This window comes from Mesocricetibacter intestinalis, from assembly GCF_004363295.1.
Lineage (GTDB): Bacteria > Pseudomonadota > Gammaproteobacteria > Enterobacterales > Pasteurellaceae > Mesocricetibacter > Mesocricetibacter intestinalis.
In genome coordinates this window covers 115,343-173,013 of the sequence record NZ_SNYQ01000002.1, presented here as the reverse complement: position 1 = coordinate 173,013, position 57,671 = coordinate 115,343, and the positions used below count along the sequence as shown (strand labels likewise).

Here is a 57,671-nt window from a genome sequence, read left to right as displayed (position 1 = left end):
TATCCGCATTCGGAGCCTGCGCCAGCAAGCTGTCGAGATGATGCTGAAAATTCGCCGCAAACAAGGCATCGTCTTCACAGATCAACACGTAATCCGCAGCATCGAGGCTTGTATCCGCAGCGATTTCGGTATACAGCTGAAGATGGCTTAGGGTGCAGCCGATTTCGCCCTTGGTTACCGCCCTGCCGTAATAGCGGGCGAACTTTTCCGTATCAAACAAGGCGGCTAAGCGATTTTGATCCTCGTTCATCGTATTAATGGCATTAAACAGGATAAAATCCGCCGTATCCGGCTGGGCAAAGAACAGCGCCCGGCGCTGCTCGTCTTTGGCTAAAGAAATTAAATATTTTTTCATAAGCTGTAAAAAACTTTTGATTTTTTGACCGCACTTTTTCAGCTTTGCCCTTGCTGGGAGCTACTGTAATCAAGCGGAAATTTAAAATAATAAACAATTGAAATTATCAGTCTGGTTAAACTGGCGCCGATCAACGCATAGGCCACGCCCTGCAGCTGCAAATCCCGCAACCAGTAGAACAGAACCACAAAAACCAGTATCGAAACCAGCTGACGGGAAAATAACAACACCTGTTTACCGCAAATCAGCATATTCTGAGACAATACCCAAGACAGCCCGGCTAAAATAGAATTTATCACGAACCAAAGCAGAAGGGGGGCAACCGCGGTATATTTGTGGCTGAAGAAAAAGGCCACCACGGGCTCCGCCAGAAACGGAACCAAGGCCACCGCTGCAACACTCATCAACAAAATCACCGCCAGTACGGCTTTGATCCGGTTCAGGCGATTTAGCAATCCGGAATAATAATAATCCGCCAGTACATTAATAAAACGGGTTAACAGCGCATCAAAAGCCATACAGACGGTATATAGGCCCAGAGTATAATTTCCCAAAAAATAAACGATGAGAAATTTATCCAGATTGGAAGTGGTCGCGCCGAAAACCTGTAACAGATTTTGCTTCGCCCAATGGCGGAAGAAAAATTTGCTTTCAATCGGAGTTACTTGATTATCGCTGAGAAATTCCCGTTCAATCCGATACAAATACAGGCAACAAAGCGCCGCCTGTATGGCGGTTAAACCGGTCAGCAACCAAAGTACGGTACTCAGCTGGCGCTCGCCGAACAGAAGATAACAGCCGCCGTACAACAAAACCGCAAGTATCGGCTGTTGCAGAGTAAGCACACGATAGATTTTCAGACGATGATCGATTTTACTTTTTTCCAGGGTGATATTCAGTACCGCGGTGAGTAAAACATTCAGTACAAAAAGTAAAGAGAAGGAAGTGATATTAAATAAATACAGTGCAATACAGCCCACCAGTACCGTATAAGCCAGAAAGCCCGCCACATATTTTTTCCAGTGCAAATACTGTCGGTTGCGCATCCCCAAAGCAAGGGCGAAGCCCACCCCGCCGGCACCGACTGTAACCCCATAGGTAACCGAGGTAATAAACAGCTGCAAAGCGCCCCGTTCGTCCACAGATAACAAACGGGCGAGCAAAAAAGCGCTGATCATCGTTAGCCCCGTGCTTAGGGCGGTGATGAAAATAAGCCCGATCAGATTATTCTTTTTCATACAGGGAAACGTAATCGATATCTTTAGTCCATTGTCGGTAATAGCCGGTATTTTTACCGTATGAATTATCGCACACTCGATTCGGAACCCCCAACAAGCAGGAGAAAATATGCCCGTGCAGGCGACTGGTTACCACAGAATCATAAGCGACAAAAACCTGACGGCAACGTTCGATTAAGGCCATAGAATAGCTATACCAGCTATTGTTAATCCAATCTTTCAGCCAAGCCAGGCGGAATTTATTGGCCAAGCGGGATAAGCGGCTGTATAGCAATTCCCGCCGCATATCCCCTTGGGACAGAATATCCTGCCAGTCCTTCACCTCGTCCCCTGCGGATAAGGCGCTTTGTATCTCTTTTTCCAGTTGACTGGCTTCAATATCCTTTCTTAAAAAATACAATGTTTTTTCCACCGCTCTTTGCCCCGGCTGGCTATTTTTTTGTGCTAAGCAGCCGTACAGCTGATGAGCCATATCCGGTGAAAGCCGTACCTTAGAGGAAAAATTCATCATGATTTGCAGGGTTTTGTCGTCCCGTGCAAATAAATGACAATCCTGATGGCGGGCAAAAATCGCCGCGGATCTTTCCATCGCCGCCTGATCGGAAAAATAAGCGGTCTGCGGCAGCACTATAATTCTATTCTCCGGGAAACGACGTACCAATTCCTCTCTTAAACGATGAATGCTCGGATAGAGATCGCCGAAATTACCGCCGCCGTGGCAGAGAATGGTGGTGCCTTTATTCACATATTTTTGCGCTTCTTCAATATCAAAGGCCTGTAGGCAGCGTCTTAAACGAATATGAATGCCGTAATCCTGGAAAAACTGTTCGGTGCCTGCATAAATCAGTAAATCCCCCACATTCAAATGCAGGGGATAATCAAAATACAGCACATTTTCTTTATCCGGAATCAACGCCGCAATATGCGCTAACTGTTGCTTCAGCGAAAGTAAAACTTCATTCATAATTCTAAACCCTACCCTTAATCTCAATATAAATCCGATAATGCCCGGCGCTAATCAAGCTCTCCGTTCCGCATCACCGAAAGAGGCTTATAATATCACCTTGTAATTTGTCCCCACAAGAAAATTAGCTCAATCCCTATCAATCCGCCGCTTAGGTTGCATTTACAGGGGGAAATGGGAATAATAGCGCCATTCTTTGTCTGACAGGATATTTCATGTTCGAACTGACCAAACTTATCACCGCCCTTATCCTTCCGCCTTTTAGTATCTTGCTTTTATGGTTGTTTTCTCTGCTGCTGTTATGTATTAACCGCAAAAAAAGCGCCCTGCTAAGCGGCTTCTTCGCCCTTATTCTGTTGTATATTTTCAGCCTGCCCTACACCGCCCAGAAACTCAGCGACAGCCTAAGCCGGGAAGATAAACCGAGCCTGGAAGATTACAAATCGGCGCAGGCAATCGTAGTATTAGGCGGCGGGCTACGCGACAGCCAGGAATTATCCGGGCCTTTAACCGTTCCCGGTATTGCCTTGGAGCGAATGCGCTACGCCGCTTATTTACAGCAGGAAACCCGATTACCCATTCTGATCAGCGGCGCCAGTCCAAACGGTAATTCGGAAGCTAAGATTATGGCACGGGAATTTGAAGTTTTTTTCCATACTCCGGTAAAGTGGTTGGAAGAACAATCGCGCAACACTAAAGAAAACGCCGCTTTCAGTCGCCGAATTTTAGCCGCCGAGCAAATTAAACATATTATTCTGGTAACCAATCAATGGCATATGCAACGAGCTAAAATGCTGTTTGAACGGGAAGGCTTCAAGGTGCTGCCGGCCGCGGTCGGCAGCGGACTTACCCCGCCAAGTTACGGTCTGAATTATATGCACTTTATTCCGCAAGCGGGAGCTTTGGCGGCCAATATGCAGCTATTAAAAGAATGGATCGGTTATTTTAAGGAGAAACTATAAAGGCGTAGAAGCAAGCCTTTTACCATTCCTGCGGATATATGCTTTATGCTTTTGAATGCAAATCCATTTTCAGTTCTTCAAGCATAGAACAAGGCGTAACAAAAAACTCGTTAATTTTTGACCGCACTTTTGGTCTTGTTCGATTATTTGCGGCTGTGCTTAAAAGCCGAGATAAAAAAACGCTCCCTTTGCAGGGAGCGCTTCGCCGATAAAATGACAAAATTATTGCAGTAATAGACTCAGCAGGAACATGGCCAGATATTCTTCCGGAATCACTTCTCCGTTCAATTTCAACTTACCCTCTTCCAATACCAGATTTGAGGCGAAACTTTTCTCATCTGCGGTAACGATATTCTGATGCTGCATCGCCTGAATCGCTTCGTCGCTCTGTAAGGCCGCCTGTTTGTCCGCCTCTTCTTCGTTCATACCGCCGATCCGCAACAAGGTCGCCAAGGATTGCGTAAATGCAGCTTTATCCGCTTTAACCCTCAACTCAAATTGCTTCAGCATATCCAAGATTTTATCTTCCTGCTGCATGAGCTTGGCGAAATCCACCTCGGCCAGTTCTAAATTAAAGTCCAGACCCAGTTTGCCGCCCGAATTGCTGATGGCAAAGGATGAAATTTTTATCTGCGGCTGATTTTGCACAATTGCTTCGAACTGCGCTTGCAATTTATCATCGTCCAACTGTTCCGGATTACGGTTATAGTCCAGAATCTGATTAAGCGCGGCGGCAGCCAGATGATTCAGTTGCATATCCAGCTGTACCTTACCTAAAGACTGTTTATTCAGGCTGAGATCGGCAATATTGTTATTCAGCTTGGCATTGATAAATCCTTGATTTAAACCGATGTCATAATCAAATGCCCAGTCTTTAACTTCCAGGACGGCTGGCGATACCTTATTTAATTCGCCGCTATAGGTATAAACCAGTTGTAGATTGCCCAACTTGCCTTCCTGTTTTCCGGTATACAAATAAGGATATTCCGTCGGTGCAATATGGTTGACGGCTTGCAGAGCATCAATATTTATTTCCATTGTTTCAATCGGGTAGTCTTTCGGCTCTATACCGGATAACTTAGCCAGGAGTTCATTCTGCCAGCGGCTGTGAAGCCCTTTAATCTCATACTTATATTCACCGGCCCCCTGGTAATCGGCATCATAATCCAGGCTGGAATCCTGCCAGGAAAGCTCAACCCCTTCCAGATTCATTTTACCTTGCGCCAGGCGGGTATAACCTTTCAGACGCTTTGAATAAGTCAGGGTCATCACATCGGTTAAAGGATTTTTATCCTTACTGTTTTCAAAAAATTCCTTATTGTCTTCATTTTTTACCAGTTCGCTATACACGGAAAAAAGCGCCGGTGTAAAATTCAATTGTTTGATCAGGTTCAGTGGTAAAGGACCATGGTAAAGCGTTCCGCTAAAAGGGAGTTTCTGGCTTTTACTCCCGTCCGGCAAATCGATTAGAACATTATAGGCAATCTCGGAACTGAATAAACCGCGCGAAAATTCGCTGATTTCGGCTTTAATCCGATATCCTGAGCCCACATTTGCCGCCAGACGTTCGTTCAGCTTGTCAAGCTGCTGTTGATATTCGGATTCCGCCGTTTTACCTGTGTACCAGGCGGCACCGGTCCAAACGCCTCCCAGAATCAAAATAACGGACAACGCCAGAGTTGATTTTTTCATATTTAATATTCCCTTAATTATCGGATAAATAAATGTAATCGCTCTAAATTAGCACAATCCGAAATTTACGCCTAGTCGAATTGATAAATTGAGATAAAAAAGCCGATAAATTTTAATTTATCCCCTTGAAGTTTAATTCCCCGCCCCTATTTACTGAGCCAAGCATGACAAGGATGGAAAATAAGGGTTCATATATAAAGAATCGAATATAAAGGATTCGGAATAATAATCCCTAATATAAAACGACTTTTTCAGGAAATTTTTATTTATCCCTTGAAAAGTAAAAATCCATCCTTATTTTACCGACATGTAAATAACAGATTAAAAAAATTTGACAGGAGAAACAAAATGGGAAAAATCATCGGTATTGACTTAGGTACGACAAACTCTTGCGTAGCGGTAATGGACGGCGATAAACCGCGCGTTATTGAAAATGCGGAAGGCGATCGCACCACCCCGTCAATCATCGCTTATACCAACGACAATGAAGTATTGGTAGGCCAGCCGGCAAAACGTCAGGCGGTTACCAACCCGAAAAATACATTATTCGCAATTAAACGTTTAATCGGTCGTCGCTTCGAAGATCAGGAAGTACAGCGCGACGTAAGCATTATGCCGTTTGAAATCGTAAAAGCGGACAACGGCGACGCTTGGGTTTCGGTTAAAGGCGATAAAATGGCACCGCCGCAAATCTCCGCTGAAGTGTTGAAAAAAATGAAAAAAACCGCGGAAGATTTCCTCGGTGAAGCGGTAACCGAAGCGGTTATCACCGTACCTGCTTACTTTAACGACGCCCAACGTCAGGCGACTAAAGATGCCGGTCGTATCGCAGGTCTTGAAGTTAAACGTATTATTAACGAACCTACGGCGGCGGCACTGGCTTACGGTTTGGATAAAGGTAAAGGCAACCAGACCATTGCGGTATACGACTTAGGGGGCGGTACTTTCGACCTATCCATTATCGAAATCGATGAAGTGGGCGGTGAAAAAACCTTTGAAGTATTGGCCACCAACGGGGATACCCACTTAGGTGGTGAAGACTTCGATAACCGCGTTATCAACTACTTGGTAGATGAATTCAAAAAAGAACAGGGCGTAGATTTACGTAATGATCCGCTAGCCATGCAGCGTCTGAAAGAAGCCGGCGAAAAAGCCAAAATCGAGCTTTCCTCCGCCCAACAGACAGATGTTAACCTGCCATATATTACGGCGGACAACAGCGGCCCTAAACATTTAAACATCAAACTGACCCGTGCCAAACTGGAAGCCTTGGTGGAAGATTTAGTCGCCCGTTCGTTGGAACCGGTAAAAGTGGCATTATCCGATGCGGGCTTAAGCGTATCCAAAATCGACGATGTAATCTTAGTCGGCGGTCAGACCCGTATGCCGTTGGTTCAGCAGAAAGTTGCCGAATTCTTCGGTAAAGAACCGCGTAAAGACGTAAACCCAGACGAAGCGGTAGCCGTAGGTGCTGCGGTACAGGGCGGCGTATTATCCGGTAATGTAACCGACGTATTATTGCTAGACGTTACCCCGCTTTCCCTAGGTATCGAAACCATGGGCGGCGTAATGACTACCCTAATTGAGAAAAATACTACGATTCCGACTAAAAAATCACAGGTATTCTCAACGGCGGAAGATAACCAAAGTGCGGTAACCATTCATGTGTTACAGGGTGAACGTAAACAGGCTTCAGCGAATAAATCCCTCGGCCAGTTCAACCTGGAAGGCATTAACCCGGCACCGCGCGGTATGCCGCAAATCGAAGTAACTTTCGATATTGATGCGGACGGTATTATCCATGTTTCCGCGAAAGATAAGGGTACGGGTAAAGAACAGCAGATTACGATTAAAGCCTCTTCCGGCTTAAGTGATGAAGAAATTCAGCAAATGGTACGGGATGCGGAAGCAAATGCCGAATCAGACCGTAAATTTGAAGAATTGGTTCAGGCGCGTAACCAGGCGGATCACTTGGTTCACAGCACCCGTAAACAGCTGAGCGAAGCGGGCGATAAACTTTCCGCCGAGGATAAGGCGCCGATTGAAAAAGCCCTGAGCGAACTTGAAACGGCGGCTAAAGGCGAAGACAAAGCGGATATCGATGCTAAAGTACAGGCCTTAATCCAGGTATCGGAAAAACTTATCCAGGCCGGCCAGCAACAGGCGCAGGCGGATGCGGGCGCACAACAGGCACAGGCCAACAAGGCTAATGACGATGTCGTAGATGCCGAATTCGAAGAAGTGAAAGATAATAAATAATCTTCCTTCAACGAGATATTAAAGGGGCGTAGCAATACGCCCTTTTGGCTTATCTGATCAACAGCAGCATCATTCATCTTTTTTTGCTGTGCATTGGAAAGCTTTCGTTACTTATTTTTGTTTAATTCATATCGCGATTAACCAGAGAAAACAAATGGCAAAAAAAGACTATTATGAAGTGCTGGGCATTCAAAAAGGCGCCGATGAAAAAGAAATCAAACGCGCCTATAAACGCCTTGCCATGAAATATCACCCGGACAGAACCAAGGGTGATAAAGAAAGCGAAGAAAAGTTCAAAGAAGTTAATGAAGCCTATGAAATTCTGACCGATAAAGAAAAACGCGCCGCCTACGATCAATACGGTCATGCCGCTTTCGAGCAGGGCGGTTTCGGCGGCGGCGGATTCGGCGGCTTTGGCGGGTTCGGCGGCTTTGAAGATATTTTCAGCGAAATGTTCGGCGGCGGTTCCCGTCAGCAACGGGTAGTCCGCGGCGACGACCTGCGCTACGATATTGAAATCAGTCTGGAAGAAGCGGTCAAAGGCACCACCAAGGATATTCAGATCAACACCTTGGTTGCCTGTGATCACTGCCATGGTTCCGGTGCGGAAAAAGACTCAAAAACAGAAACCTGCCAAACCTGCCATGGTTCGGGTCGTATCAGACGTCAGCAAGGCTTCTTCGTTACCGAACAAACCTGTCCGAATTGCCACGGCAGCGGTAAAAAAATTGAAAATCCTTGCAAAAAATGCCATGGCGACGGCCGGATGCAAAAGAAAAAGAACCTTTCGGTTAAAATTCCTGCCGGAGTGGATACCGGTAATCAGTTACGCTTATCCGGTGAAGGCGCCGCAGGCGAACAGGGCGCACCGGCCGGTGATTTATATGTGGTAATCCATGTTAAACCGCATCATATTTTCGAACGCGACGGCAGCAATCTGTATTGTGAGGTTCCTATCAGTTTCAGTATGGCGGCTTTGGGCGGTGAAATTGAAGTGCCGACCTTAGACGGTCGGGTAAAACTGAAGATTCCGGAAGGTACTCAAACCGGTAAGCTGTTCCGTATGCGCGGCAAGGGAATTGCGGCGATAAGAACCGGTTATGCCGGCGATCTGATTTGTAAAATCATCGTGGAAACACCGGTAAAACTGAACGAAGAGCAGAAAGAATTATTGCGTCAGTTGGAACAAAGTCTGGAAGGTCAAAGCAAGCAGCGGCCTAAATCCTCCAGTTTTTTGGACGGCGTTAAAAAATTCTTCGATAATTTAGGAAAATAAACTTCTAGATTTTCCGCAATTTCCTGCGGAAACTTAACTTAATATTAAGCCCGTTATTAACGGGCTTAATTTATTTGGCATATTTATTCCGTGTACATTAGTCTAACTTTTCCGTTACTCTTTTTTCCAACCAAAATCGGCGGGTTTTCCCTCCCTCGGTGATTGAGTTTATCTTCTGATTTAGGCGATATTGCCTTGCGGGTAAAATTTTGTTTTTCCGTATAAGCAACTCCCCTTATTCTTATTATCACTCTTATCCCCCTTATCCCTCCTTATGATAATTCAAGAATCTCATCGCTTTTTGTTTTTGATTCCATTTATCTCTGTTACCAATGTAACCTCTGCTATGCCATAAAAACTTTTACAAAAAATACCGCACTTTTTCCCTTTACCGATAAAAAGGATAATTAAGCATTTCTTAAGCCTTCCGAGCTATAACTGTTTCTGAAATTCCAATCAGGAGTAATCTATGAAAAAATATTTTTTCCCCTTGCTTATCGCCGCTATGCTGCTCAGTTTAAATTCCTGTATCCTGCCGTCGCATTTTCATCACGGCCAACCGCTAGGGGCGCAAAACAAGGATAGAATGCCCCCAAAACCGCCGCTCCGGGAACAGGATTTACACCGGCATTAGTTTTCTGAAGGCAAAATTTCGGATATAAAAAAACATACCGTCGGAAAAGAGCGGTATGTTTTTTTAGTATTTTTTATACAGCGGAAAAACTATCTTTCGTTGTGAATTTCCAGATTGGTAGCATCTTTTTCACGCTTTTTCTTAGCGCTGTCGTTACGTTGTTCGGCAATTTGCTCCAAATATGCGGGAGAAATATCGCCGGTAACATATTGCCCGGTAAAGACGGAAGCGTCGAATTGTTGAATATTCGGGTTTTCCTGCTGTACGGCAGCTTCCAGTGCTTCCAGATCTTGGAAGATCAGTTTATCCACCCCGATTAAGGCGGCGATTTCCTCCACATTACGTCCGTAGGCAATCAGTTCATGGCTGGTGGGCATATCAATGCCGTATACGTTAGGATAGCGAATTTCCGGCGCCGCCGAAGCGAAATAGACTTTTTTCGCTCCCGCCGCTCTGGCCATATCTACGATTTGTTCGGAAGTGGTACCTCGTACAATGGAGTCGTCCACCAGTAATACGTTTTTTCCTTTAAATTCGGCGGCGATGGTATTCAGTTTGCGCCGTACCGCACTCACCCTCTGCGTCTGCCCCGGCATAATAAAGGTTCGTCCTACGTAACGGTTCTTCACAAATCCCTGACGATAAGGTTTATTCAGTACATGGGCGATACGTAAGGCGATATCATTGGAGGTTTCCGGAATGGGGATCACTACGTCAATATCCGCATCCGCCCATTCGCGGGCGATTTTTTCCCCCAGACGCTCCCCCATATGCACCCGCGCCGCATAAACGGAAACACCGTCAATGGTGGAATCCGGTCGAGCGAAATATACATATTCAAAAATACAAGGAGAGAGCTTCGGATTCTCCGCACATTGCTCGCTATACAGTTTTCCGTCAAAGGTTACATATACCGCTTCGCCCGGCGCAATATCGCGCACAAATTCAAAACCGGCCACATCAAAGGCAATGCTTTCGGAAGCGAACATATATTCGGTATGCCCGTTTTCCGTACGCTGTCCCAGTACCAGCGGACGGATTCCGTTCGGATCGCGGAACGCCACCAGGCCATGGCCGAGAATCATTGCAACGCAGGCGTAGGCGCCGCGAATATCCTTATGGGTCTTTTTAATCGCATAGAAAATATCTTCCGGCGAAAGTTTTTCCGTCTGCACATGATCCAGATAATAAGCCAGAATATTCAGTAAGGCCTCGGAATCGGAATTGGTATTAACATGACGGCGCGCCAAGCGGAATAACTTTTCCTTTAAATCCTCGGAATTGGTTAAATTGCCGTTATGCACCAATGCCAAACCGTAAGGAGAATTTACATAAAACGGCTGCGCTTCCGATACGCTGGAACTCCCGGCCGTAGGATAGCGAACATGACCGATACCGGCATTTCCCTGTAGGCGCAACATATGTACCTGCTGAAACACATCGCTGACCAGCCCGTTTGCTTTACGCAGGCGGAAACAGCTTTCGTCGTCCACGGTGACGATACCGGCGGCATCCTGTCCGCGATGCTGTAATACGGTCAAAGCATCATAAATTGACTGATTAACGGGATTTTGGCTAACAATGCCGACGATACCACACATGGGTGCTGTCCTCTTATTGATTAAAGGTTGAGTTTAAAAAACTGGAATTTGCCTGTAGTTGCTGAAAAAACCATTCGACGATAAAACCGAAATGAGGGATCAACTTCGATTCTTTCCACAACTCGCTCTGGCTAAAATTAGTGAAGCTGTCGGTAAAGAATAATAATGCCGCGACTATCAGCACACCGCGTAAAAAACCGAAACAGGCGCCCAGCACCCGATCCGTACCGCTCAGCCCGGTTTTATCCACCAGCTGACCGACCACATAATTGACTACCGCCCCCACCACTAAACTGAGAATAAACAGAATAACAATGGCGGTACCGTTGCGAATATACAGGGATTCAATCTGGGTTAAGAAATCGGCAAGATAAGGATAGAATTGACTGGCTACAATAAAAGCGACCACCCAACTTGCCAGAGACATGACTTCGCGTACAAAACCGCGTAATAAACTTACCAATACGGAAAAAACAATAACTGCGATGATAATATAATCAATCATTAAAAAATCTCTGAATAAAAAACATCTTATTTTTCGACCGCACTATTCTACCCAAAACTGCGTCAAAATGAAAACGTTTGCGTAACATAAATTACACAAACAAAATAGGTCGGCACCATTCCCCCAAGGAAAACGGGTTAGGGATTGGGAAAATCCTGTCGAGATTATAACTCTTCCCAAAAATCCGCTTGCAGATGGCGCTCCGCTTTACTCAGCATCTCCGCCAACTGCTGATAAGTAGGCTTTTCAGGTGCAGGTTCCAAACTAACCTCAAGTTTTTGCAAGCGCTGATAAATTCGAGCGAAATGCAGCGCACTTTGCGATGGTAAGGGGGTTGCCGCACGTTTCCCCAACCAGTACAGCCCCTGTAGGGGAATACAGAGCGCCAACAGCGCAGTAAGTACCGCAATGGCTAATGCCGCCGGATCCGATTTAGCGGAAAACTGCTGCCAAACAATGGAAAATACTGCGATAAAAGGCATAAATTTACAGGCAAAGCGCGTAGCGCGAATTATTCTATTTTCCGGAAAAATCATCGCCAGTTTGGGCTGCTGCGGCCAACTGTCCGCATAATGTTGCCCCTGTTTTAAGGTTTTTATAAATCCCATTTCACTCCTTTATTTTGCACTTTATCCGAAATTCGTCTTTATTCCCGCATCATAATATGATTGTGCAAAGGGTACAAAGCACAGAGGTTATTTTATAAAAAATATTTAAAAATTAAACTTTTTTTGATTATTATAAGATTTTTATCGGTTGCGTAATTTATTTTATGTGATGAACAGTGTATTCTATGCAAGCGTTACTTTAATTATAGCCGTCCGTTTATTTTTTAACCGGGCGCCCTTTTAACTTCAATCTGAAAGATAGGTTATTTATGTCTCAAAAACTAGTCCTTATTCTAAACTGCGGTAGTTCCTCATTAAAATTCGCTATCCTGGACCCTGTTTCCGGTGAAGAAAAACTGTCCGGTCTGGCAGAAGCCTTTTACCTGCCTGAAGCGCGTATCAAATGGAAATTACATGGTGAAAAAGGGCAGGCGGAGTTAGGTGCGGGTGCTGCGCACACTGAAGCCTTAAACTTTATGGTGAATAATATTTTATCTCTGGATACCGAACTCAAGAACTCCATTGCGGCCATCGGCCATCGCATCGTTCACGGCGGAGAAAAATTCACTTCTTCAGTGGTAATTACCGATGAAGTTGTAAAAGGTATTGAAGAAGCTATTCAATTCGCGCCTCTGCATAACCCGGCGCATTTAATCGGGATCAAAGAAGCTTTCCGTATTTTCCCGGAATTAAAAGATAAAAACGTAGTGGTATTCGATACCGCGTTCCATCAAACCATGCCGGAAGAAGCTTATTTATACGCGCTTCCTTATTCTTTATACAAAGAACACGGCGTCCGTCGCTACGGTGCGCACGGTACCAGCCATTATTACGTCAGCCGTGAAGCGGCCAAACGTCTGGGCGTTGCCGAAGATAAAATCAATGTTATTACCTGCCACCTGGGTAACGGCGGTTCCGTTGCCGCAATCCGCCATGGCGAATGTATCGATACTTCAATGGGCTTAACCCCGTTGGAAGGCTTAGTAATGGGTACCCGTTGCGGTGATATCGATCCGGCTATCGTATTCTATATGCACGATACTCTGGGTATGTCAGTGGAAGAAATCAACACCACCTTAACTAAAAAATCCGGTCTGTTAGGTTTAACCGAAGTTACCAGCGACTGCCGCTATGCGGAAGAAAATTACGAAACCGAAGTGCCGGCCAAACGCGCATTAGACGTTTACTGCTACCGTTTAGCCAAATACATCGGTTCCTATATGGCGGTGATTGGCGAACGTTTGGACGCTATCGTCTTTACCGGCGGTATCGGTGAAAACTCCGCTCATGTACGCGAAATCACTTTAGGCCACTTGAAATTATTCGGCTATCGTCTGGACAGCGAGAAAAACCTTGCCGCCCGTTTCGGTAACGAAGGCGTGATCTCGGCGGACAATACACCTATCGCGATGGTTATCCCGACCAATGAAGAATTGGTAATCGCCCAGGATACCGCGCGTCTTTGTATCCGTTAATCTCATCACAGACTGCCGAACTGTTTCGGCAGTTTCTTTTTATATTAACAACTAACTAAGGTTTATTATGTCACGTACAATTATCCTTATTCCAATCAGCGCAGGCGTCGGATTAACCAGCATCAGCCTGGGTCTTATCCGCTCTCTGGAAGAAAAAGGCGCAAAAATCGGTTTTATGAAACCTATTTCGCAGCCGAGTTCGGGCGAAGATAAATTAGACCGCACCACTTCAATTATCCGTACCAGCACCTCCATCGAAACGGCGGAGCCTTTTATGCTGAGTGTGGCGGAAACCCTAATCGGTCAGAATCAAACCGACGTTTTACTGGAGAAAATCGTCGAACACCATCAGCAATTATCTAAAAACAATGAAATTATTGTGGTGGAAGGTCTGATCCCGACCCGTAAAAATTCTTATGCCAACAGCATTAACTATGAAATCGCTCAGGCGCTTGATGCGGAAATTATTTTGGTATCCGCACCTGCCACAGAAACTCCGGCCCAATTAAAAGAACGTATCGAAGCGGCGGCAGCCTCTTTCGGCGGCAAAGCCAACCCGAATTTACTCGGGGTCGTGGTTAATAAATTTAACGCCCCTGTTGACGAATCCGGTCGTACCCGTCCGGATCTGACCGAAATTTTCGATTCCTATCAGCACAGCCGCAATAATGTCGGCGAAGTTTATAAACTGTTCGAAAAAAGCCCGATTAAAGTATTGGCCTGTATCCCTTGGTCGCCGGAATTAATCGCTACCCGTGTTATAGATATCGTTAAACATCTGGGTGCGGCAATTCTGAACGAAGGTGATATGAACCGCCGTATTCGCAGTATTACGTTCTGTGCCAGAACCCTGCCGAATATGCTTGAACATTTCCGTACCGGCAGCCTGTTGGTGGTTTCCGCCGACCGTCCTGAAGTATTGGTAGCGGCAACATTAGCGGCGGCAAACGGTATTGAAATCGGCGGTATCCTGTTAACCGGCGGTTATAAAGTCGACGGACAGGTGAAAAAACTCTGCCAGCGTATTTTCGAAAACACCCGTTTACCGATTTTCCGAATCGAAGGCAATACCTGGCAAACCGCATTGACCCTGCAGAGCTTCAATCTTGAAGTGCCGGTCGATGATAAAGAGCGCATTGAAAATATTAAACAATATACCAGCAGTCAGTTTGATGCGGACTTCATTAATTCGCTGGTTGCCGCTTCTTCCCGTTCCCGTCGTTTATCTCCGCCGGCCTTCCGCTTCCAGCTGACCGAATTAGCGCGTCAGGCGAAAAAACGTATCGTTCTGCCGGAAGGTGATGAGCCGCGTACCATCAAAGCCGCTGCGCTCTGTGCCGAACGCGGTATTGCGGAATGCGTATTACTGGCGGATCCGAAAAACGTTAAACTGGTGGCGGAAGCTCAGGGCGTTACCTTGGGTGCGGGCATCACCGTAATAGATCCTGCCAGCGTCCGTGAAAATTACGTCGATCGTCTGGTCGAATTACGTAAAAATAAAGGAATGACGGAAAAAGCCGCACGCGAACAACTGGAAGATACCGTAGTATTAGGTACCATGATGCTGGAAGCCGATGAAGTGGACGGTTTGGTATCCGGTGCGGTACATACCACGGCGAATACCATTCGCCCGCCGATGCAAATTATTAAAACCGCTCCGGGCAGCTCCATCGTATCTTCCATTTTCTTTATGCTGTTGCCGGATCAGGTATTGGTATACGGCGACTGTGCGGTGAATCCGGATCCGAATGCGGAACAGCTGGCTGAAATCGCTATTCAATCTGCGGATTCCGCTAAAGCCTTCGGTATCGAACCGCGCGTAGCCATGATTTCCTACTCAACCGGTACTTCAGGTTCCGGCGCCGATGTGGAAAAAGTGAAAGAAGCGACCCGTATCGCACAGGAAAAACGTCCTGACTTACTTATCGACGGTCCATTGCAATATGATGCGGCGGTAATGGAAGACGTAGCTCGTTCTAAAGCACCGAACTCCAAAGTGGCCGGCCGTGCTACCGTATTCGTATTCCCGGATCTGAATACGGGTAACACCACTTATAAAGCGGTACAGCGTTCCGCCGATCTGGTTTCCATCGGACCTATGCTGCAGGGTATGCGCAAACCGGTGAACGACCTGTCCCGCGGCGCATTGGTTGATGATATCGTGTATACCATTGCCCTTACCGCAATTCAGGCAACCCAGAACTAAGCTTAAGTTTTTTCATTACGAAAAAACTCGCTAAAAAAACAACCGCACTTTCTGCTTCAAAGTGCGGTTTTTTAATTTCCTCTTTTTCAAAGTCTAAACAGACCCCAGCTAAAATAAGCAAGCGATATTAATGGTACGGAAAATACAAAAATCCTGCTTTAGCGCCGATATAAGCTTAATCAATAAAGAATAGCGATTTTCACTTTTGTTATTGAGAAGATTACAAGGCACCTAGCTGTTATACGACAAAACCTTGTATTAGGCCTTATCGAAAACACTTGGTATTAACAAGTACGGAATAAGCCGGAATTAGAATACGCCGGCAAGATTGCCTGTTTTAACCGCCTTGTACGGCCTATGCCCTCTCCCCTTATCAAGTTGCGAACTTGCGGTTAATTCTCATTGAGGTGATAACCTCCGCAGGTAAATTACAGACATAAAAAAAGTGCCTTCTTGATGAAGGCACTACTCGGAAAGCAAAATATTCAGGCTATTTAGATAGCACTCGTTCTTATTGCCGGTTAGCATAATAAAATCTTTTTTAAGACGCAAAGAGATGTTTTTCGTTTTGTGATATAGCGCACAAATTTTTTGAGTTTTTCGCCTTTAATCCCAAATAATGCTCGGTAAATTAATGGAATTTAAGATAAATCTACTGAATATTTGAGATAGGTCAGAATTCACCATGATTAATCTTGATTTCCAAAACAATAAGCGCATAATAATCAGCCAAATGAAAATAGCTTTTATTTTTATCTGGTGAATTATGCAGCTTGCTCGTTATTTTTTTCTGTTTTTATCAATTTTCTTTTTCCATTCCGCTTTCGCCAATGATTACCAAACCTGGGTTCAGGATATCGAAAACCGTCTGGATAAAACCGCTTCTCTCTATCAACAAAATAATATCGATGATGCCCGTACCGAAGTGCAAATGGCTTATTTCGAAGTATTTGAAAACCTGGAAGGGCCGATCCGGATAAACTTTTCCGCCCAGAAAAGTTATCAGATGGAAGCCGCTTTCGGCGAAATTCGTAAGATGATCGGCGAACAGAAGCCCCTTGCCGAAGTTCAGCACAGAATCGATCAGTTAAAAGCAGATTTACAGCAAGTGCTACCGACCTTGGGCGATGGTCATCAGCTCACTGCGGAAGGACAACACGGCGCTTATGAAAATGAAGATATCGCCCCCTACTGGCAACAAAATTTTAAAATTATCGACGATTTATTGGCCGAAGCCATCAGCGCTTACCAGCAACAGGATTTTGCTGCGGCTAAGAAGCTGATTCAGCAGGCGCAATATGACGGCTATAAAAACTCCGAAATGGAAATGTCTATCCGCCTGAACCGTTCGGCCAGCGCTTCCGCCGCCATTAATCAGCAATTTTATGATTTGATCAAACTCAGCGAGCAGCCGGATCAGATCAATATTCTCGGTTATCAGATCACCGTATTATTGCAAGATATCGAAGAACAACTACCGCAACTGCCTACTACCCGTGAAGAACAACAGGTTCAGAGCGCTCAACCTGCCGCCGCAGAAAATCAACCGGCACAGGACTGGCAGAAAATCAGTGCTGAAATTAATCAACGCATTCAGCAGGCAATTAAGCTCTATACCGAGGGAGAAGGCAAGAAAGCCATGCTGGCGGTGCAGGACACCTATTTCGACGTATTTGAAAGTTCCGGGATGGAAAATAAAATCGGCTCCCGTGATGCCGCCTTTAAAACCAAATTGGAAGGTTACTTTACTCAGCTGGTCGGTTTAATCAAAGCAAATCAGGGTGAAGAAAAGCTCCAGCAACAGGCGGAGGGATTAAATCAGGGACTGGCGCAGGCGGTAACCATGCTACAGGAAGAAAACCAAAGCGACTGGAGTATGTTCCTCTACAGCTTGCTGATAATTCTGCGCGAAGGCTTAGAAGCCTTACTGATTGTCGCCGCCATTATCGCCTATATGGTAAAAAATAATCATCAGGATAAACTGCCGGTAATTCGTCAGTCCGTTTATGTCGCCTTGGCCGCCAGCCTGGTAACGGCAATAATCTTCCAATTAATCTTCTCCAATTCCGGCGCCAGTCGCGAACTGCTGGAAGGGTTCACGATGATAATTGCGGTAGTGATGTTGTTTATGATGAGTTACTGGTTGCTGTCCAAAGTAGAGGCGCAAAACTGGAAACGCTACCTGGAAGGCAAACTTTCCGCCGCACTTTCCACCGGTTCTCTTATCGGACTCTGGCTGACCAGCTTTTTGGCGGTATATCGCGAAGGGGCCGAAACCGTACTCTTCTACTATGCGCTGATCGGCGACGCTTCGACGGCGGTCAGTTATTTATATTTGCTGGGCGGTTTTGTCGCCGGGGTTATTATTCTGGCAATCTGCTATCTGATTATGCGCTATACGGTCGTCAGATTACCGCTTAAACCTTTCTTTATGTTTACCGGTTGCTTTATGTACCTCATGGCCTTTGTATTTGCCGGTAAGAGCGTGCTGGAGCTAATCGAAGGAAAATTATTCGAACCCACCTTGGTGGCAGGCGTTCCGGAGATCTCCTGGCTCGGCATTTATCCTTATATGGAAACCTTAATTCCGCAAGGGGTGCTGCTTATCGCCGCGCTGTTTGCACTGATTTATATGAAATATTCGGCCGGACGGTCGCAACAAGCTTAACTCTAACGAAGACATAACTCTAACGAAGACATAAACTTCAACCATTACACAGGGAAACTCCTATGAAAAAAACATTAGTAGCTACGGCTTTATTAGCAAGTATTTTAACCGCACCTTCCGCCTTTGCTTTCAAAGAATATCCCATCGGCGAAGCGCAAACCATGAACGATATGGAAATTGCGGCGGTTTATTTACAGCCTATCGATATGGAACCGCGCGGCATGGGATTACCTGCGGCTAAAGCGGATATCCATCTGGAAGCGGATATTCACGCCACTAAGGGCAATAAAAACGGCTTCGGCGAGGGCGAATGGATGCCTTACCTCACCATTAGCTATACCTTAGTCAATACGGATACCGGAGAAAAACAGGAAGGTACCTTTATGCCGATGGTTGCGGGCGACGGCCCTCACTACGGTGCTAACATCAAAATGATGGGCGTCGGTAACTATAAAGTAACCTATCATATCGATCCGCCGTCTAAAGCGGGATTACATCGCCATACCGACAGCGAAACCGGTGTCGGTAAATGGTGGAAACCTTTTGATGTCAGTTATGAATTTAAATTCACCGGCTTAAAATAATCATTTTATCCGCTGATCTGCGCAGGCGACCCTTTCAAATCTCTTCCTGCGCAGATCTTTTTGTCTGCCTCCGAGAGGATACCTTTATTCTCCTGCCCCGGCTGCGGATAAAAGCTAAATTATGGGCAAACGATAATAGCTTATGACCTATTTTTTTATTTCTCTATTACAAGCACTGTTACCCAGTGCCCTTTTACTCGGTTGCAGCTGGCATGCCTACTCGAATGCGGGGATAAAAACCTTATCTCGGCTAAGCCTGGGCGGATTATTGCTCGGCGTTGCGCTCGGTATGCAGTTAAAGGCCACGCCAAGCATCAGCCTGAGCCTGAATCTGATTATTCTAATCAGCCTGATATTATTTTTCCTGTGCCAGTTCATTCATTCCTATAAAATCAATAAATTCTGGCATTTTATCCTGATTCTGATTGCCGCCGTACAATGGACCAGAGATCCGAACATCGCGGCAATTACCGGCACCGATGTGGTAAATACGGATTTTATTCTGCATATAAGCGCCTTAATCGCAGGGCTGCTGTTTTGTATCTTCAGCGCCGGTTGGATCTTTATTTTATTGAATCAGGTAAAAAAACAGCAAAAAACCACCGCACTTTCACGCCTATTTCTCGCTCTGCTGCTCCTATTGGTATTGATTCCGGTTTGCGGTGAAATCGTGCTGGGTTTAATGAAGCTGCAACTGATAGAACTCACCAAAGCGCGCTTAAGTTTTGCCGCTAAATCCGCTAATATCAAAAATTATTTCAACTATATCAGCGCCCTTTTACTCATGCTCGGCATTTTGTTTTTCGCCTTCCGTATCCATAGTACGCGCCGTAAAGCCATTGCAAGGGTAACGGATCCGATAGAGAAACGTAAAAAAATCGCCGCAGCGCATATATCGGGAAAAATTATCGGTTGGGGATTGAGCGCCGTAATGATTATTACGGGCAGCCAAATTTATTGGGATAAAGTCGCCTCTCAGCCGCCCCGCCTATCGGAAGCCGTCCAATTAAAATTAGATACGGAAAAGAACCTGCATATTCCTATTGAGCAGGTAAAAGACGGTAATTTACACCGCTTTCTATGGGTTGCCGACGACGGTAAAGCGGTTCGTTTCTTTGTGATCAACCGTCAGCCGGAACGTCTGAGCCTGGCCGTAGTATTTGACGCCTGTTTGCTGTGCGGCGATCAGGGCTATGTGATGCAAGACAATCAAGTGGTCTGCGTCGGCTGCGGAGTACGCATTTTTACACCTTCCATCGGTAAACCGGGCGGCTGTAATCCGGTTCCCATAGAAGATTGGAGACAGACCGAAACAGAAATTCTGATTAGCAAAAGCAGCCTTGAAGATGGGTTAAACTTATTCTCAACCGTTATTGAAATCGAAGTAAGGGATCCGGTAAACGGTGCGAAACTGAAAAACACCACCACCGAATACAAATACAGCTATGAGGATAAAACCTACTTTTTTGCCGATGAAAAAAACTTAGAGCTGTTTAAAGCAAGCCCGGAAAACTATTTACAGGAAGAAAATCATGCTGACTAGAATGTTATTTCAGTCTTGGAGACACGGGATAAAGCGTAAACTGCTGGCCATTATCACCGTATTCTTGGCCTCGGGACTGGTTTCGGCGCTACTCGCCGTTTCCATTGATATCGGCGATAAAATGGCGAAAGAGCTGAAATCCTACGGCGCCAATATTCTGATTGAACCAGCCAGCAGTGCGGTATTACCGGAAATGGGCGGCAGCAATGCCTCCCTTGCCACCCAGGATTTTATCGAACAAAAAGAGCTGGCGAATATTAAAGATATTTTCTGGCGTAACAATATTGTCGGTTTTGCCCCGCTGCTGAATGCGGAAGTGCATACTGCAAGCGGACAGAAAATCGCGATTCTGGGTACCTTTTTCGATCAACCCGTAGCCATTCCCGATGAAGAGGACTATCACACCGGACAGAAAATTATCAGTCCCTACTGGAAAGTGGAAGGCCAATGGCCGGAGGAAGCTCAAAGGGAAGACAGCCATGCTGCCGTACCCGTATTGATCGGCGCTCAGTTGGCTAAAACCGCCGGCTACCGAATCGGAGACCAAATAACGCTGCTCTACTCCGAGCAAAATGCTGAAAACAAACTAGAGGTAAAAATCAGCGGAATTCTGAGCAGCGGCGGCATTGAAGAGCAACAGATAGTCGCCCCCCTAAGTGCGGTGCAAAAACTCCTGAATTTACCCGGCAAAGTGCAATCCGTTAAAGTTTCCGCACTGACAGTACCGGAAAACGATCTTTCCCGTAAAGCACGGGCTAATCTGGACGGGCTTGATGCGGAAGAATACGACCGCTGGTATTGCACCGCCTATGTGTCTTCTATTTCCCACCAGTTGGAGGAAGCGATTTCCGGTGCCGTCGTTCGTCCTATCTGGCAGGTTGCCGCCTCCGAGGGAGTGGTTATCGAAAAAATTCAGTTACTGCTCGGGGTCGTAACCCTTGCCGCCCTAATTGCCGCCGCCATGGGGATTGCCTCGCTCATGACCACAGGTATTATCGAACGCAGTAAAGAAATAGGTCTGATGAAGGCGCTCGGCGCCTATCAGTGGCAAATCGTACTGCTGTTTTATTCCGAAGCCGCTATCAGCGGTCTGCTCGGCGGCATACTGGGTTGTATTGCCGGCTGGGCCCTGGCCGGATTTATTGCCGACAGCCTGTTCGGAGCCCCCCTCAGTTTCGCCTGGATTGTGATTCCCTGCGTATTGGTATTGGCCGTACTTATCGCCCTTATCGGTACCTGGTTTCCCGCCCATCGTATCGCCCGCTTATATCCGGTAGAGGTGTTATATGGCCGTCAGTAACAGTCGCAACGCCATGTTCCGGCATATCGTCCTGCAAGCCCTGCGCCTGCGCTTACAGCGGGTATTGATTATTTTCGCCGCCCTAAGCGTCGGTGCGGCGATAGTTACGGCAATGGCGGCGGTATATTTCGATATTAATACCAAAATGAGCCGAGAACTACGAACCTTCGGCGCTAACTTTTATATAGGCTCCGGCACCGATGGACTAATCAAAGAAGCACAGCTGCACAGCCTGCTACAACAGGCGCCCCAAGGTATGATAAATGCCGCCAGCCCTTATCTGTACGGTATCGCCCGCAGCGAACAGGAAAAAATCGTACTGATGGGGGTATGGTTTGAAGATATGCGCACCTTGGCGCCCTACTGGCAAATTAGCGGCCAGCCTATCAATGTCAACTTCGACCAGCGTAACGCCATGATTGGAAAAACCCTGGCGCAGCGTCTGGAGTTGAATATCGGCGACAGCATTACCCTGAGTAAAAACGGCGGCGGCAAACACAGCTTTAAAATAAAAGCGATTGTGGAAAGCGGCGACGCCACGGACAGTATGCTGATCGTCAATCTGGAATTTGCCCAACAATGGTTGGATAAACCGGGAATGGCAAGTAACGCTCTGCTAAGTGTTAAAAATGATCAGGGACAGGTCGAACAATTCGCTCAACAACTGCGCCAAGACTATCCGGAACTGGATATTCGCCCGATTCGTAAGGTATCCGCTTCCGAAGGGCAAATTCTGGATAAGATCAAAGGGCTAATGGGACTGATATCCATAGTTATTTTGGTATTGGCCACCCTATGCGTTAACACGACCCTGATTGCCATTGTGGGAGAACGGGCAAAAGAGTTCGCCTTACAAAAAGCACTGGGTGCCAAACCGAGCGATATTATCCGCCAAATCGGTGCCGAGATTCTGATAATCGCCGTACTGGCAATTATCTTCGGACTGATTATCGGTTATATTCTGGCCCAGGTTTTAGGATTAATGGTATTTAAATCCGCTATTGATATGCGCCTGCCGGTTATTCCGATTACCGTACTGTTATCACTTCTGGTTACCTTGATTGCCGTTATCGTGCCGACCCGGCGCGCCTTATCCGTTGAAATGGCAAATCTATTAAAAGGGGAATAAAGATGTCGCAACCAATTATTGAAACTCAGCATTTATACAAAAGATTCGGTCAGGTAACCGCACTTGAAGATATTAATATTCAAATCGAACAGGGAGAATTCGTTTCCATTATGGGCGCTTCCGGTTCGGGTAAAACCACATTGATGAATATTCTGACCGGCTTGGATACCGCCAGCGAAGGCAAGGTTATCTTGGACGGCGTAGATGCCGCACAGTTGGACGAAACCGGCAGACAGCGCTTTCGGGCGGAAAAAATCGGTCTGATCTTTCAACAATTTCATTTAATTCCTTACCTGACCGCACTGGAAAACGTTATGTTGGCACAGCATTATCATAGCGTTGTAGATGAAGCCGCCGCCCGTGCGGTATTGGCGCAAGTGGGACTGGAACACCGAGTGGATCATCGCCCCAGCCAGCTTTCCGGCGGCGAGCAGCAACGTGTATGTATCGCCCGCGCCCTAGTTAATCAGCCGCCGGTTATTTTTGCCGATGAACCCACCGGTAATCTGGATGAAAAAAATGAGAAACTGGTGTTGGATTTGCTGATCGAACTCAATCGCCAAGGCCGTACTATCGTTATGGTTACCCATAATCCGGAACTGGGCAAAGTTACCGCTCGTACCATTTTCCTGCAACATGGAAAGTTTTTAAAAGAAGAGCGCAATGAAAATTAATCCGTTACTAAAAACCCTATTCCTAACTACAGTTATTTTCAGTCTGATTTCCTGTAAAGAAGAGCGTGCTGAAATCGGCCGTCCCGCCCCTGCCTTAGCGACCTTTGATCTACAGGGAAATAAAACCGAACTTTCCCGTTGGCGAGGAAAACCGACCCTGCTTAACTTCTGGTCGGAAACCTGCGGCGCCTGTATCGCCGAATTGAAACAGCTGGAGGAACTCAGCCTGCGCTATCCCGATAAGCTGCATATTGTTGCGGTGAATATTGACGGAGAAAAAGCCGATACCCAAGGGATTGTCGAAAAATATGCCATTCGTCTGCCGGTGGTAAAGGATCAGCTGAAAATTACCGGAGAACGCTATCAAATCATAGGCACCCCTACCTCCGTCCTGTTGGATCAAGAAGGAATCCTACAAGCAAAATACGAAGGCCTGATTCCGCATAGCGCATTACAGGAACTTTTTACTCGAAACTAAATAAAATATGAAAATTTTCCGATTTATCACTACTCTCGGCCTCGCTTTTAGCCTTGGCCTGTCGCCCCTATATGCAGATAGCAGCAAAGGGCAGCGCATTTTCCGGCTCTCCTGCGCCTCTTGCCACGGCAAACAAGGCGAAAAAAAGGCGGTTGATCAATCCGAACTAATTAACCGATTACAGAGCGATGAAATTATCACCGCCCTTAAAGCGCGTAAAAGAGGAGAAATCAAAGGCGCGGGCAATAAGGTTAAAGAACGTCTGAGCGAAAAAGATATGCAGGATGTGGCCGAATTTATCCAAACATTGGGGCGCTAAAGCGGGCATTGGCTCAATCCTGCCGCCCCTTGCTCCGGCGCTTTTCTGCCATAAAGGGGTTTTCCTTGCGGAAAGCCAAGAATATTTTGCTTTTTACTTCCTTTTCGTTTTTTTCTTTTGATAGAATGAAAGCTCTTTTAACCAGATATTAGACGGATCCCATGAACAACAAAATTTTCGGAAGCGCCCTGATCATCGCGGGCACCGCTATAGGTGCGGGAATGCTGGCCATGCCGCTAACCTCGGCAGGCATAGGTTTTAGTGCGACCTTGCTGCTTTTAGTCGGCTTGTGGGCATTACTGGCCTACACGGGTTTATTATTTATGGAAGTTTACCAGACCGCGGCACGTAAAGATCTCGGTGTCGCCAGTCTGGCGGAGCAATACTTCGGTATGACCGGTCGGGTGCTTGCAACCCTTAGCCTGTTGATTTTGCTTTACGCACTGCTCTCGGCCTATATTACCGGCGGCGGCTCCCTGCTTTCCGGTATTATGCCTACCATCCATGATGGAGAAACCACTAAAAAAATCGGCATTTTTCTGTTCACCCTTATCCTGGGTTCCTTTGTTGTTATCGGTATTAAAGGGGTCGACGGTCTGACTCGGTTGCTGTTCGCCGGTAAAATCGTCGCTTTTATCCTGGTTTTAATCTTTATGTTGCCGAAAGCCAGCCTGGAAAACCTAGGCGCCATACCCCTGAATAACCTGTTGGTGGTTTCCGCCGTTCCGATTTTCTTTACCTCTTTCGGCTTCCATGTGATTATGGCCAGTATCAATACCTATCTTGACGGTGATATCCGCAAAATCCGTCTGGCTATTTATATAGGTACCGCAATCCCGCTGGTCGCTTATTTATTATGGCAGCTGGCCACTCACGGCGTTCTCAGTCAGAACGAATTCGTACTCATTCTGAAGCAGGATCCTACCCTCAACGGTTTGGTTACCGCCGCTTCTCAAATTACCGGCAGCAGCCTACTGGGCGAAATGGTGCGAATCTTCTCCGCTCTGGCTTTAATTACTTCTTTCCTAGGCGTGGCTTTAGGCTTATTCGAATGTGTGGGCGATTTGCTTAAACGCTTTAAACGTTCCGCCTCACGGGGGCGTTTAACCGCACTAACCTTTATTCCGCCGCTGATTTTCGCCATGTTCTATCCGGACGGTTTCCTGATTGCTCTGGGTTATGCCGGATTACTGTTCGCTTTCTACGGTATTTTGTTACCGGTAGGGCTGGCCTGGCGGGCGCGCCGACAACATCCGGATCTGCCTTATCGGGTTATCGGCGGTAAGGCGATGCTGATTATCGCCTTTATCGCCGGCATCATCATTATGATGATCCCGTTCTTTAATCAGCTCGGTCTGCTGCCTAATGTTTACAGCTAACGAGCAAAGGCGGGGAATCCCCTTCCCCGCCGCTATATAAAATAGGCTGAAAATAACCTGAAAAGTGCGGTCAAAAGGGAGGGAGTTTTTTTGCACCAGCCGGCTCGGTCATAACTAATGCTAACTCGGTGGCAAAACTCCGCCCTATGTTCTTCAAATTTCTTCAAACCTCAATTAGCATCCGTATATGAAACCCAAGAATAGATACCAACAGTTAATCTAAGACGGCATTTTACCCTGCGGCACAAGTACAAAGATGCCGATTGAGAGCCGCTATTCCAGCACTTATTGAATTTAATCGGCATTTATTATAAAAGCAAATAAATTAGATAAAATATAAAAACAAAGCAAATTTATTAAAAAATAAAAATATTAAAGGCTAAAAATTTATATTTTTATTTTGAATGGGAATTATATTTGATCTTTGCCCGCATTTTTGTTTATATCTAGGCAAATCCGATGGGCTGAAACCTATCAGGCAGAATTTTTATTTTTTCGGAGGACATATGATACAAGAGTATTCCATGATGCGTAATAACATTAATATGCTGGGGCATTTCCTCGGTGAAACCATAAAAGAAGCTCAGGGAGATGATATTCTCGAACTCATCGAGAACATTCGCGTATTATCGCGTAATTCGCGTCAGGGAGATGATCAGGCCCGCACCAGATTACTCAATACTCTGGCCACCATTTCCACCGACAATATTATTCCCGTGGCTCGCGCTTTCAGCCAGTTTTTAAATTTAACCAATGTTGCCGAGCAATATCAGACCATTTCCCGTCATCATAACGACGAGGTTTCTTCCGCCCGCTCCACCGCTTCTCTGTTCAAGCGCCTGCAGGCCCAGAATACATCGCAACAGGAAGTGATTAAAACCATCGAAAAATTACTGATCGAAATCGTTTTAACCGCACACCCCACTGAAGTTACCCGCCGTACGCTGGTACATAAGCAGGTGGAAATCAATAAATGCCTGAGTAAGCTGGAACATTCCGATCTGACCGAAACGGAGCGCCGAAATATCGAACGCCGCTTATTGCAATTAATTGCTCAGGCCTGGCATACCAATGAAATCCGTACTCAGCGCCCGACCCCTTTCGAAGAGGCCAAGTGGGGCTTTGCGGTTATTGAGAACAGTCTGTGGGAGGCGGTTCCGGCCTTTGTTCGACAATTAAATGAAAACGCGCAGAAATATTTAGGTTATACCTTGCCGGCAAATTTAACCCCGGTGCGCTTTTCTTCCTGGATGGGCGGCGATCGGGACGGAAATCCTTTTGTAACCGCAGATATTACCCGCGAAGTCTTGCAATTGGCGCGCTGGAAAGCGGCGGATTTATTTCTGGGCGATATTCAGGCCCTGGCCGACGAACTCTCCATGACCGAATGTACCGAACAATTCCGGGCTAAATACGGTGATAACGGAGAGCCTTATCGCGTAGTGGTAAAAGGCTTGCGCACCAAACTGAAAAATACGCAAAGCTATTACAACGATATTCTGGCTCATCGCATTCCACATATAAGCGAGGCGGATATTATCAGTAGTGATGAAGATCTGTGGGAGCCTTTGTACGACTGCTATCAATCGCTGCTTGCCTGCGGTATGCGAATTATTGCCAACGGCCTGCTGCTGGACTCTCTATGCCGTATCCGCTGCTTTGGGGTTACCCTATCCCGTCTGGATATCCGTCAGGAAAGTACCAGACATACGGAGGCCATTGCCGAAATTACCCGCTATATCGGGCTGGGCGACTATTCTCAATGGACGGAAGCGGATCGTCAATCCTTCCTAATCCGCGAACTAAGCTCCCGCCGCCCGTTACTGCCGCTCGACTGGGCGCCTTCAGCGGAAACCCGAGAAATTTTAGAGACCTGTAAGGTTATCGCCGAACAGCCGCAGGGCGTGATCTCCTGCTACATTATTTCCATGGCGCGTACCGCCTCCGACGTACTGGCGGTGCATTTGCTCCTGAAAGAATGCGGGGTGCCTTACCATTTGCCGGTGGTTCCTTTATTTGAAACCCTGGACGATTTAGATGCCTCCGAACAGGTAATGACCGAGTTGTTTAATGTGGGCTGGTATCGCGGCGTTATCAATAACAAACAAATGATTATGATCGGCTATTCCGACAGCGCAAAAGACGCCGGTATGATGGCGGCCTCTTGGGCGCAGTACCGAGCGCAGGAAAGCCTGGTGAACCTCTGTGAAAAACTGGGGGTAGAGCTGACCCTGTTCCACGGACGCGGCGGTACCATCGGACGCGGCGGCGCACCGGCTCATGCGGCACTGCTTTCACAGCCGCCGCGCTCGCTGAAAAACGGCCTGCGGGTAACCGAACAGGGCGAAATGATCCGCTTTAAACTGGGTCTGCCGGCGGTTGCCGTTACCAGTTTGGATCTTTATGCCAGCGCTATCCTGGAAGCCAATTTGCTGCCGCCGCCGGATCCGAAAGACAGCTGGCGGGCGCTGATGGACGAACTTTCCGCAAGCTCCTGCGAAATCTACCGTAATGTGGTGCGCGGCGATAAAGACTTCGTACCTTATTTCCGCAGTGCGACGCCGGAACAGGAATTGTCCAAGCTGCCCCTAGGTTCCCGTCCGGCTAAACGTAATCCGAACGGCGGCGTAGAAAGCCTGCGCGCCATTCCTTGGATTTTCGCCTGGATGCAAAACCGTCTGATGCTGCCGGCATGGTTGGGGGCGGGCGCTTCCCTGCGCATGGCGATAGAAAGTGGCAAGCGGGAACTCATTGAAGAAATGTGCAATAACTGGCCGTTTTTTAATACCCGGATCGGTATGCTGGAAATGGTCTTCAGTAAAACCGACCAATGGCTGTCCGAACATTATGATCAAAATCTGGTTAAACAGGAATTATGGTATTTGGGCGAATCTTTGCGGGAGCAGTTAAAGGCTGATATTCAGACCATTCTTTCCCTGTCCGGTAAAGGTCATCAACTTATGTCCGATTTACCTTGGGTACAGGAATCCATTGCCCTGCGCAATGTGTATACCGATCCCCTCAACCTGTTGCAAGTAGAATTACTGCGCCGTTTGCGCGCCGAGCCGGAAAATCCGAACCCGGACGTAGAGCAAGCGCTGATGATTACCATTACCGGTATCGCCGCCGGCATGCGTAATACGGGCTAAGCAAAAGTGCGGTTAAAATTAAGCGATTTTTTTACTGTGGGACAGGCTTTCCCCACTTAATCGCATTTATCCGGGGACAGGGCACGCCTGTCCCTATTATCCTTTAGCTCATTAACGAAAACTCTTATTCAAGCTATGCCTATTTCCTCTCTGCCCGGGCAAAAACCCACCAATACGGTGGCTTTTGCTTTTCTGCTGATTGCCTTTTTAACCGGTATCGCCTCGGCTTTTCAACTGCCGACCCTGAGTTTGTTTCTATCTCGGGAAATCAAGGTATCGCCGCTAATGGTGGGCAGTTTTTACGCCCTTAATGCCATTGTCGGTATTTTGATCAGCCAATTACTGGCGGGTTACTCGGATAAACATGAGGATCGTCGCCAAGTCATCTTCTTTTGCTGTCTGTTCGCCGTGGTCGGCTGTCTGATTTTTGCTTATAGCCGCAATTATTATATGCTGGCCTTTTTCGGCACGGTGCTGCTCGGTCTGGGCTCCGCGGCCAATCCGCAATCTTTCGCCTTTGCCCGCGAATATGCTGAGAGTACGGGGCGTGAAGGTCTGATGTTTACCACCATTATGCGTACCCAAATTTCGCTGGCCTGGATTGTCGGCCCGCCCCTGTCCTTCAGTATTGCCCTAAGCTGGGGGTTTGATTATATGTATTTGGTGGCCGCTCTGGCTTTTCTGCTCTGCGCCCTACTCGGCATTAGCCTACTGCCGAAAATCAGCCGTACAACCGCTATCAGCAGCAAAGATACCAATATGGCGCCGAGCAGCAACAGAAAAAGCGTACTTTACCTGTTTATCGCCTGTTTTCTGGTCTGGACCTGTAACAGTATGTATCTGATTAATATGCCCTTATATGTGATCCGGGAATTACAGTTACCGGAACGGCTGGCGGGAATTTTAATGGGAACGGCGGCGGGGCTGGAAATTCCGATTATGCTGTTGGGCGGTTATCTGAGTAAATATATCAGTAAAAAACAACTGATGCGGATTGCCTTAGCGGCGGGATTGTTGTTCTATACCATGCTGCTGTTTCTGCACGGAACCGCTCAGCTGATTGGCTTACAGCTGCTAAACGCCCTATTGGTCGGTATTGTCGCTACTATCGGTATGGTTTACTTTCAGGATTTAATGCCGCGCCAGATGGGGGCGGCCACAACCCTGTTCAGTAATGCGGCCAAAAGCAGCTGGGTTATCGGCGGGCCTTTGGCCGGGCTAATCGCTCAACTTTGGCATTACAACAGCGTATTTTATCTGGCCGCCCTATTATTGCTGATCGCCCTGTTCCTATTGAACAGGGTAAAATCCGTTTAAGCGCCGGCCAATATTAAGGGGAGACTATTTAAGCCTCCCCTTATATTATGCAATTCGGGAGGCGAATATTCACCTCGCCGAACTCTGCCATGGCGGCTTAGCGCCAAACTTTAAACTGATTAATCAAGCCGTTGGTCGAACTGTCGTGAGCGCTGATCGGGCTATTGTCCGCCAGTTCCGGCAGAATGCGGTTGGCAAGTTGTTTACCCAGTTCAACCCCCCATTGATCAAAGCTGAAAATATTAAACAGCACGCCCTGTACAAAGATTTTATGCTCGTACATGGCGATTAACGCGCCTAAGCTGAAAGGGGTGATCTTCTGCAATAAAATGGAATTGGTCGGTTTATTGCCCTGAAAAACTTTAAAGGGCACGATATCCTTAACTTCATCTAAGGATTTGCCCGCTTTCAGAAATTCCGCTTCCACTTCTTCCTTAGTTTTACCAAAGGCCAACGCCTCGGTCTGCGCAAAGAAATTAGATAACAGTTTATTATGATGATCACCCAGAGGATTATGGGTCTGCGCCGGCGCAATAAAATCACAAGGGATCAGGGTGGTTCCCTGGTGAATCAGCTGATAAAAGGCGTGCTGACCGTTAGTACCGGGTTCGCCCCAAATAATCGGCCCGGTCTGATAATTATCGATAACCTTGCCGTCGCGTCCCACATATTTACCGTTTGACTCCATATTGCCCTGTTGGAAATAGGCGGCAAAGCGGTGCAAATACTGGTCATAAGGTAAAATGGCTTCCGTCTGCGCACCGAGGAAGTTGGTATTCCACAGCCCCACTAATGCCAGGGTAACCGGAATATTTTGCTCGAGGGGCGTATGGCGGAAATGTTTATCCATTTCATGGGCGCCGCTTAATAATGCCTCAAAGTTTTCAAAACCTATGGATAAAGCGATGGACAAGCCTATTGCCGACCACAGGGAATAACGTCCGCCGACCCAATCCCAAAAACCGAACATATTATCCGTATCTATGCCGAATTTCGCCACTTCCGTTCCATTGGTGGATAAGGCGGCAAAATGTTTGGCAATATGTTTTTCCTCTTTCGCCGCCGCCAGGAACCATTCCCGCGCGGAATTGGCATTGGTCATGGTTTCCTGAGTAGTAAAGGTTTTCGAAGCCACCAGCACCAAAGTGGTTTCCGGATTAACTTTTTTCAAAGTTTCGGCAATATGGGTACCGTCCACATTGGAAACAAAGTGCATGGTTAAATGATTTTTATAAGGGCGTAACGCTTCGGTTACCATATAAGGGCCTAAATCGGAACCGCCGATGCCGATATTGATAACATCGGTAATGGCTTTGCCGCTATATCCCTTCCATTCGCCGGAAATCACACGCTGACAGAAGGATTTCATCTTCGCCAATACTTCGTTCACCTGCGGCATAACATCCTTACCGTCCACCAGTACCGGCGTATTGGCACGGTTACGTAAAGCGGTATGCAGCACCGCGCGATTTTCCGTACGGTTAATTTTCTGACCGCTGAACATGGCTTCAATGGCCTGCGGTAATGCGCATTCTTCGGCTAACTGACGCAGCAGCCCAAGGGTTTCCCGGTCGATATTATTTTTTGAGTAATCCACTAAAATCTCATTATTAAAGGTTAATGAGTAATCGGCAAAGCGATTTTTTTCCCGGGCAAAAAGATCCTGAATCCGCAGCGAACTCATCTTCCCTTTATGCTGTTCCAGTGCTTTCCATGCGTTGGTTGTGGTCGGATTGATATTTTGCATAATGATTTTCCCTCTGTTGAGATTTGAATTTAAACCGATTCGGCTACGGACCCTTGCTACCATAGCCTATTTCCCCATGCGGCAATAGATGATTATTATTATGGTTTTAATCTATATATTCTATTAATACCCGCGGGGTTAATTTTGTCATTAGCTCATAACTGAGCAACCCTGTGATTTTAGCCACCTCTTCAATCGGCAATTCTTTGCCCCATAGAATCACTTCATCGCCCACTTGTTCCCGACAATCGGCGCCCAGATCAACGGTAACCATATCCATGGATACCCGTCCGACGATAGGTACGCGGCGGCCGTTAATCCACACCGGGGTTCCGTTCGGAATATTACGCGGATAACCGTCGCCGTAGCCGATGGCGACCACCCCGATCTTCGTATCCTTATCGCTCACCCAGATACCGCCGTAGCCTACCGGCTCCCCTTTTTTATGAGAGCGAACCGCAATCAGCGAAGAGGTTAAGGTCATCACCGGGGTAAAGCCGTAAATATCGCTGGGGGTATCCGTTGGCGATACGCCGAACATAATAATGCCCGGTCGGATCCATTCAAAATGAGATTGCGGCCAGAATAGAATACCGCCCGAAGCGGCAATACTGCGCTCGCCCTTTTTACCTGCGGTAGCTTGCAGAAAGCGTTCGTTCTGGATCAGGGTATAGTCGGAATCGATTTCATCCGCCCGGCTGAAATGACTGATAAAGCCAATCTCCTTGTCCACCGTAGCACAGGCTTGCAACTGCGTATAAAACTCATCGGTTTGTTCCAGACTAACCCCCAAACGGTGCATTCCGGTATCGATTTTCAGCCATACCCTAATCGGATTCGGCAGCACCGATTGCTGCAAGGCTTCCAGTTGCTGGCGATTATGTACCACGGTCTGAATATTATTTACCGCAATAACCGGCAGATCCTCGGCGGAGAAAAATCCTTCCAGCAACACTATGGGTTTGATAATACCGCTCGAACGCAGGATCAAGGCCTCTTCCAGCCGCGCCACGCCGAATGCGTCCACATCGTTTTCTAAGGCTTTGGAAACGAATTTCAGCCCGTGTCCGTAGGCATTAGCTTTTACCACGGCGATAATTTTACTGTGCGGTGCTTTCTGTTTAATTTTTTGAATATTATGCTTCAGTGCAAGCGAACTGATTTTTACTGTTGCTGCTTTCATATGGACTCTTTCTCGATATTCTTCTTATTAGGGTTAGTATTTTTATATTAGTATTCTTCGTCAAACTGATAATTACCGGCGTAATTGTCGAAGCGGGAATATTGTCCCTGGAAGGTCAGGCGCACCCGTCCGATAGGCCCGTTACGCTGCTTACCGATAATAATTTCCGCCACATTATGGTTTTCTTCCGTGGTTTCGTGATAAACCTCATCGCGATAAATAAACATAATCAGGTCCGCATCCTGCTCGATGGAACCGGATTCACGCAAATCCGAGTTCACCGGGCGTTTATCGGTACGGTTTTCCAATGTACGGTTCAGCTGAGACAATGCCACCACCGGCACTTCCAGCTCCTTCGCCAGCGCTTTCAGCGAGCGGGAAATTTCTGCGATCTCCAGGGTACGGTTATCAAACCCCGGCGCCCGCATTAATTGCAGATAGTCCACCATAATCAGGCTTAAACCGCCGTGTTCGCGATAGACCCGGCGAGCGCGCGAACGCAGTTCCGTCGGGGTTAGCCCGGCAGAATCGTCAATATACATATTCGGCTTATTGCTCAGCATTCCCATGGTACTGGAAATACGCGCCCATTCGTCATCACCGTCAATCTGCCCGGTGCGGATTTTGGTTTGATCCACGCGCGAAAGCGATGCCAGAGAACGCATCATAATCTGATCCGCCGGCATTTCCAGACTGAAAATCAAAACCGGTTTCTCACTGGACAGCGCCGCATTCTCGCACAAATTCATTGCAAAGGTGGTTTTCCCCATGGAAGGACGCGCCGCTACAATAATTAAATCCGAAGGTTGCAAGCCGGCGGTTTTCTTATCCAAATCCTTAAAGCCGGTGGTAACTCCGGTAATCCCGCCGTGATTGCCCATTTTAGATAAAAATTCGATTTTATCGATGGTTCGGTTCAGCACATCAATTACGTTTTTCGGCCCCTCGTTTTCCGCACTGCGCTTCTCCGCAATTTTAAACACCTCGCGTTCCGCTTGGTCTAAAATCTCTTTTACATCGCGCCCTTTCGGGGTATAGGCGATTTGTGCGATATTATTCCCCACCCCGATCAACTCGCGTAAAATCGCTTTCTCCCGCACAATTTCCGCATAGGCGATAATATTGGCAGCACTCGGCGTATTCTTCGACAGTTCCGCCAAATAGGCGAATCCGCCCACTTCCTCGGCGATGCCCTTGCTTCTTAAGGACTGATCCAGAGTAATTAAATCGATAGGATTATTTTTGCGTGCCAAGGCCTCCATTTCCTGAAAAATATAACGGTGCGCCGCCGTATAGAAATCATCGGCAATCACATGCTCCACCACATTTTCCCAATGGGCGTTATTTAGCATAATACCGCCCAAAACGGCCTGTTCTGCTTCAATGGAATGAGGAGGAATATTAATCTGCGCAGTTTGTGCGTCCTGCGTTCGGGAGGGTTGTTTCGCCATAAAAGAAATCTGTCTCGCTTAACTGAAAAACCGCTATATGATATACCAAATCCGTTGCGGTTTTAAGGGAAAAAATAGCTCCCCCTTTCGTAGGCGAGCAACACAGAAAATAAAATTATTAATAATAGGGACAATATCTTGCTTTACAGCGCAACGGAAAATTCCCTCGCATAACAAGGCACTGCACTTTGCCCGGCAACACTAGGTTGGAATTTTATTCGTACCGCAAGAGAACGGCAAGCTATATCCGAATATAAATAGAGTTGGAAGAAATAAATGGGGAAAAGACAAAAGAAACAGATAAAAGTAACCGCACTTTATAACAGCTGATAGCGCATTCTAAAGTGCGGTAGAAATTTATATTATTTTTTGGCGGCAAGAACCCGGCGGCGGGCGTTAACCGCATCGGCCAGCTGTTGCAGCATAAGTTCGGTATCTTCCCAGCCGATGCAGGCATCGGTGATGCTCTGGCCGTAGGTTAAAGGTTGGCCGGGGATCAAATCTTGGCGTCCTTCCACCAAATGGCTTTCCGCCATAATGCCGAAGATTTGTTCGGAACCTGCGGCAATCTGACGACAGACGTCGTCGCAGACATTCATTTGTTTCTTAAACTGTTTGCTGCTGTTGGCATGGCTGAAATCCACCATGACATGGGGAATACGTCCGCTTTTGCGAATGCTTTCGCATACTTCGGCGACATCTTCAGCACTGTAATTCGGGCCTTTATCACCGCCGCGCAGGATAATATGGCAGTCTTCATTTCCTTTGGTGGATACGATGGCGGAATGGCCGAACTTGGTAACCGAAAGAAAATGATGGGAGGCTTCCGCCGCGCCGATAGCATCTAGGGCGATTTTAACCCCGCCGTTGGTGCCGTTTTTAAAGCCCACCGCACAAGACAGACCGGAAGCCAGCTCGCGATGCACCTGGGACTCGGTGGTACGCGCACCTATGGCGCCCCAGCTCATAAAATCCGCGACATATTGCGGTGTGATCATATCCAAGAATTCGCCGGCGGTCGGCAGCCCCATATTATTAATATCCGATAACAGCTTACGGGCGATACGTAATCCCTCGTTCAGGGCATAGGTATCATTTAAATAAGGATCGTTGATCAGCCCTTTCCAACCCACGGTAGTACGAGGTTTTTCAAAATACACGCGCATAATGATTTCCAGGCTGTCTTGGTATTTTTCCCGCATGGCGACCATGCGCTGCGCATATTCCAGTGCGGCTTTGGTGTCGTGAATGGAGCAAGGGCCGATAATCACTAATAGGCGGTCGTCTTCGGCGTGAATAATATCATGAGCTCGTTGACGTGCATTTTTAACGGTTTGTACCGCAACTTCGCCGGCCGGGTATTTTTCCAGCAGGGCGACCGGCGGCAGTACCTGTTCAATCTTGGCTATTCGGGTATCGTCATTTTCAATATGAATTTCGTTTTTGTATTTTGCCATAATCAACTCTCTGTATTTTTGTTTTATTTATTGTCATAGCGCTTTCGGTTAGGGGAGAAAATCCCTGTTGCGCTCGGTTTGTCGGCGCTATATTTGCCGCAAACCGACAAAATTCCGATAAAGTGCGGTTAATTTAGCACTATTTTTTGTACTAGTAAACTAGTTCAAGAGGACTCAAGATAAATTTCTTAATGATTGCTCAAAACTTGTGCAGGCTGTAGTTTCGCCGCGCGATGCGCCGGATATATACTTGCCGCCAGGCTTAGGGTTAAGGCCGCGACCAAAACCAACAGTAGATCCTGCCCTTGCAGTTCGCTGGGCAGAAAATCAACAAAATAAATACCGTCGGATAACAGTTTTCTACCCAATAGGGATTCGATGGCACCAATAATTGCGGTCAGATTCAGAGCGACAATCACACCAAGCAGGATTCCGAGCAAGCAGCCTTTCATACCCGCCAACAAACCGTACCAAATAAAGATACGTTTAATAAAGCTGTTATTCGCCCCCAGGGTACGCATAATGGCGATATCGCCCTGTTTATCCTTAACCGCCATAATCAGGGTGGAAACAATATTAAAACAGGCAACGCCGATAACCAGTACCATGGCGATATACATAACGGTGCGGATCAACTGAATATCACGGTACATATAGCCGAATTTGTCAATCCAGTTTTCAACCCTCAGTAGCTGCGGATAATCCGCCAGGGCGGAATAATCCATTTGCTGTACCTGAAAAGGATCCGCCGTTTTAATTTCAATTCCGCTGACCTGAGAATCTGCATAGCCCAAAAACTGCTGCGCTTGAGCCAGCGGCATTAGTGCATAGCTGTGATCGAGCTGCCCGTCCAAACGTAACACCGCACTCACTCGGATTCGTTCGCGCTGTTGCTGTAAACGCCCTTCTTCACCGCTTGGCGCGGAGATCAACAGCGTTATCCAGTCCCCCGCCTTGACCTTTAGCTCCTGGGCAATGCCGTATCCCAGTACCAGCCCGCCTTCTTGGGCGAAGCGTTGCCAGCCATTATCCAACACAAAATTTCCTAGGGCGCTAACCTTATCCATAGCGCCCGCCTCAACTCCTTTTACCTGAACTACTTTCAGTTTGGCACCGTTTTCCGCCAGTGCGGTAAAGCTCACATAGGGGGAAACGCCCGTTACCTGCGGATTTTTCTCTACCAGATTGGCTAAATTCCTCCATTGAGAAATGGAATTCTCCTGATAGGCGCCAATTTCCACATGAGGCACAATAGCTAAAATCCTTTTGTGCAGTTCACGCTCAAACCCGTTCATCGCACTTAAGCCGATAATCAGTACCGCAACACCCAAAGCAATGCCGAGGGTTGAAAAAAAAGCGATAAGCGATACCAGCTGATTACGCTGTCTGGCGCGCTGATAACGCCAGCCGATAAAAAACGGAGTATTCATTGTGCGGCCTCATGCAAAACACCGTCGCGCATGACCAAACAACGACCCAGCTTGTGCGCCAGGGCCTGATCATGGGTTACCAGTAAAAAAGCAATCTGTTGCTCTCGGTTCAGTTGCTGAATCAGTTCGAAAATACTTTCCGTGGTTTTATGATCCAGATTACCGGTCGGCTCGTCGGCAAGTACCAATGCAGGTCGGTTTACCAATGCGCGGGCAATGGCCACACGCTGGCGTTCTCCGCCCGATAAGGCCGAAGGTTTATGACTGATACGATGTGCCAGCCCCACCGCTTGCAACATTTTTTCCGCTCGATCCTTAGCTTCCGTTCTATTGCATCGACCAATCAGCATCGGCATCATGACATTTTCCAACGCACTGAAATCCGCCATCAGATGATGAAACTGATAAACAAAGCCCAGGTACTTATTGCGTAATTTCGCCAATGCGTCGGCGCCGATATGCTGCAGCGATTGCCCTTGAAGCAAAACTTCGCCGCTACTCGGCTGATCCAACCCGCCCAAACTATGCAGCAAGGTGCTTTTGCCGGAACCGGAGCTGCCCACAATCGCCACCATTTCACCGCTGTTCACGGAAAAGCTGACATTCTTCAGCACCTGCGTGCGCTGCTCACCTTCCTGGTAAAACTTGGTAAGATTGCGGCAATTAAGTAATATTTCGTCCATATTTCTGTTACTCATCGATTAATAGCGGTTATTCATAGCGCAGTGCTTGCGCCGGCTCTATTTTTGCCGCACGATAGGCGGGATAAAGGGTAGATAGCAGGGATAACAACAAAGAAAAAGCGGCGATAATCATAATTTGCCCCATGTCCGGACGGCTGGGTAAAAATACGCCATGCGGATTAATCAGGGCGATAATGGCGTCCAGATTCAGACTGATAACAATCCCCAGCAAGGTACCGAGCAAGGTACCGCAGACACCGACCAAACAGCCCTGCAGAATAAAAATACGCCGTACCTGGGTTTTATCCAACCCCTGGGTTTGTAAAATGGCGATTTCGCCCTGCTTATCCACCACCATCAGGCTTAAGGAAGTAATAATATTGGACACCGCCACCACAATAATCAGCCCTACCAGCAGCCCCATCATATTTTTTTCCATGCGTACCGCCTGAAAAAACTCGCCTTTTTGGCTGCGCCAGTCATTCAGTCGCCATTCCTGCGGACTAAAAAAAGCGGGTAACTCGGTAATCCGGAAGGGATCCTGTAAGAACAGGCGATAGCCCTGAATACGTTCGGGAGAAATGCGCATTAAACGGCCGATATCCGCCAAATTGGCAAAAGCCTCATAGCCGGAAAGTTCGTAATTTCCGCCCTGATAAATAGCGCTAACGCTAAACAGGCGCTGCACCGGCACTCTGCCGAAGGGAGTGTATTGGCTGTTTTCGGTAACCATCAAGCGTAGCTTATCGCCAATCCCCAGCTGTAGATTCTGCGCCAGCCCTTCACCGATCACCAATTTAAATTCGCCCTCCGGTAACAGCTGTTCAAAGGGCTGTGCGGCGACGGAACGCAGTAAATTGTCATCGCTAAAATCTCGTACCCCGATCACCTGCCCGGCGCTTAAACCTTTCTCGGTCTGAAAAATCACATTGGCGATATTTACCGCCACCGCTTTATGCACAAACCCCGGCATTTGCGGTATTTGCCCCGCCAAGGGCAAAGTTTCGCCCTCTTTCGGCGTTAATACCGCCTGCGGAATATCGGCCAGCACCTGCTGTTTTTGCTGCTGTTCCAGTCCGTTCATTACGGACAACACGATAATCAGCGCCATTACGCCCAGTACGATGCCGCCGCTGGCCAAATTGCTTACCAACCGTCCGAAACGATCCGCACTTTTGGCCCGCCAGTAGCGCAGTGCAATATAAAGAGAAATCGGAAAATTCATGATATTCAAACCGTAACAAAAGCGGTGTTCGCCGCATAAAAAACGGCGGGATTTTCGTCCCGCCGGTACAATCAGTCCATTGACGATTAAGGAATTATACGTTATTTTCCCGTCGCTACAAACTCTTCTAAATTTAACCGCACTTTTTCCGTTAGGGTTTTCAGTGCGCTTTCCGAAGCCCAGGCAATATGCGGGGTAATAATCAAATTCGGTAATTCGGGTGCCGCATTCATTAGCGCATGATCCTGTGGAGGCGGTTCCTGGGTTAGCACGTCCAGAGCCGCGCCGCCTAAATGCCCGCTTCGCAGCGCCTCCAACAAGGCATCTTCATCAATTAGCGGCCCGCGACCGGTATTAATCAGTAAAGCGCCGGGCTTAAGCAGCGCCAGGGTTTCCCGATTAATCAGATGACGGGTATCTTCCGTCAGCGGACAATGCAGACTGATAATATCGGCGCGAGACAACACCTGTTCAAAAGGGGTATAACCCGGGCGGCAATCGGTAGCCGTACGATGTTCCGCATATAATACCTGCATACCCAATGCCTGTGCCAACCGTCCCACTTCCTGCCCGATACAGCCCTTGCCGATAATTCCCAGGGTAGAACCCCGAACATCGCGCAACGGATGATCAAAATAGCAGAATTGTTTGCAATTTTGCCAGCGCCCGCGTAACGCATCCGTATGCCAGGCGGTCAGGCTGTGCTTCAGGGCAAAAATAAACCCTATTACATGCTCAGGTACGGTAACGGCGGAATATCCCGCTACGTTTTTGACCCGAATGCCCAGTTCTTCGGCGGCCACCAAATCGATGTTATTGGTTCCCGTCGCCGTCAGCGCAATTAATTTCAGCTTCGGCAGCTGCTGCATAATTTCACGGCTGAAAACGACTTTACTGGTAATAATAATGTCCGCCTCCCGGGCCCGTTCCAGGGTTTGTTCCGGCAAAGTATATTCATATTCCCGCCATTGGTGTGCAAAATCCGGGCGTGGAATCGGACTGTTTTCGGGCAAGGCCGAGCGATCGAGAAAAACAATTTGCATATATCCTCCGTTGCAATATAAAAAAGGCGGTCAAAAACAACCGCACTTTCAAATTATTTTGATGTATCCAACTCAGGGAAACTTTTAACTAAATCGTCAATCCCTTTCATTTGCATAACAAAGCCTTCCAGCGCCGCCAGCGGTAAAGCGGAAGGGCCGTCGCATTTGGCATTGTCCGGCTGCGGATGCGCCTCTAGGAATAAACCGGCGATCCCTACCGCCATACCGGCGCGGGCAAGTTCGGTAACCTGTTCGCGACGACCGCCGGAAGCCGCACCGAAAGGATCGCGGCATTGCAGTGAATGAGTAACGTCGAAAATCACCGGGCTGCCTTTAGATACTTTTTTCATCACGCCGAAACCGAGCATATCCACCACTAGGTTGTCATAACCGAAATTGGTACCGCGATCGCATAGGATCACTTTTTCGTTACCGCATTCTGCAATTTTTTCGACGATATTCCCCATTTGACCCGGGCTTAAAAACTGCGGTTTTTTTACATTAATTACCGCACCGGTACGCGCCATCGCTTCCACTAAATCCGTTTGACGGGCCAAAAAAGCCGGCAATTGGATCACATCCACAACCTCCGCCACCGGTTTACACTGGTAAATTTCATGTACGTCGGTAATCAGCTTAACCCCGAAAGTTTGTTTCAACTCCTGAAAAATTTTCAGCCCCGCGTCCATACCCGGCCCGCGGTAGGAATGAATGGAGGAACGGTTGGCTTTATCAAAGGAGGCTTTAAATACATAGGGTACGCCCGCTTTTTCGGTAACCCGTACATAATGTTCGCACACCCGCATGGCCATATCACGGCTTTCAAGTACATTCATGCCGCCGAACAGGACAAAGGGTTTATGATTCGCCACTTCAATATTGCCGATAGGCACAATTTTATTTTGCATAGGTCATTCCTCGTTTAATGAATATCGTAAAATTCCTGCTTCAATTCCGCCATTTGCGCAGTGAGTAAAAAAGCGGTGGGATCCTGCGGACAATGTTCGATAAAATATTGTAGGTCTTCCGCCGCCGCATGGTAACAGCCCATTTGCGCCAATACCAGCCCCCTATCTCTGATTTCAAAGGGATCTTGCGGCGAAAGCAGCAACAAACGTTCGATATATTTGTAGGCAGCATCGTTTTTCTCTTCTCGAATCAGAGCATTTTTAGCCAGCTGACGAAAACGTTCCGCCAAGGGTTCGATTTCGACCCGATCCAGTTCTTGCATACTTAATTCGGCACCGAAGCCGTAAGCGCCCTGATAGAGTTTGCGCAGATAATCAAGGCTGATATAACGACCGTTCCAAGGATCGATAAAGGCCACTTCATTTTCCACTTCGGCGCGTAAAATCAGCTGAGTGGGGAAATTGACCGGATAAACGGGCAAAGACAGGCTTTCCGCCAGATAAAGGACAATAGCGCCCAAGCTGGCCGGCATTCCCTGACGGCGCTTCAGAATATGGTTTAGATACAGGTTCTCCGATTCGAAATAATGGGCCGAATCGCAATAAAATCCCCAATCGCCGTACATCAGTTGCAGCAATTGATGAATTTGAGCCTTAGGCTCGCTAATATGAGCCAGCGCTTTGCGTGCCTTACGCACCAGAACGCCCATTTTAGCGCGGATTTGCTTTAAACTTTCGACTTCCGCTTCTCCCGTAATCAGGTAGAAGTTTTCCATTTCCAGATATAAGGCTTTTTGATAATACTTCATTTTTTCTTCCGGCAACCCATTGTAACCCTGTCATTGTCGCCGTAATCCCGTACGGTTGCAACTTGTTCCCATGAATTTTGTAAAAAAATCCGCCGCACTTTTTCGCCCTGAAGCCAACCGTGTTCAAGCAGCAGCCAACCTTCTTGTTTTAGGTAGTCGGGCGCGCTTTGGATAATATGGCGCAAATCCCCATAGCCTTGTTCCGGTGCAACCAGAGCCGATAAAGGTTCGAAACGAAGGTCGCCCCGGTGCAGATGGCTGTCTGCGGGAGCGATATAAGGCGGGTTGGCGACAATCATATCAAAGCGATAATCAATATCGGCAAACCAATCGCTGTGCTTAAAGCTTACCCAGTCCAAACCGTTACGCCGCCCGTTACGCTGCGCCAGTGCTACCGCTTCAGGCACAAAGTCCGCGCCCCATACCTTTAAACTGACGCCCTGCCGTTCCGCCGGCGCTTGTAGTTCCGCCGCCAAGGCTAAGGCGATGGCTCCGCTGCCGGTACCGAGATCGAGCAATGCAAATTCCGCTCCGCAAGACAGGCCGCCAATAGCGGATTTAGCCAGAGATAACGCCTGTTCCACCAGAATCTCCGTATCCGGTCGCGGAATCAGAGTTGCCGGAGAAACTTCAAGGGATAAAGACCAGAACTCCGTTTCGCCTAGAATATAAGCCATAGGCTCCCCGCGACTGCGGCGTGCCAGCAAGGCTTCCAAGCGAGCCAGTTGTTCCCGTTCGAGCGGCGTTTCCGCAAAGGCCAGTAAGGCGGATTTTGTCCGTCCGCTCACATATTGCAACAACAATATGGCGTCGCCTTTCGGATTAAGAAAAGGATCCTGCGCCAAACCCCGAGCTAATATTTCAGTAGCTCGGTTCAACCATTCACCATAGCTGAGCCCATGGTTCAAAGTGCTGGAATAAGAGTTCTCGGCTGACATAAATACTAAAAGATAAATCGGCTATCGCCCGGTAAAAACCGAGCGATCGGTAATAAATGACAGGAAGCCTAATTCTGTTCCGACAATGCGGCCAACTGATCGGCCTGATACTCGGTAATAATCGGCTGAATCAGTTCATCGATTTTACCGTTCATAATTTCGTCCAAACGATAAAGCGTAAGATTAATACGGTGATCGGTTACTCGTCCCTGCGGATAATTATAGGTGCGAATTTTATCCGAACGATCGCCGGAGCCCAACAGGTTACGTCTTGTATCCGCCTGTTCCGCCGCTTGTCTTTCCTGTTCCGCTTGAACAATGCGCGAAGCAAGCACCGACATGGCTTTGGCTTTATTTTTATGCTGAGAACGTTCGTCCTGACATTCCACCACGATACCGGTCGGAATATGGGTGATACGCACCGCAGAATCCGTAGTATTAACGTGCTGGCCGCCGGCGCCGGAAGAGCGGTAGGTATCAATGCGTAAATCCGACGGGTTGATTTCCGGCAGTTCGCTTTCCGGCAATTCCGGCATCACCGCCACGGTACAGGCGGAAGTATGGATTCTGCCCTGAGATTCGGTTTTAGGTACGCGCTGAACGCGATGCCCGCCCGATTCGAATTTCAACTGTCCGTAAACGGCGTCTCCGCTGATTTTTACAATAATTTCTTTATAGCCGCCCTGCTCGCTTTCATTGGCGCTCAGCGTTTCCACCCGCCAGCGTTTGCTTTCCGCATAACGGCTGTACATACGGAATAAATCGCCGGCGAAAATACCCGCTTCGTCTCCGCCGGTTCCCGCTCTGATTTCCAGATAGCAGTTATATTCGTCATTCGGATCCTTAGGTAACAGTAAGATCTGTAACTGTTGTTCGTTTTGTTCGATTTCCGCCCGACATTCTTCAATTTCCGTCTGCGCCATTTCCTTCATATCGGGATCGTCCAGCAATAATTCGGCCTCTTGCATATTGTTGTGCAATTGCTTCCAGCGGGAGAAGCATTTAACCACCTCTTCCAACTGGGCGTATTCTTTCGAATAGGCACGGAATTTTTCCTGATCGCTGATTACCGAAGCCTCGCCCAACAAGGCTTCCAATTCTTCATAACGTTCGTTTAGACTCTCTAATTTATTAATAATACTGGGTTTCATCAATTAACCTTTCACGAATTCTGTACATAAAAAAATCGCGCTATTTTAGCACGATTTTTCGTTGATTGAGGGAACCGCAGCAAAAATTTATCAAGCCCAAGCAATTCGCCCGCTTTACAGATTTCGCCGCAATATCGAGAACTGTTTTTCTTATTTTTTCGGAGCGCTATTTTCTTCGCCTTTTCCAAGCTTTCGCACGGCTATGGGCGTAACGCCTGCTCGTTTAAAAGGCGGAGGTATCCTGAAATAATCCGACTTTTAAATCCGTGGCGGTATAGATAAGGCGTCCGTCCACTTCCACTTCGCCGTCGGCTACGCCCATAATCAGTTTACGGTTAATTACCCGCTTCAGGTGAATGCGATAAACCACTTTCTTGGCGCTAGGTCTTACCTGTCCGGTAAATTTAACTTCGCCGACGCCAAGGGCGCGTCCCTTACCTTCGCCGCCAATCCAGCCGAGATAAAAACCTACCAGCTGCCACATGGCATCTAATCCCAGACAACCGGGCATCACCGGATCACCGATAAAATGGCAGGAAAAAAAGAAGAGGTCGGGGTGAATATCCAGTTCCGCTTCCACATAGCCTTTACCGAAGTTGCCGCCGGTTTCGTTCATTTCCACCACACGATCCATCATCAGCATCGTCGGCGCCGGCAACTGAGGCCCTTTTTCGCCGAATAATTCTCCGCGTCCGGAGGCTAACAAGTCCTCATAACCGTATGAATGCTTTCTGTTAGAGGTACAAGTGTTACTCATTTTAAACTTCCTTTATGATTAATTATACTCAGGTATTAACTGGTGATATAAATTTGAAACGAAGTGTAGCAAAGCCTAGCGCTAATTAAAATAGCGAACACTTGTAAGCTAAAGTTGTCTGACCAGTCAGCGCCCTTATTCGTATTTACCGAAGGCGGTAGACATAATAAAAGTCGGGGTAAAAATACAAAATCGCCATAGGCGAATTAAATAAACAGGCGGATTAAATAAAGCGGGTAATAGCGCAAACAATACAAAAGAAAAGCGGGGGGAACCATTCCCCCCGCTTTATCGCCGATATATGTCTGTAACCCGGCAACAGCGCTGATTTTTTTAAGAGTTATTTTCGGCCGAACAGAAGCTGCCATAATCCCCCTTTCGGCGCTTCGGAACGCAGTTCGATACGCTGGGAAATCAAATGAGCAACGGGCAGATTGGTTTCGTTATAGGTTTGTCCCTCTTCTTCCGTTAAGCTGCGCTTAAACAGGATTTCGCAGGCCTGATAAACATCTTCCACCGTCCAGATAAAAAATTGCTGATTTTTAACCGCACTTACCACCGCTTCCGACAAACTGAGCTGATGAATGGCGGCGGAAGGAATAATCACTCCCTGTTCGCCGCTTAGTCCGCGCCCCTCGCAAATAGCGAAAAAGCCCTCGATTTTATCATTTACACCGCCCACCGCATGTACCAGACCGAACTGATCGATGGCGCCGGTTACCGCAATGGATTGAGGCAAGGGCAGATCCGACAAGGCACTGGTCAGCACGCAGAATTCGGCCAAAGAAGCACTATCGCCGTCGATTTCGCCGTAGGACTGCTCAAATACCAACGAAGCCGAAAACGGCAACTGGGAAGGCAGTTCCAGAATATTGGCCAGACAACTTTCGGCAATCATCATGCCTTTACTGTGGATATTACCCGCCAATTCGTTTTTACGATCGATATCGACGATCTCTCCTTCGCCGAACTGAACAATACAGCTAATGCGCGAAGGCTCGCCAAAGGAAAGAGGGGTTCCCTGATATTCAATCACGGACAAACCGTTAACCTGCCCTACCGCTTCACCTTCGGTTGGAATATAAACCTGCTCGTGAAAAATATCCGCATAGGTCTGCTCGCGCAGAAAACTCTGCTGCATTTGCGTTTGCTGAAAAACTCTTTCAAAGTCCTCCGCATCGAGCCGGGTTTTATTTTCATCGGCGCCGCTGCTCGCCTTACTGAATAATTCCTTTAGTTTGGTCGGTGCAATATTAATAAGGCTGCGATCCTCGCTTTCCCGAACCAGTAGCTGGTAGAGCCGATTCAGTCCTTGCACTGTCGGCAGCGGGAAATTCAGGCTGCGGGCAAATTCGCATACATACTGCGCCCATTTAAGCTGCTGTTCCGGCCGTTCGATGCTGATATGGCTCTCAATCTCGGAATAATCTCCCAAGCGCAACAGCTCTTCATCAAATTCCGCCAACGCCGCCAGTTCGGTTCGGCTGCCGAGCAAAATAAGTTTTAATTTCAGTCCATAACCGGGAATACTGCATGGCAAAGGCTTGAACGGGTGCATGGAATACCAGTCGAACCAACCCGAGGCGAGCAGATGTTTCAATCTTAGCCATAATTCCGGTTGGCTCAATAAAGCATTGACGCCTAAAATCAGCACACCGCCGTTTAAACGATGCACCAATCCCGGCGTGAGTTGCAGATCTTTGGATACGGGGTGAATGCGCAGCGCACCGAATAATTTTTCCTGATCGAAATGCAGTGCCGTCGCCACATTCTCGGTGGCGGCAAAATTATCGGCGGCGGATTGTGCCGGGCGCAGGGAAACGGCGGCAAAAGAAAAACTGTCCGCCTGTTCGATAATATAATGTACGCCGCGCGGTGCGCTCGATACCGGATATTTTTGCAGATGCGCCATCAGCAGCTCCGCATATTCCCTCTGATCATCCGCTTTCAGGAGTAAGAGATTACGGTGCGGGTTACGCCGGAAATGCTCTAAAGCGGAAGCCGCACGCGCCTGTAGATCAAAAAAACCGGTGGCTTGTGCGGAAAGGGTCTCAAGAGACAAATTGGGCAATAATTCCCGCCAGTCTAAAAGTTGTTCGCTCAATGAAGTAAGATGCACGGCAATTCTCTGCTGGAAATAATTTTGGTGTGGCATTATGGCACAATTCCCTTGCCCCTGTCTTAAAATTTCTATCCGCTACTGTTCGCCGCGGCAATAGAATCCGCTGGTAAAAGCCTTGGAAAATGCGTATATTAGAGCAGGTTACCACGTCACCAAAAGGCGAAAAAACAATGAAATATCAAAAGCTAGAGAATCAGGAAGCCCATTGGAAATGGCTGTATTTAATTAAAAAAAACCGTGAGGGGGAAAATATCACCCGCTATACGGAAAGCAGCCTTTGTGCCGAAAAGGTTCGGTTACTGGTGGAAAGTCAGAATCGGCCTCAGCAAATCGAACAATGGATTACCGATCATATGGCAAAAAATCTGTTCGTAAAAATGGATCAGGCGATCCGTGCCAGACGTAAACGTTTTTTCAATGGGGAAAAGCAATCGACTAAGAAAAAATCCATTGATCTGGAATATGCGGTCTGGCTGCGCCTGTCCAAATATTCGCGCAAGCTGAAAATGACCCTGTCGGAAACCATTTCCTATATGATTGACGAGCGGGAAAGTAAGGTGCTGTATGAAAACCAGATGTCCGCCATGAAAGCGGGATTAAAAGACTTACTGAAAAAATAAACCGTCGCCCCGAGGGACGGCGGTGAAAAAGGCGAGTCAGTCGATAAGCCGAGTTCTGTCGCGGACAATCATTCATCTAGACGGCAAATTACTCTGCCGTTCAAGCAACCTACCCGAACTCTGAGCGGGCCGCCCATTGAGTTCCTATTTGGTCTTGCTACGAGTGGAGTTTACCCTGCTATGCACCGTTACCGGCCATACGGTGCGCTCTTACCGCACCCTTTCACCCTTACCTGCTCTTACGAACATCGGCGGTCTGCTCTCTGCTGCACTTGTCGTAGGCTCGCGCCCCCCGGACGTTATCCGGCACCCTGCCCTATGTAGCTCGGACTTTCCTCTCGTTCACTTGTCCCGCTAGTTTGTCTGTAACAGACGGTTAAGGGCTTCAATGAACCAGCGATTGCCTGACTGACTCAGGCCGTGAAGTATATCTCAATTTTCATAAATAAAATAGAGTTAAAAAAAAACTTGGGTTAAAATGACCGCACTTTTTTAATTATAAAGAGGATCCTATGGATTATTTACATAACGCGCGGGAAACCCTTGCCGTGGAACAGCAGGCACTGGCGAAACTGAGTCGGAATCTTGATCAGAATTTCAATGCGGTCATCGACCTTATCCTCTCCTGTCAGGGGCGTCTGGTTATCGGCGGCATCGGTAAATCCGGCCTCATCGGTAAAAAAATGGTCGCCACTTTCGCTTCCACCGGAACGCCGAGTTTTTTCCTGCACCCTACCGAAGCCTTTCACGGTGATTTGGGTATGCTCAAACCCATAGATATCGTAATGCTGATTTCCTACAGCGGCGAAAGCGACGATGTGAATAAACTGATCCCCAGCCTGAAAAATTTCGGTAATAAAATTATCGCCCTCACCAGTAATCCTAATTCCACCTTGGCAAGACATGCGGATTATATACTGGATATCAGCGTTGAACGGGAAGTATGCCCGAATAATCTGGCGCCGACCACCTCGGCGTTGGTAACCTTGGCATTGGGTGATGCTCTTGCCGTCGCCCTGATTAACGCCCGCCGTTTTCAACCGGCGGATTTTGCCAAATTCCATCCGGGCGGCAGTTTGGGACGCCGTTTGCTGTGCCGGGTCAAGGATCAGATGCAGACCCGTTTACCTGTTACCGAACTTTCCACCTCTTTCACCGATTGCCTGAGCATTATGAACGAAGGGCGTATGGGCGTTGCCTTAGTAATGGAAAATAATCAGTTGAAAGGAATTATTACCGACGGCGATATCCGCCGCGCGCTGACCCGCAACGGCGCCCAGACCTTGAACCAAAGCGCACGGGATCTAATGACCTCCAACCCGAAAACCGTTAATCAAAACGAATTTCTGGCTAAAGCCGAAAGCTATATGAAAGAACATAAAATCCACTCCCTGGTCGCTGTGGACGACAATCATCAGGTCGTCGGTCTGATCGAATTCTCGAGCTAAGCCTATGAACGAAAATCTGCAAAATATAAAACTCGTTATCACCGATGTGGACGGAGTACTGACCGACGGCTTACTGCATTACGACGCTAACGGCGAAGCCCTGAAAAGCTTCCATGTACGCGACGGTTTGGGGATTCGTATGCTTATGGAACAAGGTATTCAGGTGGCGGTTTTATCCGGTCGGGATTCGCCGATTCTACGCAAGCGTATTCAGGATCTCGGCATTCGCCTGTTTATTTTAGGTCAGTTGGAAAAAGAAAGCGCCTGTTTGAAACTGATGGAACAAGCCGGCGTTAATCCGCAACAAACCGCTTATATCGGCGACGACAGCGTGGATCTTCCCGCTTTCGCACTGTGCGGCGTTACCTTTACGGTAGCGGATGCCGCCGATTATGTGAAGCATTGTGCCGATTACGTACTGGAACTGCGCGGCGGCCGCGGCGCATTTCGCGAAATGTCGGATATGATTTTAACCGCACAGGGCAAAACCGATGTTTACAGCAGTGCGCAGGGATTTTTGAAAACCGTGCGCAATATGGCACAGTAACGGAAGAATAAAAAACTTCTGAAAAAACGACCGCTCTTTTGCCATCGGCGGTCGTTTTTTTTGCTTTTCGGCGCTAAATCCTCGTTGCCTTTTATTAGGGTTTATTGAAAATGCTCCAGTCCGAACTGATAAAGTGCGTTTTTCTTATAACCGTATAGTTCGGCGACAATCGCCGCCGCTTTTTTTAGCGGCAGTTCCTGAGCGATTCTCCTTAGCGCCCGCACGGCTTGCGGCGAAAATTCCTCCTCTTTATCGCTTGCGGGCTTGCCTTCAATAATCAGCACCATTTCGCCTTTAATCCGATTGCTGTCTTCCGCCAGCCATCGGCGTAAATTGGCTACGCTGTCGGCACTCAGGGTTTCCCAGGTTTTCGTCAGTTCGCGAGCCAGTACCATATAGCGCGACGGCCCCAATACATTTTCAATATCCTGTAGGGCATCGCAAATACGATGGGTACTTTCATAAAAAATCAGGGTGCGCTCTTCTTCCGCTAGGCTTTGCAGTTTATCGCAGCGCGCCTTGCTTTTAGCAGGCAGAAAACCTTCGAAACAAAAACGATCGGAGGCGATTCCCGAGGCGCTCAACGCTGCAATCGCCGCACAGGCGCCGGGAATCGGCACCACTCTAAGCCCCGCCTGCCGGCATTTTCTAACCAGATGAAAGCCGGGATCGCAAATCAACGGCGTTCCCGCATCGGAAATCAGGGCGATATTTTCCCCGCGACGCAATTTTTCCACCAACAATTCCGCTTTCTGCTGTTCATTATGATCATGCAGGGCGAAAAAGGGCTTTTTAATTCCGTAATGATTCAGTAACAAACCGCTGTGGCGGGTATCTTCCGCCGCAATTAAATCCGCTGCGGCCAGGGTATCCAAGGCGCGCTGGCTTATGTCCTTCAAATTACCGATAGGCGTGGCGACAATATATAAGACGCCGGATAAATTATTCATTTCACTCATTCTTTGTTTGCTTTTAACCTATTAGCGAAGTAAGATCCGAGCTATCTCTACTAGATACCGGAGTAACTATGACTATTCTATTACAACGTACTAAATTTAAAAAAGGGCTAATCGCTTTTTTATTCCCCCTGATGCTGGCGGGCTGTACTACCCTACTCGGTGATAATTTTTCGGGCTTGTTGAAAAATGATGCCAATGCCAGTTCCGATTTCTATATGAATAAACTTGAACAAACCCAGGATCAAGACGGTCGTCAGGTGTATAAACTGCTTGCTGCCCGCGTATTGGTTACCGAAAATAAACTGCCTCAGGCGGAAGCGCTGTTGGCCGAGCTTCAAGATTTGAGCGATGAACAGCGCCTGGATAAAACCCTGATTGAAGCCCATATTGCAGCCATCAAACGTAATCAGAATAAAGCCGATGGGCTGTTAAAAAGTATTGATCCGGCACAGTTAAGCGCCTCTCAGCAGGCTCGTTATCATCAGGTCGCCGCCCGTATTGCGGAAAATCGTTACGACATTATCGCAGCGGTAAAAGCACGGATTAAAATGGACGAAGTGATCACCGATGTTCAGCGCAAACAGGAAAATATCGATCGTACCTGGGCTTTATTACGCAATGCGAATAAAGGTTTGATTACTTCTACCTCGGCGAACGGCGATATTGCCCTCGGCGGCTGGCTGGCACTGACAAACGCCTACAACCAGAATCTAAGCCAACCGGCGCAACTGAGCCAGGCGTTACAAGCGTGGAAATCCTCCTATCCGAACCATTCCGCCGCTTACTTATTCCCGACCGAGCTGAAAAGTATTTCCAATTTCCAACAAACCCAGCTTAACCGCGTAGCGGTATTGCTTCCTTTAAGCGGTAACGCCTCTATTCTGGGCAATACGATTAAATCCGGTCTGGACGATGCGAAAGGCGCTTCTGCCGCCGTTCAGGTAGAGATGATCGATACCATGGCAGCACCTATCGATGAAGCTATCGCCAAAGCCAAACAAAGCGGCGCTCAAGCGATTATCGGCCCGTTACTGAAAAATAATGTGGACGTGATTTTAAATGATCCGACCAAGGTGCAAGGGCTTAACGTCCTGGCGCTAAATTCCACCGCCAACAGTAAAGCGGTTAATCAGCTCTGTTATTACGGTCTGGCACCGGAAGACGAAGCGGAAGCGGCGGCCAATAAAATGTGGAACGACGGCGTACGCAAACCTGTGGTTATCGTGCCGCAAAGCGATCTGGGACAGCGTACCGCTTCGGCATTCAATGTTCGTTGGCAGCAGCTGGCTTCCACCGATGCGGATATCCGCTTTTACAATAATCCGAATGACGCCGCCTATAATTTAGAAAGCAGCGGCGCTCAGGATCAGGCCCTTTATGTTGTGGTTACCTCCGGCGATAACCTGTTAACCATTAAGAGCGCACTGGATAACGCCAATATCAAAGCGAAAATCTATGCCAATTCGCGTAATAACTCTTCCAATAATGCGGCGGAATACCGCTTAGCCATGGAAGGGGTGATGTTCAGCGATATTCCGTTCTTTAAAGAAACCGATTCTGCGCAGTATCAGAAAATCGAAGACGCCACCTCCGGCGATTATTCTCTGATGCGTCTATACGCCATGGGTTCCGATAGCTGGTTGCTGATTAATCAGTTTAATGAACTGCGTCAGGTACCGGGTTTCTCTATCAGCGGTCTGACCGGTAAACTGAGCGCCGGCCCGAACTGCAATATCGAACGGGAAATGACCTGGTTCACCTACCAGAACGGCAATATCCTTCCGCTTAATTAATGATGCTTTCGCTAAAACGTCGGCAAGGGGCGAGCTTTGAAAAACAGGCTCGCCTTTTTCTGGAAGCGCAGGGATTGCGATTCGTTGCGGCTAACTGTAGCTTTAAATGCGGTGAAATCGATCTGATTATGTATGACCGCAACACCATTGTTTTTATTGAAGTACGCCAGCGTAGCCACGATGGCTTCGGTTCGGCGGCAGAAAGCGTGGATCGGCGTAAACAGCAAAAATGGGTGGATGCCGCCGCACTCTGGCTTGCCGAACGGAACTCCAGCCTGGAAGATACGGACTGTCGTTTCGACCTGATTACCTTCGGTCGCAGTGCCGCACAAATTCAATGGTTTAAAAATTTTATAGAATAATATGTTAGATAAAATCAGAGATCTTTATACCGAAAATATTCAAACCCAGATTTCCGCCTCCCGACTGCTGCCGGATACCCTTATGCAGGCGGTGAATCTGTTGGTCGGCTGTTTGTTGCGCGGCAATAAGATTATCGTTTGCGGACATGGGCGCTCTTCTGCCAATGCCCAGTTTTTGGTCGCCAATTTGCTTAATCGCTACGAGTTGGAACGCCCGAGCTTCCCCTCCGTTCTGCTCAATATCGACGGTGCGGTGGGTTCCGCCATTGTATCCGATAATCAGTTATCCTGCCTTTATCAGAAACAGTTTAACGCCCTCGCCCAGCAAGGCGACGTACTGTTCGTGATCTCCCCCTTTGCCGATGAAGAAGCCGTACTCAATCTGCTAAGTTGCGCCCTAAATAAAGAAATGGCGATTATCGCCCTGACAGGGGCGAAAAACGATCATCTGCAAGGTTTGCTGAGTGAAAACGATTTAGCCATCAAAGTACCGGCAATAAAAGAAAGCCGCATTTTGGAAAGCCATTTATTTATTATCAATGCCTTATGCGAATTAATTGATCATACGCTGTTTACACAAAGCCATTGACAAATAATTCGTGCCGTACCACACTGTCAACGCCAAAATAAAAGGAGAATTGACATGAATATCAGCACAATGAAAAAACTCGGCCTTGTACTGGGTTCAGCGTTATTACTGCAGGGATGTATCGCCGCACTGGCCGGCGGTGCCGCCGTCGCCACCAAAGTGGGAACGGATCCGCGTACGGTCGGTACTCAGGTTGACGACGAAACCTTGGAGCTGAAAGTGGCCTCCGCCGTCAGAAAAGACGAACAGATCAAACGGGAAGGACGAGTGGTTACGGTTTCCTACAGCAATCGTATCCTGCTTATCGGCGAATTACCGAATGAAAGCCTGAAAGAGGTGGCCACCGGTTTGGCGAAAGGCGTGGAAGGCGTACAGGAAGTGTATAACGAAATGCGCGTAGGCGCACCGATCGGCTTTACTCAGCAGAGTAAAGACAGCTGGATCACCACCCAGATTAAATCCAAAATGCTGGTGGATTCCGCAGTTAAAGCCACGGACGTTAAGGTTATCACCGAAAATAACGAAGTATTTCTGCTCGGCAACGTAACGCCTGCACAGGGAGATGCGGCGGCGGAAATCGCACGCAATATTTCCGGCGTGCAAAAAGTGGTGAAGGTATTTAAATATATTAATTAATTCTTCCGGGGCATATTAATATAGGACTTGCCCCCGATAAACCATAAGTGCGGTGGAAAATTCATATAAATCCCACCGCACTTTTTGTTTGTCTTGTTATCCGTTTATTTATCCGGGTTGCCTTTAGCTTTTCCCGAACTTACAGCGAGGCCTTATTTTTCCGTTGCTTTATCGGCTAAATAACGTTCCACCGTATCGACGATAGCCTGGGTCTGGGGATCGATTTCGATATTAACTTCGTCCCCCGCGGCGCGTTGCGCAATTACGGTGCGCTGTAAGGTTTCCGGAATCAAATTAACGCAAAAGCGATTTTCTTCGGTTTCTCCCACGGTCAAGCTGATCCCGTCTACGGCAATAAAGCCTTTTTTCAAAATATATTTCATTATCGAAGGATCCGTAGGTTCAAACCAAATCTGCAAATTATTTTCCGAAGGTAATAAGCGAGAAACTCTGGCGGTGCAATATACATGGCCGGACAAAATATGGCCACCGATTTCAGCGCCCATTTTCATCGCCCGTTCCACATTCACAAAATCGCCGACTTTAAGCTTATCCAGATTGGTCAGGCGCAGGGTTTCGCGCATTAAATCGAAACTGACCAATTCTCCTTCAATGGCAGTAACGGTCAAACATACGCCGTTATTTGCCACCGAGGCGCCGATCTCCAACCCCTCCAGCATTTGTGGTGGCATTTTAAGTCGGTATGTTTTAAAATCCGCCTTCTCGATAAGGCTATCTATTTGCGCCGTTCCCTGAACAATTCCTGTAAACATGTTCTCTCCGATTTATCAATATAAACACGGGCGCTATTATAGCCGATTAATCAACAGAATTCATTGTCGCCGAAAAGGCATTCATTTTATGCAACCAATAAAACCGCAAGGCGGATATGCCGCCGAAAGTAAAAAACTGATTTCCTTGGCTTTGCCGATTTTATTTGCCCAGCTGTCGCAAAATACCATGGGGCTAGCAGACAGTATTATGGCCGGACGGGTTAGCGCCGCCGATATGGCGGCGATTTCCATCGGCGCTTCCATCTGGCTGCCGCTGGTATTGTTCGGGCACGGGCTGCTGCTGGCATTACCGCCTACGGTCGCCTATTTAAACGGCCGCGGGCAGCGCCGGCATATTGCCCATCAGATCCGCCAAGGCGTGTGGATTGCTTTGGGTGCCAGCATTCCCCTCGGGCTGATGATTTATCACAGTGATATGATTATCCGTGCGATGGGCATGGAACCCCGGCTGGCGGAAATCACCCTAGGCTATCTGCACGCCATGCTGTGGGGGCTGCCCGCCTATTTATTAATGGTGAATTTCCGCTGTCTGAATGACGGCTTAGGCAAAACCAAACCGGCGATGCTGATTACCTTTTTCGGCCTGCTGCTGAATATTCCGCTCAACTATATTTTTATTTACGGTAAATTGGGCATGCCCGCTTTCGGAGCGGTCGGTTGCGGTATCGCCACGGCAACGGTCAACTGGTTGATGTGTCTGATGATGTTGGGCTACAGTAAATCCGCCGCCCATTTGCGCGATTTAAACCTCTTTGCCAAAATTATCGAGCGGCCCGATGCCCATACCCAGAAAAAACTGTTGCGCCTGGGATTTCCCTTGGCAATGGCGCTATGCAGCGAGGTTACCCTATTCGCACTAACTTCTCTGCTGCTCTCTCCCTTGGGGGCGAATATCGTGGCCAGCCATCAGATTGCCCTGAATACCAGTTCCTTTTTGTTTATGCTGCCAACCTCTATAGGTATGGCGACAACCATTCTGATCGGTCAACACCTAGGTGAGCAATCTCCCGCCGATGCCAAAAAAACCGCTTATTGCGCTTTCGCCATCGGTCTGGCGGTAACGGTTTTAACCGCACTTATTACCGTTTTTCTACGCGAACCTATTGCCGCCGTTTTTGTTGCCGATAAAGAGGTTATCGCATTGGCCGCCGCACTGCTGCTGATCGTGGCGCTCTATCAGTTTTCCGACAGTATCCAGGCCATTTCTATCGGCGCTCTGCGCGGTTATAAAGATACGAAATCCATTTTGTATATTACGATGTTCTGCTACTGGGGGATAGGTATGCCCCTCGGCTATACGCTGGCCAGAACGGATATTCTGGTGCCGCGTCTGGGCGCTTCCGGCTTTTGGATCAGCTTTGTGGTCAGTCTGACCGTTGCCGCGCTGTTGCTGTCCGGTCGCCTGTACCGTATTCAGAAACAGCCCGACAGCCTTCTGCTGGCAAGGTTGGAAAAATTAAAATAGCCTTGTTCCCGCCCTAAAATCGGGTAAAAGAGCGGTCATTTTCCGCCGAGTTTTTCGCGATATTGTCCGCCCCTGGTGCCAAACCGGATTCAAACCCGCTTTACTTATTTATGTCCTTAGCCTGTCTTAGACTAAGGACGCACGACTAAAATAAAGCCCTGCAATTTACGGATAAAAATGAGAACAATTCCTATTGAAGGGAGAATTTCCTTTCGCTATACTTGCGCAACCTTTTTTCCATAACTTCCCGGCCTGCGCGCAAATATTCGCATGCATTGAATAGGTCGGTATTTTTATCGCGCTTAAGGATCCTTTATGCCATTTAAATTTAATCTGATTTATACCGCACTTTTTGCCGGCAGCCTCAGTTTCGGCGCCTATGCCGATACAACGGAATATGCCGGAGAAAATAAAGACTTTTCCGCCACCGCAGTGGAGTCTTTAGCTCAAATCGACGTCAATGCCGATTACCTGCAGCAAATCGGTTATCATGCACTGGGTACCTCCTCGGTATCTAAGGTGGATGTTCCTATTATCGACACCCCTACCACCGTCAATGTTGTAACCACAAAACTACTGGAAGATCGTAAACCCAGGGATCTAGTGGACGCCCTTGCCAGTGTCAGCGGGGTGAGCCAGGCCAATACTCTGGGCGGTATTTTCGATGCGGTACAAAAGCGCGGCTTCGGCGGCAACCGTGATAATTCGATTATGCGCAACGGTATGCAGGCGGGGCCGTCCCATAACTTCGGCGCCACCACCGAAACCGTGGAAGTGCTGAAAGGGCCGGCTTCCGTACTGTACGGCATTCAGGATCCGGGCGGAATTATTAATGTCATCAGTAAAAAACCGCAGCAGGAAGCGAAACACAGTATCAGCGCCAGCCTCGGCAATAATAATATGTGGGGAACCCAGCTGGATTCCACCGGCGGATTGGGCGAGGGCTTCGCCTACCGTTTTATTTACGACAAGCAGGAAAAGGATTACTGGCGTAACTTCGGTAAGATACAAACGACCACTTACGCCCCTTCCCTATCTTGGCAAAACGAGCGCACCCAAGTGTTGCTGGCCTATGAACATTTGGATTATAGCCAGCCTTTCGACCGCGGTACGCAATTGGTGAACGGACAGGTAGTCGATATTCCCGCCTCACGCCGTTTGGACGAACCGAACAATCAAACCAAGGGCAAAACCGATAATATTCAGGTGAAGCTGGAACATAAATTAAATGATCAGTGG

Annotated in this window: 49 protein-coding genes and 1 other RNA gene (2 of these 50 running past the window's edge); 26 read left to right on the top strand and 24 right to left on the bottom strand. The window is 47.8% G+C overall.

What is annotated here, in order from left to right; genetic code table 11:
• The 3 genes in view from EDC45_RS03590 to EDC45_RS03580 are tightly spaced (at most 38 nt apart) and all read right to left on the bottom strand, a layout consistent with a single transcriptional unit that may run on beyond the window.
• Window positions 1-355, bottom strand: the beginning of a protein-coding gene (locus tag EDC45_RS03590) for a glycosyltransferase family 25 protein (protein WP_133543539.1). It extends 422 nt beyond the left edge of the window; 355 of the gene's 777 nt are visible here — the first part of the coding sequence; it begins with the start codon at window positions 353-355; its stop codon lies off the left edge, out of view.
• A 38-nt stretch (window positions 356-393) separates the two neighbouring features.
• Complete coding sequence (locus tag EDC45_RS03585) at window positions 394-1,593, bottom strand: lipopolysaccharide biosynthesis protein (RefSeq protein WP_133543537.1); 1,200 nt, start codon at window positions 1,591-1,593, stop codon at window positions 394-396.
• The gene (locus EDC45_RS03580; protein ID WP_133543535.1) at window positions 1,580-2,557 is read right to left on the bottom strand and encodes a polysaccharide pyruvyl transferase family protein; all 978 of its coding nucleotides are present in this window, start codon (window positions 2,555-2,557) and stop codon (window positions 1,580-1,582) included. The genes EDC45_RS03585 and EDC45_RS03580 overlap by 14 nt, the downstream gene beginning before the upstream one ends.
• Window positions 2,558-2,772: 215 nt before the next feature.
• Between EDC45_RS03580 and EDC45_RS03575 the strand changes: the two genes are divergently transcribed.
• Window positions 2,773-3,519, top strand: coding sequence for a YdcF family protein (locus EDC45_RS03575; RefSeq protein ID WP_133543533.1), 747 nt, complete (start codon window positions 2,773-2,775; stop codon window positions 3,517-3,519).
• Between the two features lie 222 nt (window positions 3,520-3,741).
• Here the strand turns inward: EDC45_RS03575 and EDC45_RS03570 are convergent, their stop codons facing one another.
• Window positions 3,742-5,211: a YdgA family protein gene (locus EDC45_RS03570; protein ID WP_133543531.1), complete on the bottom strand. Its 1,470-nt coding sequence runs from the start codon at window positions 5,209-5,211 to the stop codon at window positions 3,742-3,744.
• Window positions 5,212-5,559: 348 nt separating this feature from the next.
• Here EDC45_RS03570 and dnaK point away from each other — a divergent pair, with 348 nt between their 5' ends.
• The 3 genes from dnaK (at window position 5,560) to EDC45_RS10325 (ending at window position 9,380) form a co-directional block, all read left to right on the top strand.
• Window positions 5,560-7,470 carry a molecular chaperone DnaK gene (gene dnaK / locus EDC45_RS03565; protein WP_133543529.1) on the top strand — a complete coding sequence of 637 codons (1,911 nt, stop codon included), beginning with the start codon at window positions 5,560-5,562 and terminating at the stop codon, window positions 7,468-7,470.
• A 154-nt stretch (window positions 7,471-7,624) separates the two neighbouring features.
• Window positions 7,625-8,746: a molecular chaperone DnaJ gene (dnaJ, locus tag EDC45_RS03560; protein ID WP_133543527.1), complete on the top strand. Its 1,122-nt coding sequence runs from the start codon at window positions 7,625-7,627 to the stop codon at window positions 8,744-8,746.
• Between the two features lie 469 nt (window positions 8,747-9,215).
• Window positions 9,216-9,380 carry a hypothetical protein gene (locus tag EDC45_RS10325; protein ID WP_166635101.1) on the top strand — a complete coding sequence of 55 codons (165 nt, stop codon included), beginning with the start codon at window positions 9,216-9,218 and terminating at the stop codon, window positions 9,378-9,380.
• 89 nt (window positions 9,381-9,469) lie between these two features.
• Here the strand turns inward: EDC45_RS10325 and purF are convergent, their stop codons facing one another.
• The 3 genes from purF to yfbV form a co-directional block, all read right to left on the bottom strand.
• Window positions 9,470-10,981 (bottom strand): amidophosphoribosyltransferase, encoded by a 1,512-nt coding sequence (purF, locus tag EDC45_RS03555; protein ID WP_133543525.1) that lies wholly within the window; start codon window positions 10,979-10,981, stop codon window positions 9,470-9,472.
• A 13-nt stretch (window positions 10,982-10,994) separates the two neighbouring features.
• A complete protein-coding gene (locus EDC45_RS03550) occupies window positions 10,995-11,486 on the bottom strand; it encodes a CvpA family protein (RefSeq protein WP_133543523.1) in 492 nt (163 codons plus the stop codon).
• A gap of 164 nt (window positions 11,487-11,650) precedes the next feature.
• Window positions 11,651-12,094 (bottom strand): terminus macrodomain insulation protein YfbV, encoded by a 444-nt coding sequence (gene yfbV / locus EDC45_RS03545; RefSeq protein ID WP_133543521.1) that lies wholly within the window; start codon window positions 12,092-12,094, stop codon window positions 11,651-11,653.
• A 269-nt stretch (window positions 12,095-12,363) separates the two neighbouring features.
• Between yfbV and EDC45_RS03540 the strand changes: the two genes are divergently transcribed.
• From EDC45_RS03540 to EDC45_RS03480, 13 genes are all read left to right on the top strand, one after another.
• Window positions 12,364-13,569, top strand: coding sequence for an acetate kinase (locus EDC45_RS03540; protein WP_133543519.1), 1,206 nt, complete (start codon window positions 12,364-12,366; stop codon window positions 13,567-13,569).
• Window positions 13,570-13,636: 67 nt separating this feature from the next.
• Window positions 13,637-15,775, top strand: a complete 2,139-nt coding sequence (pta, locus tag EDC45_RS03535; RefSeq protein WP_133543517.1) for a phosphate acetyltransferase — start codon at window positions 13,637-13,639, stop codon at window positions 15,773-15,775.
• A gap of 766 nt (window positions 15,776-16,541) precedes the next feature.
• Window positions 16,542-18,443 carry an FTR1 family iron permease gene (locus EDC45_RS03530; protein ID WP_133543515.1) on the top strand — a complete coding sequence of 634 codons (1,902 nt, stop codon included), beginning with the start codon at window positions 16,542-16,544 and terminating at the stop codon, window positions 18,441-18,443.
• Between the two features lie 62 nt (window positions 18,444-18,505).
• Window positions 18,506-19,027, top strand: coding sequence for an iron transporter (locus tag EDC45_RS03525; protein WP_133543513.1), 522 nt, complete (start codon window positions 18,506-18,508; stop codon window positions 19,025-19,027).
• 142 nt (window positions 19,028-19,169) lie between these two features.
• Window positions 19,170-20,570: a Fe-S-containing protein gene (locus EDC45_RS03520; RefSeq protein WP_133543511.1), complete on the top strand. Its 1,401-nt coding sequence runs from the start codon at window positions 19,170-19,172 to the stop codon at window positions 20,568-20,570.
• A complete protein-coding gene (locus EDC45_RS03515) occupies window positions 20,560-21,870 on the top strand; it encodes an ABC transporter permease (protein WP_133543509.1) in 1,311 nt (436 codons plus the stop codon). Before EDC45_RS03520 ends, EDC45_RS03515 begins: the two co-directional genes overlap by 11 nt.
• Window positions 21,871-21,883: 13 nt before the next feature.
• A complete protein-coding gene (locus EDC45_RS03510; RefSeq protein ID WP_133543916.1) occupies window positions 21,884-22,999 on the top strand; it encodes an ABC transporter permease in 1,116 nt (371 codons plus the stop codon).
• A 2-nt stretch (window positions 23,000-23,001) separates the two neighbouring features.
• Window positions 23,002-23,673, top strand: coding sequence for an ABC transporter ATP-binding protein (locus EDC45_RS03505; protein WP_133543507.1), 672 nt, complete (start codon window positions 23,002-23,004; stop codon window positions 23,671-23,673).
• The gene (locus EDC45_RS03500) at window positions 23,663-24,151 is read left to right on the top strand and encodes a TlpA family protein disulfide reductase (RefSeq protein ID WP_133543505.1); all 489 of its coding nucleotides are present in this window, start codon (window positions 23,663-23,665) and stop codon (window positions 24,149-24,151) included. Before EDC45_RS03505 ends, EDC45_RS03500 begins: the two co-directional genes overlap by 11 nt.
• A gap of 7 nt (window positions 24,152-24,158) precedes the next feature.
• Window positions 24,159-24,470 carry a c-type cytochrome gene (locus EDC45_RS03495; protein WP_133543503.1) on the top strand — a complete coding sequence of 104 codons (312 nt, stop codon included), beginning with the start codon at window positions 24,159-24,161 and terminating at the stop codon, window positions 24,468-24,470.
• Window positions 24,471-24,631: 161 nt separating this feature from the next.
• The gene (locus EDC45_RS03490) at window positions 24,632-25,849 is read left to right on the top strand and encodes an aromatic amino acid transport family protein (protein WP_133543501.1); all 1,218 of its coding nucleotides are present in this window, start codon (window positions 24,632-24,634) and stop codon (window positions 25,847-25,849) included.
• 506 nt (window positions 25,850-26,355) lie between these two features.
• Entirely contained in the window at window positions 26,356-28,998 is a 2,643-nt protein-coding gene (gene ppc / locus EDC45_RS03485; RefSeq protein WP_133543498.1) for a phosphoenolpyruvate carboxylase, read from the top strand.
• Between the two features lie 135 nt (window positions 28,999-29,133).
• Window positions 29,134-30,315: an MFS transporter gene (locus tag EDC45_RS03480; RefSeq protein ID WP_133543496.1), complete on the top strand. Its 1,182-nt coding sequence runs from the start codon at window positions 29,134-29,136 to the stop codon at window positions 30,313-30,315.
• A gap of 97 nt (window positions 30,316-30,412) precedes the next feature.
• Here EDC45_RS03480 and pgi read toward each other — a convergent pair whose 3' ends face one another.
• The 14 genes from pgi to EDC45_RS03410 all read right to left on the bottom strand — a co-directional run bounded on the left by pgi (window position 30,413) and on the right by EDC45_RS03410 (window position 47,216).
• Window positions 30,413-32,062, bottom strand: coding sequence for a glucose-6-phosphate isomerase (gene pgi / locus EDC45_RS03475; protein ID WP_133543494.1), 1,650 nt, complete (start codon window positions 32,060-32,062; stop codon window positions 30,413-30,415).
• Between the two features lie 106 nt (window positions 32,063-32,168).
• Window positions 32,169-33,245: an alanine racemase gene (gene alr, locus EDC45_RS03470; RefSeq protein WP_133543492.1), complete on the bottom strand. Its 1,077-nt coding sequence runs from the start codon at window positions 33,243-33,245 to the stop codon at window positions 32,169-32,171.
• A 47-nt stretch (window positions 33,246-33,292) separates the two neighbouring features.
• Window positions 33,293-34,696: a replicative DNA helicase gene (locus tag EDC45_RS03465; RefSeq protein WP_133543490.1), complete on the bottom strand. Its 1,404-nt coding sequence runs from the start codon at window positions 34,694-34,696 to the stop codon at window positions 33,293-33,295.
• A 362-nt stretch (window positions 34,697-35,058) separates the two neighbouring features.
• On the bottom strand, window positions 35,059-36,153 hold the full coding sequence (gene aroG, locus EDC45_RS03460) for a 3-deoxy-7-phosphoheptulonate synthase AroG (protein WP_133543488.1): 1,095 nt from the start codon (window positions 36,151-36,153) through the stop codon (window positions 35,059-35,061).
• A gap of 188 nt (window positions 36,154-36,341) precedes the next feature.
• A complete protein-coding gene (gene lolE, locus EDC45_RS03455) occupies window positions 36,342-37,583 on the bottom strand; it encodes a lipoprotein-releasing ABC transporter permease subunit LolE (protein ID WP_133543486.1) in 1,242 nt (413 codons plus the stop codon).
• On the bottom strand, window positions 37,580-38,266 hold the full coding sequence (gene lolD, locus EDC45_RS03450; protein WP_133543914.1) for a lipoprotein-releasing ABC transporter ATP-binding protein LolD: 687 nt from the start codon (window positions 38,264-38,266) through the stop codon (window positions 37,580-37,582). The genes lolE and lolD overlap by 4 nt, the downstream gene beginning before the upstream one ends.
• A gap of 28 nt (window positions 38,267-38,294) precedes the next feature.
• Window positions 38,295-39,491 (bottom strand): lipoprotein-releasing ABC transporter permease subunit, encoded by a 1,197-nt coding sequence (locus tag EDC45_RS03445; RefSeq protein ID WP_133543484.1) that lies wholly within the window; start codon window positions 39,489-39,491, stop codon window positions 38,295-38,297.
• A gap of 101 nt (window positions 39,492-39,592) precedes the next feature.
• A complete protein-coding gene (locus EDC45_RS03440; RefSeq protein ID WP_133543482.1) occupies window positions 39,593-40,534 on the bottom strand; it encodes a 2-hydroxyacid dehydrogenase in 942 nt (313 codons plus the stop codon).
• A 53-nt stretch (window positions 40,535-40,587) separates the two neighbouring features.
• Window positions 40,588-41,442: a 3-deoxy-8-phosphooctulonate synthase gene (gene kdsA, locus EDC45_RS03435; RefSeq protein ID WP_133543480.1), complete on the bottom strand. Its 855-nt coding sequence runs from the start codon at window positions 41,440-41,442 to the stop codon at window positions 40,588-40,590.
• Window positions 41,443-41,456: 14 nt separating this feature from the next.
• Entirely contained in the window at window positions 41,457-42,251 is a 795-nt protein-coding gene (locus tag EDC45_RS03430; RefSeq protein ID WP_133543478.1) for a SirB1 family protein, read from the bottom strand.
• Window positions 42,248-43,189, bottom strand: a complete 942-nt coding sequence (prmC, locus tag EDC45_RS03425; RefSeq protein ID WP_133543476.1) for a peptide chain release factor N(5)-glutamine methyltransferase — start codon at window positions 43,187-43,189, stop codon at window positions 42,248-42,250. The genes EDC45_RS03430 and prmC overlap by 4 nt, the downstream gene beginning before the upstream one ends.
• Window positions 43,190-43,257: 68 nt before the next feature.
• Window positions 43,258-44,340: a peptide chain release factor 1 gene (gene prfA / locus EDC45_RS03420; protein ID WP_166635100.1), complete on the bottom strand. Its 1,083-nt coding sequence runs from the start codon at window positions 44,338-44,340 to the stop codon at window positions 43,258-43,260.
• 223 nt (window positions 44,341-44,563) lie between these two features.
• Window positions 44,564-45,097, bottom strand: a complete 534-nt coding sequence (gene fabA / locus EDC45_RS03415) for a 3-hydroxyacyl-[acyl-carrier-protein] dehydratase FabA (RefSeq protein ID WP_133543472.1) — start codon at window positions 45,095-45,097, stop codon at window positions 44,564-44,566.
• A 340-nt stretch (window positions 45,098-45,437) separates the two neighbouring features.
• Window positions 45,438-47,216 (bottom strand): AAA family ATPase, encoded by a 1,779-nt coding sequence (locus EDC45_RS03410; RefSeq protein ID WP_133543912.1) that lies wholly within the window; start codon window positions 47,214-47,216, stop codon window positions 45,438-45,440.
• 173 nt (window positions 47,217-47,389) lie between these two features.
• Here EDC45_RS03410 and matP point away from each other — a divergent pair, with 173 nt between their 5' ends.
• Window positions 47,390-47,839: a macrodomain Ter protein MatP gene (gene matP, locus EDC45_RS03405; protein ID WP_133543470.1), complete on the top strand. Its 450-nt coding sequence runs from the start codon at window positions 47,390-47,392 to the stop codon at window positions 47,837-47,839.
• 28 nt (window positions 47,840-47,867) lie between these two features.
• On the opposite strand, the gene rnpB is transcribed toward matP, so the two are convergent.
• An RNA gene (gene rnpB, locus EDC45_RS03400) (RNase P RNA component class A) lies at window positions 47,868-48,255 on the bottom strand.
• Between the two features lie 96 nt (window positions 48,256-48,351).
• Here rnpB and EDC45_RS03395 point away from each other — a divergent pair.
• Together EDC45_RS03395 and EDC45_RS03390 are read left to right on the top strand one after the other, a co-directional pair.
• Window positions 48,352-49,287 carry a KpsF/GutQ family sugar isomerase gene (locus EDC45_RS03395; RefSeq protein ID WP_133543469.1) on the top strand — a complete coding sequence of 312 codons (936 nt, stop codon included), beginning with the start codon at window positions 48,352-48,354 and terminating at the stop codon, window positions 49,285-49,287.
• A 4-nt stretch (window positions 49,288-49,291) separates the two neighbouring features.
• Window positions 49,292-49,834 (top strand): KdsC family phosphatase, encoded by a 543-nt coding sequence (locus EDC45_RS03390; protein WP_133543467.1) that lies wholly within the window; start codon window positions 49,292-49,294, stop codon window positions 49,832-49,834.
• A 101-nt stretch (window positions 49,835-49,935) separates the two neighbouring features.
• Here EDC45_RS03390 and rsmI read toward each other — a convergent pair whose 3' ends face one another.
• The gene (rsmI, locus tag EDC45_RS03385) at window positions 49,936-50,784 is read right to left on the bottom strand and encodes a 16S rRNA (cytidine(1402)-2'-O)-methyltransferase (RefSeq protein WP_133543910.1); all 849 of its coding nucleotides are present in this window, start codon (window positions 50,782-50,784) and stop codon (window positions 49,936-49,938) included.
• Between the two features lie 77 nt (window positions 50,785-50,861).
• On the opposite strand from rsmI, the gene EDC45_RS03380 reads away from it, so the two are divergent.
• From EDC45_RS03380 to dolP, 4 genes are read left to right on the top strand one after another with little or no spacing between them, the layout of a single operon-like run.
• Window positions 50,862-52,586 (top strand): penicillin-binding protein activator, encoded by a 1,725-nt coding sequence (locus EDC45_RS03380; protein WP_133543465.1) that lies wholly within the window; start codon window positions 50,862-50,864, stop codon window positions 52,584-52,586.
• Between the two features lie 2 nt (window positions 52,587-52,588).
• Complete coding sequence (locus tag EDC45_RS03375; protein ID WP_133543908.1) at window positions 52,589-52,948, top strand: YraN family protein; 360 nt, start codon at window positions 52,589-52,591, stop codon at window positions 52,946-52,948.
• A 1-nt stretch (window position 52,949) separates the two neighbouring features.
• The gene (locus EDC45_RS03370) at window positions 52,950-53,537 is read left to right on the top strand and encodes a D-sedoheptulose-7-phosphate isomerase (protein WP_133543463.1); all 588 of its coding nucleotides are present in this window, start codon (window positions 52,950-52,952) and stop codon (window positions 53,535-53,537) included.
• 54 nt (window positions 53,538-53,591) lie between these two features.
• Window positions 53,592-54,173 carry a division/outer membrane stress-associated lipid-binding lipoprotein gene (gene dolP / locus EDC45_RS03365; protein WP_133543460.1) on the top strand — a complete coding sequence of 194 codons (582 nt, stop codon included), beginning with the start codon at window positions 53,592-53,594 and terminating at the stop codon, window positions 54,171-54,173.
• Window positions 54,174-54,325: 152 nt separating this feature from the next.
• Here dolP and EDC45_RS03360 read toward each other — a convergent pair whose 3' ends face one another.
• Window positions 54,326-54,946 carry a riboflavin synthase subunit alpha gene (locus EDC45_RS03360; protein WP_133543458.1) on the bottom strand — a complete coding sequence of 207 codons (621 nt, stop codon included), beginning with the start codon at window positions 54,944-54,946 and terminating at the stop codon, window positions 54,326-54,328.
• Window positions 54,947-55,034: 88 nt separating this feature from the next.
• On the opposite strand from EDC45_RS03360, the gene EDC45_RS03355 reads away from it, so the two are divergent.
• Entirely contained in the window at window positions 55,035-56,432 is a 1,398-nt protein-coding gene (locus EDC45_RS03355; RefSeq protein WP_133543456.1) for an MATE family efflux transporter, read from the top strand.
• Between the two features lie 315 nt (window positions 56,433-56,747).
• A protein-coding gene (locus EDC45_RS03350; RefSeq protein ID WP_133543454.1) for a TonB-dependent siderophore receptor crosses the window boundary here: on the top strand, window positions 56,748-57,671 show its 5' end (the start). The gene runs 1,287 nt beyond the window's last position; 924 of the gene's 2,211 nt are visible here — the first part of the coding sequence; the start codon lies at window positions 56,748-56,750; its stop codon lies off the right edge, out of view.

Coding starts and splice junctions, on each gene's coding strand:
- EDC45_RS03430 (WP_133543478.1), bottom strand. CDS start 42,251: ATGAAGTATTATCAAAAAGCCTTATATCTGGAAATGGAAAACTTCTAC.
- EDC45_RS03525 (WP_133543513.1), top strand. CDS start 18,506: ATGAAAAAAACATTAGTAGCTACGGCTTTATTAGCAAGTATTTTAACC.
- EDC45_RS03490 (WP_133543501.1), top strand. CDS start 24,632: ATGAACAACAAAATTTTCGGAAGCGCCCTGATCATCGCGGGCACCGCT.
- EDC45_RS03360 (WP_133543458.1), bottom strand. CDS start 54,946: ATGTTTACAGGAATTGTTCAGGGAACGGCGCAAATAGATAGCCTTATC.
- dolP (WP_133543460.1), top strand. CDS start 53,592: ATGAATATCAGCACAATGAAAAAACTCGGCCTTGTACTGGGTTCAGCG.
- EDC45_RS03580 (WP_133543535.1), bottom strand. CDS start 2,557: ATGAATGAAGTTTTACTTTCGCTGAAGCAACAGTTAGCGCATATTGCG.
- aroG (WP_133543488.1), bottom strand. CDS start 36,153: ATGGCAAAATACAAAAACGAAATTCATATTGAAAATGACGATACCCGA.
- dnaK (WP_133543529.1), top strand. CDS start 5,560: ATGGGAAAAATCATCGGTATTGACTTAGGTACGACAAACTCTTGCGTA.
- EDC45_RS03520 (WP_133543511.1), top strand. CDS start 19,170: ATGACCTATTTTTTTATTTCTCTATTACAAGCACTGTTACCCAGTGCC.
- dnaJ (WP_133543527.1), top strand. CDS start 7,625: ATGGCAAAAAAAGACTATTATGAAGTGCTGGGCATTCAAAAAGGCGCC.
- EDC45_RS03380 (WP_133543465.1), top strand. CDS start 50,862: ATGACTATTCTATTACAACGTACTAAATTTAAAAAAGGGCTAATCGCT.
- EDC45_RS03575 (WP_133543533.1), top strand. CDS start 2,773: ATGTTCGAACTGACCAAACTTATCACCGCCCTTATCCTTCCGCCTTTT.
- EDC45_RS03585 (WP_133543537.1), bottom strand. CDS start 1,593: ATGAAAAAGAATAATCTGATCGGGCTTATTTTCATCACCGCCCTAAGC.
- lolD (WP_133543914.1), bottom strand. CDS start 38,266: ATGGACGAAATATTACTTAATTGCCGCAATCTTACCAAGTTTTACCAG.
- rsmI (WP_133543910.1), bottom strand. CDS start 50,784: ATGAATAATTTATCCGGCGTCTTATATATTGTCGCCACGCCTATCGGT.
- EDC45_RS03550 (WP_133543523.1), bottom strand. CDS start 11,486: ATGATTGATTATATTATCATCGCAGTTATTGTTTTTTCCGTATTGGTA.
- fabA (WP_133543472.1), bottom strand. CDS start 45,097: ATGAGTAACACTTGTACCTCTAACAGAAAGCATTCATACGGTTATGAG.
- EDC45_RS03530 (WP_133543515.1), top strand. CDS start 16,542: ATGCAGCTTGCTCGTTATTTTTTTCTGTTTTTATCAATTTTCTTTTTC.
- lolE (WP_133543486.1), bottom strand. CDS start 37,583: ATGAATACTCCGTTTTTTATCGGCTGGCGTTATCAGCGCGCCAGACAG.
- ppc (WP_133543498.1), top strand. CDS start 26,356: ATGATACAAGAGTATTCCATGATGCGTAATAACATTAATATGCTGGGG.
- EDC45_RS03570 (WP_133543531.1), bottom strand. CDS start 5,211: ATGAAAAAATCAACTCTGGCGTTGTCCGTTATTTTGATTCTGGGAGGC.
- EDC45_RS03355 (WP_133543456.1), top strand. CDS start 55,035: ATGCAACCAATAAAACCGCAAGGCGGATATGCCGCCGAAAGTAAAAAA.
- EDC45_RS03465 (WP_133543490.1), bottom strand. CDS start 34,696: ATGGCGAAACAACCCTCCCGAACGCAGGACGCACAAACTGCGCAGATT.
- kdsA (WP_133543480.1), bottom strand. CDS start 41,442: ATGCAAAATAAAATTGTGCCTATCGGCAATATTGAAGTGGCGAATCAT.
- yfbV (WP_133543521.1), bottom strand. CDS start 12,094: ATGGGATTTATAAAAACCTTAAAACAGGGGCAACATTATGCGGACAGT.
- EDC45_RS03395 (WP_133543469.1), top strand. CDS start 48,352: ATGGATTATTTACATAACGCGCGGGAAACCCTTGCCGTGGAACAGCAG.
- EDC45_RS03495 (WP_133543503.1), top strand. CDS start 24,159: ATGAAAATTTTCCGATTTATCACTACTCTCGGCCTCGCTTTTAGCCTT.
- EDC45_RS10325 (WP_166635101.1), top strand. CDS start 9,216: ATGAAAAAATATTTTTTCCCCTTGCTTATCGCCGCTATGCTGCTCAGT.
- EDC45_RS03370 (WP_133543463.1), top strand. CDS start 52,950: ATGTTAGATAAAATCAGAGATCTTTATACCGAAAATATTCAAACCCAG.
- EDC45_RS03440 (WP_133543482.1), bottom strand. CDS start 40,534: ATGCAAATTGTTTTTCTCGATCGCTCGGCCTTGCCCGAAAACAGTCCG.
- EDC45_RS03500 (WP_133543505.1), top strand. CDS start 23,663: ATGAAAATTAATCCGTTACTAAAAACCCTATTCCTAACTACAGTTATT.
- prmC (WP_133543476.1), bottom strand. CDS start 43,189: ATGTCAGCCGAGAACTCTTATTCCAGCACTTTGAACCATGGGCTCAGC.
- EDC45_RS03515 (WP_133543509.1), top strand. CDS start 20,560: ATGCTGACTAGAATGTTATTTCAGTCTTGGAGACACGGGATAAAGCGT.
- EDC45_RS03375 (WP_133543908.1), top strand. CDS start 52,589: ATGCTTTCGCTAAAACGTCGGCAAGGGGCGAGCTTTGAAAAACAGGCT.
- pta (WP_133543517.1), top strand. CDS start 13,637: ATGTCACGTACAATTATCCTTATTCCAATCAGCGCAGGCGTCGGATTA.
- pgi (WP_133543494.1), bottom strand. CDS start 32,062: ATGCAAAATATCAATCCGACCACAACCAACGCATGGAAAGCACTGGAA.
- purF (WP_133543525.1), bottom strand. CDS start 10,981: ATGTGTGGTATCGTCGGCATTGTTAGCCAAAATCCCGTTAATCAGTCA.
- EDC45_RS03540 (WP_133543519.1), top strand. CDS start 12,364: ATGTCTCAAAAACTAGTCCTTATTCTAAACTGCGGTAGTTCCTCATTA.
- matP (WP_133543470.1), top strand. CDS start 47,390: ATGAAATATCAAAAGCTAGAGAATCAGGAAGCCCATTGGAAATGGCTG.
- EDC45_RS03510 (WP_133543916.1), top strand. CDS start 21,884: ATGTTCCGGCATATCGTCCTGCAAGCCCTGCGCCTGCGCTTACAGCGG.
- EDC45_RS03480 (WP_133543496.1), top strand. CDS start 29,134: ATGCCTATTTCCTCTCTGCCCGGGCAAAAACCCACCAATACGGTGGCT.
- EDC45_RS03445 (WP_133543484.1), bottom strand. CDS start 39,491: ATGAATTTTCCGATTTCTCTTTATATTGCACTGCGCTACTGGCGGGCC.
- alr (WP_133543492.1), bottom strand. CDS start 33,245: ATGAAAGCAGCAACAGTAAAAATCAGTTCGCTTGCACTGAAGCATAAT.
- EDC45_RS03505 (WP_133543507.1), top strand. CDS start 23,002: ATGTCGCAACCAATTATTGAAACTCAGCATTTATACAAAAGATTCGGT.
- EDC45_RS03390 (WP_133543467.1), top strand. CDS start 49,292: ATGAACGAAAATCTGCAAAATATAAAACTCGTTATCACCGATGTGGAC.
- prfA (WP_166635100.1), bottom strand. CDS start 44,340: ATGAAACCCAGTATTATTAATAAATTAGAGAGTCTAAACGAACGTTAT.